General features: G+C 42.2%; 50 protein-coding genes (1 of these 50 running past the window's edge). 17 read left to right on the top strand and 33 right to left on the bottom strand.

Features of this window, described 5'->3' with window-relative positions; all coding sequences use genetic code 11:
- Window positions 1-2,038, bottom strand: part of the annotated coding region (locus ACQRCC_RS12245; protein WP_427851067.1) for a Tex family protein (this coding region is incomplete at its 3' end). Its footprint begins 112 nt before the window's first position; 2,038 of its 2,150 annotated nt are in view.
- A gap of 191 nt (window positions 2,039-2,229) precedes the next feature.
- Between ACQRCC_RS12245 and ACQRCC_RS12240 the strand changes: the two genes are divergently transcribed.
- The 7 genes from ACQRCC_RS12240 to ACQRCC_RS12210 all read left to right on the top strand — a co-directional run bounded on the left by ACQRCC_RS12240 (window position 2,230) and on the right by ACQRCC_RS12210 (window position 9,367).
- Window positions 2,230-2,832 carry a TetR/AcrR family transcriptional regulator gene (locus tag ACQRCC_RS12240; RefSeq protein ID WP_427851066.1) on the top strand — a complete coding sequence of 201 codons (603 nt, stop codon included), beginning with the start codon at window positions 2,230-2,232 and terminating at the stop codon, window positions 2,830-2,832.
- A 434-nt stretch (window positions 2,833-3,266) separates the two neighbouring features.
- Entirely contained in the window at window positions 3,267-4,325 is a 1,059-nt protein-coding gene (gene hydE, locus ACQRCC_RS12235) for a [FeFe] hydrogenase H-cluster radical SAM maturase HydE (protein WP_427851065.1), read from the top strand.
- A 48-nt stretch (window positions 4,326-4,373) separates the two neighbouring features.
- Window positions 4,374-5,795: a [FeFe] hydrogenase H-cluster radical SAM maturase HydG gene (hydG, locus tag ACQRCC_RS12230; RefSeq protein WP_427851064.1), complete on the top strand. Its 1,422-nt coding sequence runs from the start codon at window positions 4,374-4,376 to the stop codon at window positions 5,793-5,795.
- A gap of 102 nt (window positions 5,796-5,897) precedes the next feature.
- A complete protein-coding gene (gene hydF / locus ACQRCC_RS12225; RefSeq protein WP_427851063.1) occupies window positions 5,898-7,130 on the top strand; it encodes a [FeFe] hydrogenase H-cluster maturation GTPase HydF in 1,233 nt (410 codons plus the stop codon).
- Between the two features lie 190 nt (window positions 7,131-7,320).
- On the top strand, window positions 7,321-8,184 hold the full coding sequence (locus tag ACQRCC_RS12220) for a pyridoxamine kinase (RefSeq protein ID WP_427851062.1): 864 nt from the start codon (window positions 7,321-7,323) through the stop codon (window positions 8,182-8,184).
- Between the two features lie 31 nt (window positions 8,185-8,215).
- A complete protein-coding gene (locus ACQRCC_RS12215; protein ID WP_427851061.1) occupies window positions 8,216-8,740 on the top strand; it encodes a TIGR04002 family protein in 525 nt (174 codons plus the stop codon).
- A gap of 30 nt (window positions 8,741-8,770) precedes the next feature.
- Window positions 8,771-9,367: a TIGR04100 family radical SAM protein gene (locus tag ACQRCC_RS12210; RefSeq protein WP_427851060.1), complete on the top strand. Its 597-nt coding sequence runs from the start codon at window positions 8,771-8,773 to the stop codon at window positions 9,365-9,367.
- A gap of 45 nt (window positions 9,368-9,412) precedes the next feature.
- On the opposite strand, the gene ACQRCC_RS12205 is transcribed toward ACQRCC_RS12210, so the two are convergent.
- Window positions 9,413-9,697, bottom strand: a complete 285-nt coding sequence (locus ACQRCC_RS12205) for a hypothetical protein (protein ID WP_427851059.1) — start codon at window positions 9,695-9,697, stop codon at window positions 9,413-9,415.
- Between the two features lie 38 nt (window positions 9,698-9,735).
- Window positions 9,736-10,368, bottom strand: a complete 633-nt coding sequence (locus ACQRCC_RS12200) for an endonuclease III domain-containing protein (RefSeq protein WP_427851058.1) — start codon at window positions 10,366-10,368, stop codon at window positions 9,736-9,738.
- A 182-nt stretch (window positions 10,369-10,550) separates the two neighbouring features.
- Between ACQRCC_RS12200 and ACQRCC_RS12195 the strand changes: the two genes are divergently transcribed.
- A complete protein-coding gene (locus tag ACQRCC_RS12195; protein ID WP_427851057.1) occupies window positions 10,551-11,420 on the top strand; it encodes a LysR family transcriptional regulator in 870 nt (289 codons plus the stop codon).
- Between the two features lie 412 nt (window positions 11,421-11,832).
- Here the strand turns inward: ACQRCC_RS12195 and ACQRCC_RS12190 are convergent, their stop codons facing one another.
- Both ACQRCC_RS12190 and ACQRCC_RS12185 read right to left on the bottom strand, forming a co-directional pair.
- Window positions 11,833-12,300 carry an HAD family hydrolase gene (locus ACQRCC_RS12190; RefSeq protein ID WP_427851056.1) on the bottom strand — a complete coding sequence of 156 codons (468 nt, stop codon included), beginning with the start codon at window positions 12,298-12,300 and terminating at the stop codon, window positions 11,833-11,835.
- 42 nt (window positions 12,301-12,342) lie between these two features.
- Window positions 12,343-14,472, bottom strand: a complete 2,130-nt coding sequence (locus ACQRCC_RS12185) for a glycogen debranching protein (protein WP_427851055.1) — start codon at window positions 14,470-14,472, stop codon at window positions 12,343-12,345.
- A 153-nt stretch (window positions 14,473-14,625) separates the two neighbouring features.
- Between ACQRCC_RS12185 and mgrA the strand changes: the two genes are divergently transcribed.
- Window positions 14,626-15,618 carry an L-glyceraldehyde 3-phosphate reductase gene (gene mgrA, locus ACQRCC_RS12180; RefSeq protein WP_427851054.1) on the top strand — a complete coding sequence of 331 codons (993 nt, stop codon included), beginning with the start codon at window positions 14,626-14,628 and terminating at the stop codon, window positions 15,616-15,618.
- A gap of 155 nt (window positions 15,619-15,773) precedes the next feature.
- Here mgrA and ACQRCC_RS12175 read toward each other — a convergent pair whose 3' ends face one another.
- Window positions 15,774-17,549: an AAA family ATPase gene (locus ACQRCC_RS12175; RefSeq protein ID WP_427851053.1), complete on the bottom strand. Its 1,776-nt coding sequence runs from the start codon at window positions 17,547-17,549 to the stop codon at window positions 15,774-15,776.
- Window positions 17,550-17,868: 319 nt separating this feature from the next.
- Here ACQRCC_RS12175 and ACQRCC_RS12170 point away from each other — a divergent pair, with 319 nt between their 5' ends.
- Window positions 17,869-19,173 carry a glycosyltransferase gene (locus tag ACQRCC_RS12170; RefSeq protein ID WP_427851052.1) on the top strand — a complete coding sequence of 435 codons (1,305 nt, stop codon included), beginning with the start codon at window positions 17,869-17,871 and terminating at the stop codon, window positions 19,171-19,173.
- A gap of 96 nt (window positions 19,174-19,269) precedes the next feature.
- Here the strand turns inward: ACQRCC_RS12170 and ACQRCC_RS12165 are convergent, their stop codons facing one another.
- Complete coding sequence (locus ACQRCC_RS12165) at window positions 19,270-19,518, bottom strand: hypothetical protein (protein WP_427851051.1); 249 nt, start codon at window positions 19,516-19,518, stop codon at window positions 19,270-19,272.
- 133 nt (window positions 19,519-19,651) lie between these two features.
- The gene (locus ACQRCC_RS12160; RefSeq protein ID WP_427851050.1) at window positions 19,652-20,161 is read right to left on the bottom strand and encodes an Rpn family recombination-promoting nuclease/putative transposase; all 510 of its coding nucleotides are present in this window, start codon (window positions 20,159-20,161) and stop codon (window positions 19,652-19,654) included.
- 612 nt (window positions 20,162-20,773) lie between these two features.
- On the opposite strand from ACQRCC_RS12160, the gene ACQRCC_RS12155 reads away from it, so the two are divergent.
- Entirely contained in the window at window positions 20,774-22,105 is a 1,332-nt protein-coding gene (locus ACQRCC_RS12155) for an EAL domain-containing protein (RefSeq protein WP_427851049.1), read from the top strand.
- A 29-nt stretch (window positions 22,106-22,134) separates the two neighbouring features.
- Here the strand turns inward: ACQRCC_RS12155 and ACQRCC_RS12150 are convergent, their stop codons facing one another.
- Window positions 22,135-23,127 (bottom strand): helix-turn-helix transcriptional regulator, encoded by a 993-nt coding sequence (locus ACQRCC_RS12150; RefSeq protein ID WP_427851048.1) that lies wholly within the window; start codon window positions 23,125-23,127, stop codon window positions 22,135-22,137.
- Window positions 23,128-23,426: 299 nt separating this feature from the next.
- Window positions 23,427-24,326 (bottom strand): AraC family transcriptional regulator, encoded by a 900-nt coding sequence (locus ACQRCC_RS12145; RefSeq protein WP_427851047.1) that lies wholly within the window; start codon window positions 24,324-24,326, stop codon window positions 23,427-23,429.
- 134 nt (window positions 24,327-24,460) lie between these two features.
- Between ACQRCC_RS12145 and ACQRCC_RS12140 the strand changes: the two genes are divergently transcribed.
- Window positions 24,461-26,731, top strand: coding sequence for a glycogen/starch/alpha-glucan phosphorylase (locus tag ACQRCC_RS12140; RefSeq protein WP_427851046.1), 2,271 nt, complete (start codon window positions 24,461-24,463; stop codon window positions 26,729-26,731).
- A gap of 56 nt (window positions 26,732-26,787) precedes the next feature.
- Here ACQRCC_RS12140 and malQ read toward each other — a convergent pair whose 3' ends face one another.
- The 3 genes from malQ to ACQRCC_RS12125 all read right to left on the bottom strand — a co-directional run bounded on the left by malQ (window position 26,788) and on the right by ACQRCC_RS12125 (window position 31,192).
- Window positions 26,788-28,311, bottom strand: coding sequence for a 4-alpha-glucanotransferase (malQ, locus tag ACQRCC_RS12135; RefSeq protein ID WP_427851045.1), 1,524 nt, complete (start codon window positions 28,309-28,311; stop codon window positions 26,788-26,790).
- A gap of 114 nt (window positions 28,312-28,425) precedes the next feature.
- Window positions 28,426-29,784 (bottom strand): MATE family efflux transporter, encoded by a 1,359-nt coding sequence (locus ACQRCC_RS12130; RefSeq protein WP_427851044.1) that lies wholly within the window; start codon window positions 29,782-29,784, stop codon window positions 28,426-28,428.
- Between the two features lie 97 nt (window positions 29,785-29,881).
- Window positions 29,882-31,192 (bottom strand): Na+/H+ antiporter NhaC family protein, encoded by a 1,311-nt coding sequence (locus ACQRCC_RS12125; RefSeq protein WP_427851043.1) that lies wholly within the window; start codon window positions 31,190-31,192, stop codon window positions 29,882-29,884.
- Window positions 31,193-31,353: 161 nt separating this feature from the next.
- Here ACQRCC_RS12125 and ACQRCC_RS12120 point away from each other — a divergent pair, with 161 nt between their 5' ends.
- Window positions 31,354-32,178 (top strand): TrmH family RNA methyltransferase, encoded by an 825-nt coding sequence (locus ACQRCC_RS12120; RefSeq protein ID WP_427851042.1) that lies wholly within the window; start codon window positions 31,354-31,356, stop codon window positions 32,176-32,178.
- On the opposite strand, the gene ACQRCC_RS12115 is transcribed toward ACQRCC_RS12120, so the two are convergent.
- From ACQRCC_RS12115 to ACQRCC_RS12090, 6 genes are read right to left on the bottom strand one after another with little or no spacing between them, the layout of a single operon-like run.
- A complete protein-coding gene (locus ACQRCC_RS12115; RefSeq protein ID WP_427851041.1) occupies window positions 32,175-33,197 on the bottom strand; it encodes a DUF2804 domain-containing protein in 1,023 nt (340 codons plus the stop codon). The genes ACQRCC_RS12120 and ACQRCC_RS12115 overlap by 4 nt on opposite strands.
- A 1-nt stretch (window position 33,198) precedes the next feature.
- Complete coding sequence (locus ACQRCC_RS12110; protein WP_427851040.1) at window positions 33,199-33,735, bottom strand: methylated-DNA--[protein]-cysteine S-methyltransferase; 537 nt, start codon at window positions 33,733-33,735, stop codon at window positions 33,199-33,201.
- Entirely contained in the window at window positions 33,725-34,267 is a 543-nt protein-coding gene (locus ACQRCC_RS12105) for a DNA-deoxyinosine glycosylase (protein WP_427851039.1), read from the bottom strand. Before ACQRCC_RS12105 ends, ACQRCC_RS12110 begins: the two co-directional genes overlap by 11 nt.
- Window positions 34,268-34,271: 4 nt before the next feature.
- Window positions 34,272-34,721, bottom strand: coding sequence for a hypothetical protein (locus ACQRCC_RS12100; protein WP_427851038.1), 450 nt, complete (start codon window positions 34,719-34,721; stop codon window positions 34,272-34,274).
- A gap of 6 nt (window positions 34,722-34,727) precedes the next feature.
- Window positions 34,728-35,141 carry a DUF2871 domain-containing protein gene (locus ACQRCC_RS12095; RefSeq protein WP_427851037.1) on the bottom strand — a complete coding sequence of 138 codons (414 nt, stop codon included), beginning with the start codon at window positions 35,139-35,141 and terminating at the stop codon, window positions 34,728-34,730.
- Window positions 35,142-35,165: 24 nt separating this feature from the next.
- The gene (locus ACQRCC_RS12090) at window positions 35,166-35,735 is read right to left on the bottom strand and encodes a TetR/AcrR family transcriptional regulator (protein ID WP_427851036.1); all 570 of its coding nucleotides are present in this window, start codon (window positions 35,733-35,735) and stop codon (window positions 35,166-35,168) included.
- Window positions 35,736-35,969: 234 nt separating this feature from the next.
- On the opposite strand from ACQRCC_RS12090, the gene ACQRCC_RS12085 reads away from it, so the two are divergent.
- Entirely contained in the window at window positions 35,970-37,223 is a 1,254-nt protein-coding gene (locus tag ACQRCC_RS12085; protein ID WP_427851035.1) for a chloride channel protein, read from the top strand.
- Window positions 37,207-37,629: a potassium channel family protein gene (locus tag ACQRCC_RS12080; protein WP_427851034.1), complete on the top strand. Its 423-nt coding sequence runs from the start codon at window positions 37,207-37,209 to the stop codon at window positions 37,627-37,629. The genes ACQRCC_RS12085 and ACQRCC_RS12080 overlap by 17 nt, the downstream gene beginning before the upstream one ends.
- A gap of 44 nt (window positions 37,630-37,673) precedes the next feature.
- Here ACQRCC_RS12080 and ACQRCC_RS12075 read toward each other — a convergent pair whose 3' ends face one another.
- The 4 genes from ACQRCC_RS12075 to ACQRCC_RS12060 form a co-directional block, all read right to left on the bottom strand.
- Window positions 37,674-39,029 (bottom strand): MATE family efflux transporter, encoded by a 1,356-nt coding sequence (locus ACQRCC_RS12075; RefSeq protein ID WP_427851033.1) that lies wholly within the window; start codon window positions 39,027-39,029, stop codon window positions 37,674-37,676.
- A gap of 166 nt (window positions 39,030-39,195) precedes the next feature.
- A complete protein-coding gene (locus ACQRCC_RS12070) occupies window positions 39,196-39,558 on the bottom strand; it encodes a type II toxin-antitoxin system HicB family antitoxin (RefSeq protein ID WP_427851032.1) in 363 nt (120 codons plus the stop codon).
- On the bottom strand, window positions 39,542-39,799 hold the full coding sequence (locus ACQRCC_RS12065) for a type II toxin-antitoxin system HicA family toxin (protein ID WP_427851031.1): 258 nt from the start codon (window positions 39,797-39,799) through the stop codon (window positions 39,542-39,544). Before ACQRCC_RS12065 ends, ACQRCC_RS12070 begins: the two co-directional genes overlap by 17 nt.
- A gap of 123 nt (window positions 39,800-39,922) precedes the next feature.
- Entirely contained in the window at window positions 39,923-40,585 is a 663-nt protein-coding gene (locus ACQRCC_RS12060) for a PIN domain-containing protein (RefSeq protein ID WP_427851030.1), read from the bottom strand.
- Between the two features lie 136 nt (window positions 40,586-40,721).
- On the opposite strand from ACQRCC_RS12060, the gene ACQRCC_RS12055 reads away from it, so the two are divergent.
- Together ACQRCC_RS12055 and ACQRCC_RS12050 are read left to right on the top strand one after the other, a co-directional pair.
- Window positions 40,722-41,060 (top strand): helix-turn-helix domain-containing protein, encoded by a 339-nt coding sequence (locus ACQRCC_RS12055; RefSeq protein WP_427851029.1) that lies wholly within the window; start codon window positions 40,722-40,724, stop codon window positions 41,058-41,060.
- 24 nt (window positions 41,061-41,084) lie between these two features.
- Window positions 41,085-41,522, top strand: a complete 438-nt coding sequence (locus tag ACQRCC_RS12050; RefSeq protein ID WP_427851028.1) for a GNAT family N-acetyltransferase — start codon at window positions 41,085-41,087, stop codon at window positions 41,520-41,522.
- On the opposite strand, the gene ACQRCC_RS12045 is transcribed toward ACQRCC_RS12050, so the two are convergent.
- From ACQRCC_RS12045 to ACQRCC_RS12000, 10 genes are all read right to left on the bottom strand, one after another.
- On the bottom strand, window positions 41,512-43,311 hold the full coding sequence (locus tag ACQRCC_RS12045) for a bifunctional homocysteine S-methyltransferase/methylenetetrahydrofolate reductase (protein ID WP_427851027.1): 1,800 nt from the start codon (window positions 43,309-43,311) through the stop codon (window positions 41,512-41,514). The two genes, ACQRCC_RS12050 and ACQRCC_RS12045, sit on opposite strands and share 11 nt — an antisense overlap.
- Window positions 43,301-44,590, bottom strand: a complete 1,290-nt coding sequence (locus ACQRCC_RS12040) for a TIGR02679 domain-containing protein (RefSeq protein WP_427851026.1) — start codon at window positions 44,588-44,590, stop codon at window positions 43,301-43,303. The genes ACQRCC_RS12045 and ACQRCC_RS12040 overlap by 11 nt, the downstream gene beginning before the upstream one ends.
- Complete coding sequence (locus ACQRCC_RS12035; protein ID WP_427851025.1) at window positions 44,568-48,677, bottom strand: TIGR02680 family protein; 4,110 nt, start codon at window positions 48,675-48,677, stop codon at window positions 44,568-44,570. Before ACQRCC_RS12035 ends, ACQRCC_RS12040 begins: the two co-directional genes overlap by 23 nt.
- Entirely contained in the window at window positions 48,667-49,812 is a 1,146-nt protein-coding gene (locus ACQRCC_RS12030) for a TIGR02678 family protein (protein ID WP_427851024.1), read from the bottom strand. Before ACQRCC_RS12030 ends, ACQRCC_RS12035 begins: the two co-directional genes overlap by 11 nt.
- A 2-nt stretch (window positions 49,813-49,814) precedes the next feature.
- On the bottom strand, window positions 49,815-51,299 hold the full coding sequence (locus tag ACQRCC_RS12025) for a TIGR02677 family protein (protein ID WP_427851023.1): 1,485 nt from the start codon (window positions 51,297-51,299) through the stop codon (window positions 49,815-49,817).
- A 193-nt stretch (window positions 51,300-51,492) separates the two neighbouring features.
- Window positions 51,493-52,581, bottom strand: coding sequence for a dihydrodipicolinate reductase (locus ACQRCC_RS12020; RefSeq protein WP_427851022.1), 1,089 nt, complete (start codon window positions 52,579-52,581; stop codon window positions 51,493-51,495).
- 104 nt (window positions 52,582-52,685) lie between these two features.
- A complete protein-coding gene (locus tag ACQRCC_RS12015; protein WP_427851021.1) occupies window positions 52,686-53,519 on the bottom strand; it encodes a MerR family transcriptional regulator in 834 nt (277 codons plus the stop codon).
- A gap of 193 nt (window positions 53,520-53,712) precedes the next feature.
- Entirely contained in the window at window positions 53,713-54,558 is an 846-nt protein-coding gene (locus ACQRCC_RS12010; RefSeq protein ID WP_427851020.1) for a tocopherol cyclase family protein, read from the bottom strand.
- A 152-nt stretch (window positions 54,559-54,710) separates the two neighbouring features.
- On the bottom strand, window positions 54,711-56,240 hold the full coding sequence (abc-f, locus tag ACQRCC_RS12005; RefSeq protein ID WP_427851019.1) for a ribosomal protection-like ABC-F family protein: 1,530 nt from the start codon (window positions 56,238-56,240) through the stop codon (window positions 54,711-54,713).
- A 455-nt stretch (window positions 56,241-56,695) separates the two neighbouring features.
- Window positions 56,696-57,166, bottom strand: coding sequence for a hypothetical protein (locus ACQRCC_RS12000; RefSeq protein ID WP_427851018.1), 471 nt, complete (start codon window positions 57,164-57,166; stop codon window positions 56,696-56,698).
- Window positions 57,167-57,671 lie beyond the last annotated feature (505 nt).

The raw sequence follows: 57,671 nt of genomic DNA, 5'->3' as shown, positions 1-57,671 counted from the left end.
TATCCGTGATCTCGGAAATATGTACCAGTCCGTCCTGATGTACTCCTATATCCACAAATACACCAAAATCGATGACATTGCGGACCGTTCCTTTGAGGATCATTCCCTCTTTCAGGTCCTTCATCTCCAATACATCTGTCCTGAGAATCGGCTTTGGCATCTCGTCACGAGGGTCACGGGCAGGTTTTTCCAGTTCCTTTACAATATCCCGGAGCGTAATTTCACCGATTTCCAGCTCCTGCGCCAGTTTTTTGTAATCTTTAATGGTAAGGGAAAGCCCTACAAGCTTACCTCCCGCAATATCATTGACTGAAAATCCCTGCTTTTTAAGCAGCTTTTCTGCCGCTTCATAGGATTCCGGATGTACACTGGTTCCGTCTAACGGATTTTCTCCGCCCTGGATTCTCATGAATCCGGCACACTGCTCGAACGCCTTTGGTCCAAGCTTTGCCACCTTCAGAAGCTGCTTTCGATTCGTAAATCTGCCGTTTTCCTCCCGGTACTCCACGATATTCTTTGCAATCGTTCCGGAAATACCCGAAATATAGGAAAGAAGCGGAGCTGATGCAGTGTTCAGATCCACACCTACTTTATTCACGCAATCTTCTACCACACCGGAAAGCGTATCGCTTAATTTCTTCTGATTCATATCATGCTGATACTGACCGACACCGATGGATTTCGGATCGATCTTAACCAGCTCTGCCAGCGGATCCTGCAGCCTTCTTGCTATAGATGCCGCACTCCTCTGTCCCACGTCAAACTTCGGGAACTCCTCCGATGCCAGTTTACTTGCGGAATATACCGATGCTCCTGCTTCATTTACAATCACATACTGTACTTTTTCCGGAATCTCCTTCAAAAGCTCTACAATAAACTGTTCCGATTCTCTGGATGCAGTTCCATTTCCCAGGGAAATCAGTGTAATATTGTATTTTGGAATGATTTTCTTCAGCAAATCCTTCGATGCCTGAATCTTCTGAGGTGTCGTCGGGGCTGTCGGATAAATAACCGTCGTTCCGATTACCTTTCCGGTAGGATTGACCACTGCAAGCTTACATCCGGTACGGAATGCCGGGTCCCATCCAAGAACCGTCTGTCCCACAATCGGAGGCTGCATCAGAAGCTGTTCCAGATTTTTTCCGAATACGGCAATCGCTCCATCCTCCGCCTTTTCGGTAAGATCGTTACGGATTTCCCTCTCAATTGCCGGTGCAATCAAACGCTTATAGCTGTCCTCCACCGCTTCCTTAAGCGCAGGTGTCGTATAAGGATTATCCGTATGAATCGTCTTCTTCTCCAGATAACGGATAATATCCTCCTCCGGTGCCTGGATCTTGACCGTCAGGAATTTCTCCTTCTCTCCACGGTTCAGTGCCAGTGTTCTGTGCCCTGCAAGCTTTGTCACCGGCTCCTCAAAATCATAATACATCTCATAGACAGATTCTGCCTCTTCATCCTTAGCAGTAGAGATTACCTTACCCTTTTTCATCGTCGTATTTCGAATCCAGCTTCTGTAATCCGCCTCATCTGAAATGCTCTCCGCGATAATATCTCTTGCTCCTGCAATTGCCTCCTTCACATCCTTGACATCCTTCTCCGGATTTACATACTCCTGTGCCAGTTCCTCCAGAGGACGTTTCGCATTCTGAAGCGTAATCAGCGCCGCCAGCGGCTCCAGACCCTTTTCCTTTGCAATGGTCGCACGGGTTCTTCTCTTTGGACGGTAAGGGCGATACAGGTCTTCCACTACAACCAGAGTCTCCGCAGCCGTAATCTGCGCCCGCAGCTCCTCCGTCAATTTTCCCTGCTCCTCGATACTGGAAAGAACCTGCTCCTTCTTCTCCTCCAGATTCCGCAGATAAGTCAGACGTTCGAATAATTTACGAAGCTGCTCATCATCCAGTGTTCCCGTTGCCTCTTTCCGGTAACGGGCAATAAAAGGAATCGTGTTCCCCTCATCTATTAATTTGACAGCTGCATCCACCTGCCATCTCTTCACATTCAGTTCTTCTGTGATTTTCTGATTAATATCCATGCTTAAATTCCTTTCTTTTCTCTTTAGCATTCAGCATCTATTATATCGGAACCACACAGTTTTCGCAACGGTGAATGACAGACACAATATTTTCGCAGATTAATTATAGAGTCTGCTCTGTTTTCTTGAATCTCATTCCAAAATGTGTTATAGTTAAAAAACATCAATATTTAAAAAGGGAGTACAGCATAATGGGAGATATACAGGAGCTGTCCAAACAGCAGCAAAAATCAAAAGAAACAAAAGGACGCATTTTTCGTGCAGCCAAAACGATTCTGCAGGAAAAAGGCTATGAAGCCCTTTCCATAAAAAATATCTGTGAAGAAGCCGGAGTATCCAACGGCAGTTTTTATCATCATTTCAAAACCAAAGACGATCTGCTTTCCTACTATATTGAAGAGCAGCCCAGCATCAATCCGGATCTTCTGGCACTTCCGGAGGATAGTGAAGAAGCCAAAACCGCCATCATTCACGTATACCTGAATTACGTAAGCTATTGCCGGGAACTTGGCCTGACCTTCATTTCCAATTATTACACGCCAAAAAATCAGTCTCTGAATCCAAATATCCGTACCGAACGGCCTTATCCTATCGTAACGGTGCACAATTATATTCAAAAGGCTGTGGATGCAGGTGTGGTAAAATTGAAACAATCCCTGGAGGACATTACTACAGATATCCGTATGATTGTTATCGGAAATGTATTTGAATGGTGTCTGAAAGATGGAGAGGCAGATTTTGAAGGAAATATGAGACGTTCTCTCCAGGCATATCTGGATGGAGTATTTTATTAATTCTCGACAACAAAAAAACTTTCAGGCAAGCGAACCTGAAAGTTTTTTCTTAGAAGGGAATTTTGCATCTCTGCTTTCAATAATATCTTTTGACTATATTATATCCACACTTGTTCCATTTGGCAAATTGCTTATTTTAATATAAGAGTCTTATATATAGATAAAATCTATATATCGCATATTTTATGATAAAAATCACGCAATCCTGTCAAAAAATAAACTTTTATTGAGCAATATTCCTCCCTGTGCTATGATAAAGAAAACGTACTGACTACAAAGGGGTTGCCCCTGCGTAATAAGGCGCATTCGGAATACTATTATTTTGTCTGTATTATGCTGATTTGTATCACATTTACAGAATTTGTCCTGCGTCTTTTTATAAGGCGCATTTTTTTATCCCTGCGGAGAAGAGACTCATTTTACGGAGGTGATTCATGAAAAAACTGATTGATAAACTGAAAAAGGAACGGCATCTGGAACAATCAGAGTGGACCGACCTGATTGAACACCGAACACCGGAGCTTGCTGACTATCTGTTTGAACAGGCAAGGGAAATCCGCCATGCTCATTACGGACACGACATCTATATCCGTGGATTGATTGAATTCACCAATTACTGCCGGAACGACTGCTTCTACTGCGGTATTCAAAGAAGCAACACCCATATTTGCCGCTATCGATTGTCGGAAGATACCATTCTGGATTGCTGCCGAAGTGGCTATGAGCTTGGATTTCGCACCTTCGTCCTTCAGGGAGGGGAAGACGCATATTATACAGATGAACGCATGGTTCATTTGATCAGAGAGATAAAGTCTTTATTTCCTGACTGTGCACTCACTCTTTCCATTGGAGAAAAATCCGAAGATTCCTATCGTAAATTCTACGAAGCCGGGGCTGACCGCTATCTTCTGCGCCATGAAACTTTCAACCATGAGCATTACAGCAGGCTTCACCCGGCAGAATTATCTGCTGCCGAGCGCCAGAACTGCCTGTGGAATCTGAAGAAGATTGGTTATCAGGTGGGAACCGGATTCATGGTGGGCTCCCCCTGGCAGACCGCTACAAATCTGGCAGAGGATATGCTGTTTATCGAAAAACTCCAGCCTCACATGGTGGGAATCGGGCCGTTTATCCCCCATCATGACACCATTTTCGCAGGAGAAACTGCCGGAACATTAGAACTGACTCTTTTCATGCTGGGGCTTCTGAGGCTGATGCTTCCAAAGGTTCTTCTTCCTGCCACAACGGCGCTGGGAACGATTCATCCTCACGGCAGAGAGCTTGGCATTCTTGCGGGTGCTAACGTAGTCATGCCCAACCTGTCTCCCCGGGACAACCGGAAACAATACGCTCTCTACGATAACAAGATTGCCACAGGGGAAGAAGCCGCCGAGGGTAAAGAAAAACTGGTACAGCAGATGGAAGCAATCGGATATCACGTCGTTACCGCAAGGGGTGATTCTCTGATGTCAGCAGATCATTTACCAAAATAAAACAAATTTATTGAAAAGAAATATATAAATTTCAGGAGGAACAAAACAATGTATGATGTAAATTCAAAACACGCTGATGATTTTATTAATCATGAGGAAATTCTGGAGACTCTTGCGTATGCAGATGAAAACAAAAACAATCTGGAACTGATTGAGTCTCTGATCGAAAAGGCCGGAAAGAGAAAAGGACTATCTCATCGGGAGGCTTCTGTACTTCTTGCATGTGAGGACGAAGCAATGAATGAGAAGATTTTCCGCCTCGCAGAACAGATTAAGAAAGATTTCTACGGCAACCGAATCGTTATGTTCGCGCCGCTGTATCTGTCCAATTACTGTATCAACGGATGTACCTATTGTCCGTATCACATGAAGAACAAGCACATTGCCCGCAAGAAGCTGACGCAGGAAGAAATCCGCCGGGAGGTAATCGCCCTGCAGGATATGGGCCACAAGCGTCTCGCTCTGGAAGCGGGAGAAGATCCGGTACATAATACCATGGAATATTACCTGGATTCCATCAATACCATTTACAGCATCAAGCACAAGAATGGTGCAATCCGCCGTGTAAATATCAATATCGCTGCAACTACTGTCGATAACTACCGTCTGCTCAAAGAAGCCGGCATCGGCACTTACATTCTGTTCCAGGAGACCTACCACAAAGAAAGCTATCTGGAGCTCCACCCGACCGGACCAAAACACGACTATGATTATCACACAGAGGCTATGGACCGCGCGATGGAAGGTGGCATTGATGACGTAGGTATCGGCGTACTCTTCGGTCTGGACAAATACCGTTATGAATTTGCCGGTCTTCTGATGCACGCGGAACATCTGGAAGCTGCTTTCGGTGTAGGCCCTCACACCATCAGCGTTCCGAGACTCCGCAACGCGGACGACATTGATGCCTCTGCTTTCAGCAATGGTATTGACGATGACACCTTTGCAAAAATCGTTGCCTGTATCCGAATTGCAGTGCCATATACAGGAATGATCATCTCCACCCGCGAGAGCCAGAAAACCCGCGAACGCGTGCTTCACCTGGGTGTTTCTCAGATCAGCGGCGGTTCCAAGACCAGCGTAGGCGGCTACTATCAGCCGGAACCGGAGGAAGAAAAGTCCGAACAGTTCGATGTGGTAGATAACCGTACTCTGGATGAAGTGGTACGCTGGCTGATGGAAATGGATTATATCCCAAGCTTCTGTACTGCATGCTACCGTGAAGGCCGGACAGGGGACAGGTTCATGTCCTTATGTAAGAGTGGTCAGATCCAGAACTGCTGCCATCCAAATGCACTGATGACCCTGCAGGAGTACCTGATGGATTATGCTTCTCCGGAAACCAAGGCCATCGGTGATAAATTAATCGACAGAGAAATCCTGAATGTGCCAAACGAAAAGGCAAGAGCCGTTGTTACCGAAAATCTGCGGTTAATCCGTGAAAACAACCGCCGCGATTTCCGTTTCTAATTCAAGACGTACTTTGGAAACCCAGGGACGGGGAAGTTTCTCCCCGTCCCTCTTTCATTCATTCAGAAGCGCTGCCCGCGTTTCAAAAAAGGAGGACATCACATGAGCTTAAACAACACCCCTTCCGCAGACCGCACCCATATTGGAATCTTCGGCAGGCGAAATGCAGGAAAATCCAGTGTAATCAATGCTATTACCGGCCAGAATCTGGCCATTGTATCCGATGTGAAAGGCACTACTACCGACCCGGTCTTAAAGGCAATGGAACTCCTTCCCCTGGGACCTGTGGTCATGATTGATACTCCGGGGTTAGACGACGACGGAGAACTTGGAGCCCTGCGAATTCAGAAAGCCTATCAGGTTCTGAACAAAACGGATATTGCCGTTCTCGTTATCGACGGCTCCGTGGGAATGACGAAAGAAGACGAACGGATTCTGGCGAGAATCAAAGAAAAGGAAATTCCTTACGTTATTGTTATGAATAAGGCGGATATTGTCTCTGCATCCGCCCCCACCCCTGACACCGAAGCAAATGCAGCCATTGCTTCCATCCCTCAGGACCGCATCATCCGGGTGAGCACGGTTACCAATGAAAATATCTATGAATTAAAGGAACTGATCGCCAGACAGGCACCCAAAGAAGACGAAAGCAAGCGCATTGTAGGGGACCTGTTAAATCCTCTGGATCTGGCAGTCCTGGTAGTTCCTATTGACTCAGCTGCCCCAAAGGGAAGACTGATCCTTCCACAGCAGCAGACCATCCGCGATATTCTGGAAGCCGGTGCAATTCCTGTCGTTGCCCGGGAAAGTGAACTTCCCCAGGCACTTGCTTCCCTCAACAGGCAGCCAAAGCTGGTTATCACCGACAGTCAGGCATTTGAAAAGGTATCGAAAGACACTCCGGAGGAAATTCCTCTCACATCCTTTTCTATCTTATTTGCCAGATATAAAGGAAATCTGAAAACGGTAGTCCATGGTGCAAGAGCTCTCGACTCGCTGAAAGACGGAGATACGATTCTCATCTCCGAAGGCTGTACACATCATCGTCAATGTGAAGATATTGGCACAGTCAAATTACCCAACTGGGTCAGAAAACATACCGGAAAAGATCTGAATTTCGCATTCACCAGCGGCACAGAATTTCCACTGGATCTGTCACCTTATCAGCTGATCATCCACTGTGGAGGCTGTACATTAAATGAACGCGAGATGAAATACCGGTTAAAATGCGCGGAAGATGCAGGCGTTCCCATGACTAATTACGGAATCGCCATTGCACATATGCACGGTATCCTGGAAAGGAGCATCGCTCCCTTTATATCAGATGTAAGGTAACTTCCACATCTGATTTCATACACAGATGAAAGTCCAGTATCCATTTGGGGTATTGGACTTTTTTCTGTGTTGAAATACATTTTTACACAAACTGGACTGGTCAAATTTTACATATCTGGTATTTTTAAAAAGGTCACTCGGATGCTAATATAGGGAGCAAAGAAAATAAGATTAAAGTAAAGGATACATTATGAGGACGAAAAAAATAGCCGTAATTAATGATTTATCGGGATTTGGGAAGTGCTCTCTCACAGCTGCAATCTCTGCAATTGCCGCCATGGGCGTTCAGCCCTGCCCTCTTCCCACCGCCATCCTTACCGCCCAGACAGGATACCCCAGCTATTATCTGGATGATTATACAGATAAGATGGAACATTATCGTGTAGAATGGCAGAAAATGGGGCAGAAATTTGATGGCATTTATACCGGATTCGTGGCAAGTGAAGCGCAGATTCAGCAGATTTTCCGATTCATAGAGACTTTTGACACTCCGGATACCTTTTTACTGGTGGATCCGGTAATGGGAGATAACGGAAGAAAATACTCTCTGTTTACTCCGGCGCTTCTTCAGCAAATGAAAAAGCTGGCCACGCGCGCTGATATTATCACACCGAATCTTACGGAGCTGTGCCTCCTTACCGATACAGATTTTCAGGAAATAAGCAGTATAAATAATGTCAAAGAAATGATAACCCGTATACAGGAGCTGGCGGAAAGGTTTCTTGCCCGCGGACCAAAACATATTATCGTAACCGGTATTCATTTTACGGATGAAACAGGGACGAAACAGATGGGAAATCTGTATGTGACAGATTCAGGAAGTGAACTCTGTGCATTCCCATATATCGGAGGAAGCTATTCCGGAACCGGTGATCTATTTGCATCCTGTCTGGCTGCAGGAATTGCAAGGGGCGACGCCATACCGGATATCATCCGCATGACCGGAGATTTTCTGGAGCTTGCGCTGAAAGACTCCGTAGAGGAAGGCGTTCCGTCAAATGACGGAGTAAATTATGAAAAATATTTGTCACATCTGATGAATACACCAAAATAACAGAACACGACAAAAAGAAAGGATGAGACTCATGAAAAACAACAAACCAGTAACCTTATTAACAACCACCGGATTATTTGCAGCAATGATTACCCTGATGACTGCATATATCTGCCACATTCCATATGGTGCCAACGGCGGATACATTCATTTCGGAGATGCCCTGATTTACATGGCAGCCGTACTGCTTCCAAGACCATATGCTTTCGCAGCTGCGGCAATCGGCGGTGGACTGGCAGACCTGTTAACCGCACCTATGTGGGCACCGGCAACGATCATTATTAAAATGCTGATCACTCTGCCATTTACCAGCAAAGAGGGAAAAATCCTCAGGCCACGCAATGTGGCAGCACCGTTTATCGCAGCACTTATTTCCGCAACCGGCTATTATCTGGCAGAAGGAATCCTCTTCGGCTCCTTCATGTCACCAATCGCATCATTTGCAGGAAGCGCCGTACAGTCCGGAGGAAGTGCCATCATATTCCTGGCGCTTGCAACAGCATTGGATAAAGTGCACATCAAAGCAAAAACTCAGAAACTCCTGTTTCAGGAATAGTTGTCTCTGAAATAGAAAGGAACCAGAATCATGGCAGATATTTTATACACATATAAAAATCAGGTATATGCCAATATCACAAACAAATGCGACTGCAGCTGCAGATTCTGCATTCGAAGCCACGAAGACAGCGTCGGCGACGCAGAAACACTGTGGCACAAGAAAGACCCGACAGCCGAAGAAATAAAAGCCGCGATGGATGCCTTTGATTTCACCGGATATGAAGAACTGGTCTACTGCGGATACGGGGAACCGACCTGTGCACTGGATATATTGATCGAGACAGCAAAGTATGCAAAGGGAAAATATGGCGTTTCCATCCGCGTAAATACCAACGGACTTGCGAACCTCTATCATGGAGAAGATGTGATTCCGAAACTGGCAGAAGTCGTTGACTCCGTGTCCATCAGTCTGAATGCTCCTGACAGTGAAAAATATAATGAAGTCACACGACCGCAATTCGATAACGCATTTCAGGCACTTCTTGACTTTGCTGTCGAGGCAAAGGATGCTATTCCTTCCGTAAAGCTGTCCATTGTAGATGTACTTCCGGAAGAAGACATCGAAGCCTGTAAAAAACTATCCGAATCCCTGGGCGTTCCTCTTAGGATCCGAAAATACTCATAAAATCAGGCCACCGGTAAATCACAAAATACCGGTGGCCTTTATTGTCTATATCAGTCCGACGAAGAATAATTCGTAAAAGTCATCTTCTCCTTCCAGCATCGGAGAATTTTCTCCTCCGCCATTGGTACTCCGGCGCATGGAAGCGTAGAAATCTTCTCCTGCATTGATCAGATCCATTTCATAAATCTCATAACCCAGGTCTCTGCACACACGGCAGAACGCAGCCACCGGATCATCCTCATTCCTTGATGCGAGAAACTTCTTTCTCACCTCAGGATCGTGCAGTGCTTTTTTCTGTAACTCGTCCAACATTCCAACAATATCTGTCATAATCTTCCCGCTCCTTCCATGTCAACCTTTTCATCCTGCTATATCTTCTTTTTACAAATATCCGCCAGACAGCATCTGTCGCAAAATGGCTTTGTGCGCGCCGTGCATACATCTCTTCCATGATAGACCAGCCTGTGGCAGAAATCACTTCCCTCTTCCGGCGGAATCAATTTCCACAAAGCCATCTCTACCTTCTTTGGCTCTTTGATTCCATCCACGAGACCAATGCGGTTCACCAACCGGATACAGTGAGTATCCGTCACGATCGCAGGCTTTCCGAACACATCTCCCATGATCAGATTGGCACTTTTTCTTCCCACGCCCGGCAGCTTTAAAAGTGCATCAAAATCTTCCGGAACCTTTCCGCCATATTCATCCCGCAGCATCTTCATGCAGCCACTGATATCCCTGGCCTTACTCCTCCCCAGGCCACATGGGCGTACAATCGCTTCAATATCATCTACATCAGCCTCTGCCAGTGCCTCAATACTCGGATATTTTTCAAACAGGCCCTCTACTACTACGTTCACCCGGGCATCTGTACACTGGGCGGCCAGCCGAACACTGACCAAAAGCTTCCATGCCTGATCATAATCCAGCGTACAATCCGCATCCGGATATTCATCTTTTAACCGTTTGATTACTTCCAGTGCTAATTCTTTCTTTCTCATCTGTCTTCCTCTTTATAAAAATCAATTTTATCCTAATTTTATCACAAATGCTTTTTTTCATCTATGAAATTTTCACTGAATTTCTATACATTTTCAGCGAATTTCTATACATTATTCCCTTGTTTTTCCACACATCTCCGTGTAGTATAGAATCATAATCATTATCGAAAGGAAGACCCAGCGTGGATATCAAAAAACTCAGCGTACTGCTTACCGTTGCAGACCACGGTAATTTTACAAAAGCCGGAGAAGAACTTGGCTACACCCAGTCCGGCATTACTCATATGATGAAATCACTGGAAACCGAGGTTGGATTCCCCTTATTTAACAAAGGACATCACGGAGTGTCTCTCACTAAAGAATGCGAGGCGCTGTTGCCGTCTATCCGCAATCTTCTTTCCGCAAACGAAACCCTGAACCAGGAAATTTCCTTCCTAAAGGGAGCAAAACGCGGAACAATTAAGATTGGCTCTTACATCAGTTGCGCCATTCACTGGCTGCCTGAGATCATTAATAATTTTCAGAAACAATATCCGGATATTCTTTTCGAAATTGCCGAAGGCGATGAAGGAGAACTGGCAGACTGGGTAGAAAACAATAAAGTAGATATCGGATTTACAAGCTACCACAAAGGACAACCTTACCGTTTTATTCCGGTCTTCGACGATCCCATGTACGCAGTGTTTCCAAAGGGGCATCCCTTCACTGCTTATGACGAAATTCCGCTGACCTGGTACGAGGGCGTTCCTTTCGTAGTTTCAGAATACACTTATATTAACGAAGTATATAAGCTATTAAAAAACGCCGGTGTAAAACCCGACACAAAATACATACTGAGCAACGATTTTTCCATCCTGTCCATGGTGGAGCATAATCTTGGCATCAGTATTCTGCCCGGGTTAATTCTGAGAAACAGATCCGGAAACTTTGAAAAACGACCTCTGGTGCCCAGATCTTTCCGAAAACTCGGCATGGCTATCTCGTCCACCAAAGAATTATCACCCGCTGCGAAGATCTTTATTAAATACGCCCGGGAATACCTGCTAAGTTAATTGGGGACGTAGCAAAATGCATTTTGCTACGTCCCCAATTAACATTTGTGGTGTACCCATTTGTTCAAAACAAAAACCCCTCTCGCCAGATTGGTAGTGTCTGCGAAAGGGGTTTGGTAATTTCTTCACTTGTTCTATTAAAATTTTTTCTTATTTTACGTGTCCTTCACTCTGGAAAACATTTACAAATCCGTAAACTGCAACTACTGCAACTACTGCCCATCCAATCATGTCTATACCTCCCATAAATTCAAGCATTTCTCTTCTTTGTGACTTTAGTATAACTCCTTTTCAGCCACTTGTAAAATGATGATTTATTATCTTGACATGACAAATCTTCATGGTTCTAAACAGGATTTTTTCTTCTGTGTACAACCGGATTTTACTTTGTCGGCGAAGGCTTTTTTTCTTATTAGCCTCTCAGTGTTGCGATAACTCTTTTTGGGCTCACTGCGAATTCCAGTGCTTCTTCCATAGACCTTACACACACATCTGCCTCTCCTGCCAGTTTTGCATACATTCCTTCTGCATCCATTACCGCAACAGACATTCCGGCAATCCGGCACATCTCCATATCGTTGCGTCCATTTCCAATACAAATGCAATGCTGTGCTCCCAATGCCTTCACGATTTTCTCTTTTTCCTGTGCAGCGGCAGCAGAAGGGAATGTCTTGACTTCCACCGGAAGCAACCTGCATTCTCTGGCTGCGTTCCCATGAGTGTCAGCCGTCACAACATAAATTTGAAACTGTTTTGAAGCTTCTGTAATTCTTTTTCTTATACTTTCCGGAATAATTCCATCCCGCGCAATTGTTCCGTTGTAATCCAGCACCAGATATTTCAGGTCCAGCTCTTTATAACCAGGAATCTCGATCTTCATCTTTGTTTTCCATTTCTCTTAATTCTAATATTGATTAGGGTGTCAATACTCTCTCGCCGTAAATACAGCCACCGAACGCGGTCTCAGCACAAAGTTTCCGTCGATGCGCCTCTGTTCATGCTCCGGATAGCAATACCTTCCATTGCCATCGCCATAAGTATTCACATTCAGATACCATCTGCCCTTTATCTGAGGCAATGTGATCTCTACATCCTCCCAGTAGGTATTGACAGATACATATACCATATCGTCTCTGCCTTTTTCTCTGTCATATCCCGCAAAGCTGATAGAAAATGTTCTGGCATCTCTCGGAATATTCACATCTTCTGCATATACACCATGGGCCAGTAATGGTTCCATACCTAACACTGCATCAGGCAGTTTTTCTCTGATAATCCTGTGACGGTGACGAAAACCAATCATGAATTTACAAAATTCAAACAGGTCTCTGTTCTTATTCAAATAATTCCAGTCCAGCCAGGAATATTCATTATCCTGACAATAGCAGTTATTATTTCCATACTGAGTATTGCCAAATTCATCTCCGGCAAGAAACATTGGAGTTCCTCTGCTGCACATCAGCACAGCGAAAGCATTTCTTATCATCCGGTAACGTAGATTCAATACATCCTGATTATCCGTCTCTCCCTCAATACCACAGTTCCAGCTCCGGTTATCATTGGAACCGTCCGTATTATTCCAGCCATTCATCTCGTTATGCTTTTCATTATAAGCATACAAATCATAAAGAGTAAATCCATCATGGCAGGTAAGGAAATTCACACAGGAATTATATCCTGCATACTCGCCTTTATATTCCGAAGGATATCCGCCATACAGATCTCCGGAACCGGCAATACTCCATGCCGCATCCCATGCATTCCAGCAATCTCCCTTCAGAAATCCTCTGAGAGAATCCCGATATCTTCCATTCCACTCTGCCCATCGTCTGCTTGCCGGAAAGCTTCCCACCTGATACATACCGCCTGCATCCCATGCCTCCGCGATCAGTTTCACATTGCTGAGAACCGGATCGTTGGCCAGAGCTTCCAGAAGAGGCGGATTATTCAGTGGAGACCCATCTGCGTTACGTCCCAGAATACTGGCAAGATCAAATCGGAATCCATCCACGCGATAGCTTACCGTCCAATATCTCAGGCACTCCAGAATCATCTGACGAACCACCGGATGATTGCAGTTCAGCGTATTTCCACATCCGCTGAAATTGTAATAATTTCCATCCGGAGTCAGCATATAATATACATTATTGTCCAGACCTTTGAAACTGAACAGTGGTCCCTTTTCATTTCCCTCCGCAGTATGATTGAACACTACGTCCAGAATTACCTCGATTCCATTTTCATGAAGTGCCTTTATCAGCTCCTTTAATTCCTGCCCTTCTTTGTTATATTCAACAGCTGCTGTATAGCTGGTATTGGGTGCGAAGAAACTGACCGTATTATATCCCCAGTACTCCAAAAGCTTCTTTCCGTCCACCTCCCGTAAATTAAGGGTCTCATCGAATTCAAATATAGGCATCAGTTCAACTGCATTGATTCCCAGCTCCTTCAGATACGGAATCTTCTCTTTCAGACCTGCAAATGTTCCCTTATGCTGCACCCCGGAGGATTCATGGCGGGTAAATCCCCGCACATGCAATTCGTAGATAATCAAATCGCTCATACTGCGCTTCGACTGCGGCATCTCGCCCCAGTCAAATACATCTGCCACAACCCGGGCATGATAACTGTTCTTCTGTCTTTGCCCCCAGACACTCTGTCCAACAACCGCCTTGGCATAGGGATCGAGAAGCACTGCATTTTTATCGAATGTAAGTCCCTTCTCCGGACAGTTTGGCCCATCCACTCGGTAAGCGTATTCAAATTCTTCAATATCCAGACCGAATACGATCATGGAATAGACATCTCCGATTTTATACTCTTCAGGAAACGGTAGCACCGCATAAGGCTCCTGCTCCTCCCGATGAAAAATCAGAAGCTCGCAGGAAGTCCCTCCATGTGTATGAATTGTAAAATTCACTCCCAGCGGCAGTGCCGTTGCTCCATTGATATCAAACATCCCCGGCCGCACCGGAAAACCTGCAAGCTCTCCCATGGGTCTCGCAGAAACCGGATGCTTCGGTGTGTAGTATTTATGATGATAAGATTTCATTTTCAAGATCTCCTTTACATTATCCTCAGGTGCATTTTAACACATTCTCCGACAAAATAACAGATGGCAGACTTTTTGAAATTCCTGCTGTCAACCTTTACTTTTTCTCTATCTCTCCCTATACTGAAGGTAATACAAAGGAGGTATGTTCTTATGTACAAAGCAAACAACAACCGTTATCAAACAATGCAGTATAACCGCTGTGGAATCAGCGGATTAAAACTTCCCACCGTATCATTGGGCTTATGGCACAATTTTGGCGACAATGCCAGTTATGAAAACATGAAAGCTCTCTGTTTCACTGCCTTCGACCATGGTATTACACATTTTGATCTTGCGAATAATTACGGTCCCTCTCCCGGCAGTGCCGAGAAAAATTTTGGCATCCTGTTAAAAGAAAATTTTGCTTCTTACCGTGACGAACTGATCATCAGCACCAAAGCCGGTTATGACATGTGGGATGGTCCTTACGGCAACTGGGGAAGCCGCAAATATCTGATAGCCAGTCTGGATCAGAGCTTATCCCGTATGGGATTGGACTACGTTGATATATTCTATCATCATAGAATGGACCCTGACACTCCTCTTGAGGAAACCATGGGTGCACTGGATCAGATTGTTCGCAGCGGAAAGGCTCTCTATGTAGGTCTGTCCAATTATGATGGTCCTACTATGGAAAAGGCCTGTAAAATCCTTACAGATTTAAAATGTCCCTTCATCATCAATCAAAATTCCTACAATATTTTTAATCGTACCATTGAGCAAAACGGTTTAAAAGAAATGGCACGTAAGGAAGGAAAAGGCATTATTTCATTCAGTCCTCTGGCGCAGGGACTTCTCACCAATCGTTATCTCCATGGAATACCGGAAGACAGCCGTATTATGACAGACGGAAGATTTCTGAAGGAAGAAAAAGTGCATCAAAAAATGAAATCAATAGAAAACCTGAACCAACTTGCTCAGGAACGTGGGGAAACACTTGCTCAGATGGCTCTGAAATGGGTATTAAAAGATCACGATATCACCAGTGTCTTAATTGGGGCTTCCCGCCCGGAACAGATATTGGATAACCTGGAAGTTATGAACAGCGCAGATTTTACAGAAGAGGAATTGCGGTTGATTGACTCCTACTCTGTTGATCAGTAGCGTATGGATTTCTGTGACTAAAACGCTTAGTGAAGAAACTCTGAAAGCGAAACAGCTTAGGTTGATTGAACCTGACCATGTCAATCTGATACCTAAGCTGATCCGCTTTAATAACTAATTAAATATTTCAAAATCTGTTGTCGAACTGGAGTCATCTATCCAATCAATACTTCCTTCCCCTGGAACGCAAATCCATAACTTCGGATATGTTCCCTCGGAATTCCCCTTGCAACCAACTGCACTGCATACTTCTTTTCCTCAATCTGTTGTAATGCAGCCCGTACTGTATCCTCCAAAGTTGCCTCATCTTCCGGATCATGCACCTTAAATTCCAGGATAATCGCATCATCCTCCTTCGGATTTTTCGGCTCTATTACCACATCATATCTTCCAAACCCACTTTCCCGATTCGAGGTAATCACATATCTGCTCTGCAGATCCACAATCAACCCAAGTACAAAACCATGATAGAATCGCTCCGGTTCTTCCCCGGACGGTCGGTTACCCGTATCAAAGTAACTAAATATATTCAGTGCTACACGATTCATGTATGCATTCATAGCCTTCTTATCATCAACCAACATCGCCTTAATAAAATCATTGTAATCTGCTTTAGCAGGTTGAAACCATCCGCGCACCATATTACTGAACATTCGTTCTGCTTCATAATTGGTAAGAGTCAGTTCATACCTCGGTTCTTCTCCATTTTCAAACTGCTCCTCTCTCTCATAACTCAAAACCTTCAGATATCCACTTGCCAGCAACAAACTCCAGATTGCGGAATCATTATTATCCAACTGATTATACACAATCTGTTCATCAATCGGTGTCCACACCGCCTCTCCACGAAGCAGAATCTCAAAGCCTTCCTTAATACTCCTGTCGCCTTCTCTGATAAGTTTACCCACAAGACTATTAGAACTAGTATTTTCGCGAAAGCAACGAGCCAAGTGGCTGCTTGCAGACATTTGGCGACTGCCCGCGACCTGAAGATGATAATCTTCAGGCGCCCAGTACGCAGCAATTTTGCCCGTATTTAGAAAATTCAGGATTGACCATGGATTATAAATATCCCTATGTTCTCCAAAAATAAATCCGTCATACCATCGTTTCACCTGCTCTTGTTCTCCAGAAAGACCACATTCCTCCAACGCTTCAAATACTTCTCTCTCCGTAAACCCAAAAGATGTTGCATATTTATCAGAAGTTGTAGTCACAACTTCTAAATTATTTAAATCCAAAAAAATAGATTCTTTACTGACACTGGTAATTCCTGTCATAATTGCTCTCTCTAACCACGGATTGGTCTTAAAAGCAGAATTGAACAGGCTTCTGGTAAAAGCTGCCAACTCCTTCCAATATCCGTCTACATATGATTCCTGCATAGGAGTATCATACTCATCCAGAAGAATAATCACCTTTTTGCCATAGTAACGGTATAAATAATTAGAAAGCAGGTAAAGCGAAGATGTTGCATCCGAGTTACTTATATTCTCTGCTAATATCCGGTCAAAATAGATTCTGTCCGCATCCGTAAGCACTTCACTATCTCTTAAAAACGAATACTTTATAAAGAGATTTCTTATAATTTCGCAAATTTTTGCTCTGGCATCTGTATAATTTACTTCTTTTACTCTGGCAAAAGACAGACTAATTACCGGATAGGTTCCCTGTAACTCCCGGTATTTTTTCTCCTCCCAGACAGAAAGTCCTTCAAACAGATATCCTCTGTTCGCATAATCCAATGAAAAGAATTGTTCCACCATACTCATATTCAAAGTCTTTCCAAAACGGCGCGGACGGGTTATTAATGTAACACTGTCTCCATTCTCCCACCATTCTTTAATAAAAGACGTCTTATCAACATAGAAATACTTCTTCTCGATTAAATCAGCAAAATCCTGAATTCCAATTGCTACAGTTCTTGCCATACTAGCCTCCCAATATAAATCTACTACACCTTTCAACTGTTCTTAGTGTATCAGTTAGCCTGTTATTTTACAATATTTCAAGAAGTTTACGCTATTTTTCAGAAGCTTCCTATGTTAGAATATATCAGATGAGGGATGACTCCCGCCTCTGTAGGCGGTGAGCAGCAATTATGTATCAGTGGCGGGTTTCAATCCCCATCTGATATACGCTCCGCGAGGATGCGCAGGAATTCGGATTGGAAATATGTCTGCTATGCAGACCCGAATTCCGCGCCAAGACTCGCGAGCGAGTCTTGAACGAAAAGGAGGTTGATAAAATATGAATCCGACCGTCAGCATTATTGTACCTGTTTATAACGCGGAAGCAACGATTTCCCGCTGTATCGAAAGCATTATTACACAGGAATATACCGATTTTGAGCTTCTGTTAGTAGACGACGGCAGCCGAGATGCTTCCGGCTCCGTCTGTGACCAGTACGCCGATAAGGATTCCCGTATCCGCGTAATACATAAAGAAAATACCGGTGTGTCCGATTCCCGGAATCAGGCGCTCGATCAGGCACGCGGTACCTTCATCCAGTTTCTGGACAGCGATGACTGGATCACCCCAAATGCCACCCGTCTGTTTGTAGACACTGCCACCCATTACCACTGTGATCTTGTAATTGCAGACTTTTACCGGGTCGTAGGAGAAAGAGTATCTGTGAAAGGCGATATTGAAGACGATTGTGTGATGACACAGGAAGAATTCGCCTCACATATGGTGGAAAATCCCGCAGACTTTTATTACGGCGTTCTATGGAACAAATTATTCCGCCGGGATATTATTGAAAAATACCATCTGCGCATGGATACAAACATCAGCTGGTGTGAAGATTTCATGTTTAACCTGGAATATATCCGCCATGCAGAGATTTTCTATGCACTGCAGATACCAATATATTACTACGTTAAAACAAAAGGCTCCCTTGCAAGCCAGGGAATGAATATTTCCAAAACCATCCGCATGAAGCTGATGGTCTTTGAGTACTACAATAATTTTTATAAACATGTACTGGATGAAGAGGACTATGAGAAAAACCGGCTACAGATCTACCGTTTCCTGATTGACGCCGCCGGAGACGGAACAGTTCCGCCTTCCATTCTCCCCGGCTCCAAGAAACTGGGAGAAGAACGCAGCCAGATTTCTGAAGCGGCACTGACAGCCGAAGGTATCCTCATGGATGAATACCGAAACCGAAAGCTTCTGGACTATTATCTGGAATCGGTTGCCCTGAAAAACAACCTGTCCCTTGCAGAAATACGACTCCTGCTCTGCCTGAACCAGCCGCACCAGAGCCATACCCGGAAAGAACTGGCCGACTTTGCCGGTCTGACACTTCGGAATCTGTCCGCTCTTCTTCAGAAGCTGTCTTCCAGGGGACTTATAAAAATGGACGTCCGACGCGGAAAGAAACCACTTTCCATCACTTTCCTTCCCGCTGCAGGTCCTGTCCTGAAGGAACTGGCAATTGCCCAGAACAACTACGATCAGGCAAGGTTTTCAGGATTTACAGATGAAGAGCTGATACAATACTCTGCTCTGTCCGAGAAAATAAAGCGGAATATGCAAAAAATCTTATAGCGAAATGTACGTCCAATAAAATGATGCGAGAGAACTCAAAAGCCCCGCTGACCAAGCCAGATGCTCAAAAGTTCTCCCGCATCTTTCTTTCGTTTTTCAATAACTTCTCTGAAGCTTCTCCATAATCTTATCAACGTCAAAATCCGGAGCAAACTCCTCTGCCGCGTCACTAATCCTCTGAATCGTATCTTCATCCTCTTCCAGCACATCTGCAATCTCCGACACGCTAAGCCCCTTCACAATTTTCTTACATACTAATTCGACTAATTGATACATTTTTCCTTCTTCTCTGCTAATCCGTCTTGTTTCCTGTACATCATATGCCTCAAAACTGTCAAATAACATTTCGAATTCCCTCCGCGTAATCTGATCGGTAAATTCTTCCACCTCCTTACGTGGAACATTCATCCGATATAGAAGGACGGCAATAATTTTACCGATTAATTTTAATAAATATTCTGGGGTGGCTTCTCCCAGATTATAAATCTGGAATATACTTTCCCAATGCATCACTTAAATACACGCGCTCTTTGAAGTTGCGCACCGCCGTCCATGTATCCGTCCCTTCATAATATACAATTGGCAAAATAGGCGGATACTTAAAATCCTTTGTTTTTGTAATACCGGGATACAGCTTTTCCTGTTCACTCTCATAGTCAGTCAATATCATTACTATATATCGCAACAACTTAAATGCCATATCATAATGAACCTTCGACTGATGTTCTATTACTGTGATAAGATATAACGCCTGCCCTTTTAAGTGAATTTTCTTAACAGAATCGGAGTCTCTTCCCTCTTGCCACATAGGAAGAAAACGTTCGGAAATATCCTCAATGTCCTCCGGATTAACATCTTTCAAAAGATCAATGTCCACGTATCCCCGTAAAAACTGGGCACATAAAATCGGATCATCAAAAATCAGTTTTGCCCCATTATCTCTCACTTCATGATTTTTTACGATCTGCTTTGTCTGAATAGTTGTCATGTGTTCTCCTTTCTACAGAATATATGATAGAAAACACAAACTAAACACTCCGGGCAAACATCATATCCAAATGCTTCAAATGTTTCTACTTAACATTATAGCATTCCGGCCGGAAATATCAACGTGACACCTATACATACATCCTGTCTTTCTTTTCAGATTTCATATACTTCATCAAAATTGAAATTCCCGCCGACTGGCAATGAAAATCAGAGCATGGAGTCTTCGAATACCTTGAGTAGAAACGACTCCGATTTGATGCATGGATAGTATAACATATGAAACATTAATTTTCAATACAAAAGCAGAAAACATACTTTTTACAGAATATTTCCTGCCCATATTTATCCACCCTCGGCGAAACTTTGATTTGATAATACATAAAGGATACTGTATAATTATTATATATGTCGCAGCTAAACCATCACATTGAGGAAACGTTATGAACATACAATTTCAGCTATGCGGTTTATGCATATTATTCTTATTAATTCTCTTTTATAAAAGTCATATGACACTTCAATTATACAAAGAAAAAGTGTTTTATGCAGTTTTATGCATTATAACAATCAGTCTGATCGGGGATGTTTTATTCTCTGGATGCTGATCTGGATGTCAAGTGCAATTCTCCAGTTTCTTAACAGTGCACTTCTGATTGTTGGATTTGCCAGTGCATTAGGTGTTCTGATCCTGTTTGTACTTATGGAAAATCCCGAGGCGAATCTGGAACGCCAGCTGGGATGTTTCAATTCCTACGCTTTGACTGAATATCTAAAACAGCTGTATGAACGTAAAATAGATTTTGCCGTTTTGGAAATTTCATTTGACAATACATTTCTTCTGGAAGAACAAAGGATTGATTCCAATGATATGCTGCGAAAAATCCTCCATCTTCTTGAGCGGGACATATTCGTATTCAAAAATGTCAATCTCAGCCTTGTGCTGATCAGTGAAACGGCAGACAAACTGGAAACTGCAGCAAAAGCACTTTTAGACAGTTATTTAAATACGGACTTATTTCAGAAAACAGCAACACTCGTATTAACTTCACAGACAGCGTCTTTTTCGGACATGGATGATCTGTTCCATTTTCTGTCCTTTGTCCGGACGCTAAATAAAGATAAACATGAAAAACTGATTTATGCTAACGAAGTAATGATTTCAAAGTATCAGGAACAATCCCTGATTGAGCAGGAAATTACAAATGCACTTCTGGAAGATCGTGTAGATGTTTATCTGCAGCCGATTTATTCCAATTTAAAGAAAAGTTTCAGTTCTGCTGAAGCTTTGGTTAGGATTTGCAGAAAAGATGGAAAACTTCTGTCCCCGGGACAGTTTATTCCAATAGCAGAAGAGAACGGACAGATAGTAGACCTGGGAGAAAGAGTCTTCGAAAAAGTATGTTATTATCTGAAAAACACTAACATTATTGCTCTTGGCATCCATTATATCGAAGTAAATCTTTCCGTTGTTCAATGTGAAGATCCAAATCTCTCAAAAAAGCTGATCTCCATTGTCCAAAAATATAAAGTCGATCCCGGACTGATAAATCTGGAAATTACTGAGACCGCATCCATCAACGCCCACAAAACACTCTTAGAGAATATGAATAATTTAATAGATTTCGGCTTCACATTCTCCCTGGATGACTTCGGGAAAGGAGAATCAAATCTAATGTATATCGTCGATATGCCCGTCTCAATTGTAAAGCTGGATTATGATATGTCAAAAGCTTTCTTCGCCTCTTTAAAAGCAAAGCAGGTCGTCAGAGCAGTCATCAGCATGGTTCATGGAATGGGACTAAAATTAGTAGCTGAAGGAATTGAAACGACGAACGAGGCTGAATTAATAGCAAGGGAAGGAATTGACTATATACAGGGATTTTACTATTCCAGACCTCTTCCCATACAGGATTTTTTGAATTTTTTACAAGCTCATCGTTAGAAAAGATAAAGGCTGTCAGGCCAATACCCTTAAATCTGGTACTGGTCTGATAGCCTTCTGATTTCCTTCTTCATCTGCTCCACGATCTTCTCCGGACCCACGACTTTCGCCCCCTCCCCAAGCGCCATCACCCAGGTCAGGAACTGCCCGCTGACAGCCACACGCACATTTGCCACAAAATGCCCTTCATCTTTGGGATACATCATAACATCCGTTCCGAACCGGTCAATAATAACACCTGCCAGCTTATTCTCACACTCCAGCTTTACCAGTTCTTCCTCACCGCCGAACATGCCGAACATCTTTCTGGCATATGCCCCCATATCAAACTGCCGGAAACGATCAATGCCCTCCCGGCTTTCTTTCGCAAGCGTAATATGAAGCATCTTATCGACACGGAAATGCTTGATCTTATCCTCTGCGCCATCAAAGGCAACCAGATAATAATTTTCATCGTTCCACGAAAGAGCCCACGGGCTCACCTGATATATTGCTCCGTTTCTTCGAAGCACCTGTTCCTTTTTCACATTCCAGTTAAAATATTGGAACTGTATCTGAACATTTTCCGCAATTGCCTGATGAATCTGATCCACATTGTAATAGATTCCCTCATTGAAGGTTTTAACTCGCTCCGTCACATAAACCTGACGATGAAGCTGAGATGCCTCATACTGGCTTGCCAGCCCTTCAATCTTTCGAATCAGTTCATTGGATTTCTTCGCTGTAATAAACTTGGCAGATTGCACAGAATCTACCAATAGCTTTAGTTCTGCAAGTTCAAACTGTCTGTTTCCAATGTAATAATAATATGTTTTATTCTCTTTTTCTCCGATAACATCTATCCCGTAAAGTCTTAAATTCTCAATGTCACTATAAATACTCTTCCGTTCTGCTTTGATATTATAGGCTTTCAGTGCCTCAATAATCTCCGGCATGGTAATCCGATGTGTTTCATCTGTCTTTTCCATCAGAATCTTCAACAGGTATAAAATCTTTAACTTCTGGTTATTGCCTTCAGCCATTATCCATTTTCCTCCGATACGGGCAGTATCTCCGGTCCGTTCCTGCCATATTTTAATCTTCCATAAACTCCCTATATTCTTCTTCACTTGCAAATAACATATATCTCCCGTCTACGTATCCCATGTACCCTGCCTGTGTAGAATAGCCTTTCATACTCTCTCCTCCATTTCAACTGACTATGTGTGTTTTTCTTTACTATAATCAGTGTACCAAAACAGGAGTACCAAAATACGGACTTACAATGTTATTCTATTATTTTTCTGCTCCTCAAACATTATATTTCCCTAATGCCTGTCAGCTACCTTTTCCGAAACATTCCCGGCGTCATTTTATACTTTTTCTTAAATAACCGGTTAAAATTCGACAGATTTCCAAATCCGCTCTGTTCCGCAATTTCCAGCACTGTAGCCTCCGTTGTACGAAGGGCATGAGCCGCCTTGCCCAGACGAAACTCAATCAGATAATTCCCGAAGCCCGTTCCTGTCATCTCCTTAAACCATCTCATAAAATGGCTTGTACTATACCCACACTCTGCAGCCACATCCTCTACAGTTATCTTTCCATCATAATTTTCTTCCATATAAGAAATGACGGACTTCATTTTTTCCATACTTTTATTTTCCAGACCATGATGTTTCTTTTCCCGGGACATTGCAAAAAGCTGCGAGAAAAACAGCTGGATATATCCTTTCACCCCCAGTTCGTATCCCCACGGTTTTTGATCAGAAAGAACATCTGCACTGTCTAAAAATCCACTGAGTTTTTCATACATCTTTTGCCCCCTCCTGATTCTAACAGGAAAGTACAACTTTTCCTCCAGAAGAGGCTGAAGGTATTTCTGACTACAGGCATCTACCACATCATTTCCCAGAAAACTTTTGTCAAAAATAATATTTTCATATTCCATCCGACTGTCTTCAAATTTTCTGAGTCCGTGAAGATGTCCCGGCAGCACGACAAAGATATCTCCGCTTTCTGCCTGAAAAGTGGAAAGATCAATCTGAATATACCCTGTTCCCTTTTTTACATAGATAATCTCAAAACTGTCCTGCCAGTGAAGAGGTACAAAAGAGAAATCCTGTGGAATGGTACACGGATAAACGGTATATGCGTACATAATATCAGAATGTTTCTTGGTTTCATAATAGGAGTCATATCTTGTTTTATCCATATTTCCCAATTTTTCAACATTTTTCATCTCCATATTCCTCCTTTCTATCTTCCTGCATGATAGGATTGTACAATAATTCAGTCGTATTATACAAGCTTATTCCGGATAAATATGATAAAAATAATGTAACAGCAATATTACCTGGAAAGGAGATTTTAATCATGACAAAGAAATCACTTGAAATAAAACTTACAGAACTTTGTAAAAAGGAAATTGCAGCCTGTTCTTATGAGGATATTTACACAGCACTTCTTCAGATTGTAGATGAGGAAAGTGCACTCCACGTAAAACCGGTAACCGGACGCAAATTATATTATATTTCTGCCGAATTTTTGATTGGAAAACTTTTGAGCAACAACCTGATCAACCTTGGTCTTTATGATGATGTAAAAGAAATACTGGAAGAAAACGGAAAGACTATTGGTGAACTGGAAGAGACCGAACCAGAACCGAGCCTTGGAAACGGAGGTCTGGGACGTCTGGCTGCCTGCTTCCTGGATTCTCTCGCCACATTAAATCTTCCAGGCGACGGAATTGGTCTCCGTTACCACTGTGGCCTCTTTCACCAGAATCTGACGGATGGACTTCAGAGTGAAGCCCCTGATTTCTGGATGGGCGGACATGACTGGGCTAAAAAAACAGACAAAACTTATCATGTATCCCTGGCTGATAAGGACTATGAAGCCCGCTTATATCAGATTGCCGTTACCGGTTATGATGGACGCACTAATCAACTGAATCTTTTCGACCTGGATACTATTGATGAATCTATCATTACCGATGGAATCGCATTTGACAAAACAGATATTGACAAGAATCTGACCTTATTCCTCTATCCGGATGACAGTGATGATGCCGGACGCAAGCTTCGTATTTACCAGCAGTACCTGATGGTAAGTGCCGGAGCTCAGATGATTCTTGAAGAATGTGTGGAGCGCGGAAGTGATCTCCACGATCTGGCTGACTATGCTGCAATTCAGATAAATGATACCCATCCGTCCATGGTCATCCCTGAACTGATTCGTCTTCTCTGTCAGAAGGGAATCGAATTTGATGAAGCCGTCACCATTGTTACTAATGTCTGCGCTTACACAAACCACACCATTCTCGCAGAAGCTCTGGAAAAATGGCCGAAATCTTATCTGGAGACCGTAGTTCCACAGTTAATGCCGATTATTAAAAAGCTCGATGCAATCGTAAGTGAAAGAACAGAAGATAAATCTGTAGCCATCATTGATGAATACAATCAGGTTCATATGGCAAATATGGATATCCATTTTTCACACAGTACCAATGGTGTTGCAGCCCTGCATACAGAAATCCTGAAAAACAGCGAACTGAATCATTTTTATAAATTATATCCGGAAAAATTCAACAACAAGACCAACGGAATCACCTTCCGCCGCTGGCTTCTGAAATGTAATCCGGAGCTGACAGATTTCATTGAGAATCTGATTGGACCGGGATTTAAAAAGGATTCTTCCGAATTGGAAAAACTGGCTGCTTTTGCGGATGATGAGAAGGTTCTGAAGGAACTGATGCAGATTAAAAAAGATAATAAAACTGCTTTTGCAAGCTGGCTTCTGAAAAAACAAAATATCCAGGTAGATACAGACAGTTTATTTACCATTCAGTCCAAGAGACTTCATGAATACAAACGTCAGCAGCTGAACCTGCTGTACCTGATTCACCAATATTTTGAGATTAAGTCCGGTCATCTTCCGTCAGCACCTATCACTGCAATATTTGGTGCAAAGGCAGCTCCTGCATACACCCTTGCCAAGGACATCATCCACGCGCTGATCACTTTATCCAAAGTATTTGAAAATGACCCTGAGGTCTCTCCATGGATTCACATTGTCTTTATTGAAAACTACAATGTAACTGCAGCAGAGATGATGATTCCGGCATGTGACCTGTCCGAACAGATCAGTCTTGCTTCCAAGGAAGCTTCCGGTACCGGAAACATGAAATTCATGCTAAACGGTGCCCTAACACTTGGAACCATGGACGGAGCGAATGTGGAAATCGCACAGGCTGTCGGAAATGACAATATTTACATCTTCGGTCAGAGCAGTGAACAGGTCATCCGTAGATACGCCAAGGGTGATTATTCCGCTCACGAATGGTACGAAGCAGACCCTAATATCCGCAGAGCTATTGATTTCCTTACTTCCGAAGAAATGCTTCACAATGGACATGAGGAAAATCTGACACGGCTTCAGAGCGAACTGAAGGGTAAAGACTGGTTCCAGACACTTCCGGATTTCAATGCTTACGTTGTTCGTAAAAACCAGGCTATTGCCGATTATGCAGAGAACCCGCTTGACTGGGCACGCCGCACACTGATCAACATCAGTAAGGCTGGATTCTTCTCATCCGACAGAACGATTGAAGAATATAACCAAGATATCTGGCATTTAAACAAATAATCCATAAAAAATGGGATGTACACTCTCTGGTGCACATCCCATTTTTATGAATTATTTTACTGATCCTTTTCTGCATCCCACTGCCAGCAAAGGCGTCCATAACGTCTTGTAAGAGTACGGATGTCTTTCTTTATTTTCTCGGACAGATCCTTTTTTGTAGCTCTCCATTTCCAGTTCTTACCGACTGTAGATGGCTGGTTGGTACGGCTTTCATTGCCAAGTCCCAGATAATCCTGCATTGGAATTACACAGAGATTTGCACAGGAACGCATTGCCATTGCTACCAGATTCCAGTACAGTTTCTCATCCGGTGTATATTCATCACACAGATAATCTCTAACCATTCTGCGTTCTTCTTCCGTAATACATTCATACCATCCTGCCAGCGTCTCATTATCATGTGTTCCGGTGTAAGCAACACAATTGCGCTCATAATTATGTGGAAGATAATCTCCCGCACTTCCCGTATCTCTGGAATCAAATGCAAATTCCAACACCTTCATGCCCGGAAATCCGGTATTACGAACAAGCTGACGCACAGAATCTGTTACATAGCCCAAATCTTCTGCAATCACTTGGCGGTCTCCCAACGATTCTCTCATCTTGTAGAAGAGGTCAATTCCCGGTCCCTTCTCCCAATGTCCATTCTTAGCATCCTTATCACCATAAGGAATTACATAGTACTCATCAAATCCTCTGAAGTGATCGATTCGAAGAACATCATAAAGCTGGAAGCAGTACCAGAGTCTTCCCATCCACCACTGATAACCGGTCTGTCTGTGATAGTCCCAGCGATACAGCGGATTACCCCAGAGCTGTCCTGTCGCGGAAAATCCATCCGGCGGACATCCTGCTACCGCCGTCGGAATATTATTCTCATCCAGTCGGAATAATTCCGGATGTGCCCAGGCATCCGCACTGTCCATCGCAACATAAATCGGAATATCTCCAATAATCAGAACTCCCTTTTCATTTGCATAACGCTTAAGAGCCATCCACTGTTCATGGAATTTGAACTGAAGATACTGATGGAATTCAATTTCAAAATACTGTTCTCTTCGATAATAATCCAGCGCATAGCCATAACGGAGACGGATATCCTCTGCCCACTCAGTCCACGGTGCTCCGCCAAATACATCCTTCACAGCCATGAAAAGCGCGTAATCCTTAAGCCACCACTCATTTTCCCGGACAAACCGGTTATAAGCATCATTTTTACTAATATCACTTCTCTCATAAGCCTTTCTCAAAAGCTTATAACGGCCCTTATACATTTTCTCATAGTCAATAGATGACGGATCATCTCCAAAATCCACCGCATCACATTCTTCTTTCGTGAGCACGCCTTCCTCAATCAATGCTTCCAGACTGATAAAATACGGGTTGCCCGCATAAGTTGAAAATGACTGATACGGAGAATCCCCATAGCTTGTTGGGACAAGCGGCAGAATCTGCCAGTAGCACTGTCCTGCCTCTTTCAACCAATCCACAAAATCATATGCACTCTTTGAAAAACAGCCAATTCCATACTTAGAAGGCAGACTGCTGATTGGTAATAATATTCCTGCAGTTCTATTCATCGATTTGTACTTCCTTTCATTCCTTTTAGACAAAGTTCTATTTTAATACTAACATATTTACCACAGATTTTATTATCAAAAAAACAACTTTCCATCAAAAATATTTCACCATATCTACCACTCTCTGGTCAGATCCCTGACCCATATGTATTTGCGATAGTGATACATCACCCATGGAATCTTACCAACCTCATCCAGGCAGGTGCAGGCATAGACCACCAATACCGGCCAATGCAGAAAGAATGTTCCCGCAACCGCCAGTGGAATGGCGATTCCCCACATACAGATTGCCAGACTGTACATATCAAAAATCGTATCTCCTCCGGCAGCAAATATTCCGTTGATAACAATGGTATTTACCGTACGGCCAATCATATAGAATGCCATGATAATCATCATCCCAATCAGATACCAGCTTGCCTGATCCGTCATTTTCACAAATTTCGTAACAAAAGGTGTCACAGCCAACATAATTGCCGTAGATAAAAATCCAGTCAGGAATGCAATCTTGACAAGTCGGTCTCCGTACTGTTTTCCCCGCTCCAGATGTCCTGCGCCCAACTCATTTCCAACCAGGATTCCCCCTCCATTGGCAAGACCATTACACAGGCAGCACACCAGATCTCTTACCACAGCCGCAATGGAATTGGCAGCGGTCGCATCGGTTCCCAAATGGCCCATAAATGCAGAATAGGATGTGAATCCGACTCCCCAGAACAGGCTTGCCCCCAGAAGCGGGAGTGCACATTTTGTAAAGTCCCGGGAGAGGAGCTTATTCCTTTTAAATATCCTGCTCAAATCCGGATGAATGTATCCTTCTTTATAAGAAAGTACCAGCACCCATCCAAGCTCTATGACTCTTGAAATCAAAGTGGCAACTGCCGCTCCCTGTACTTCCATCGCCGGGAGACCAAACAATCCGAAAATAAACACCGCATTCAATATAATATTAATTATTACTGCACCGGAACTGACGATTGCCGTCTGCGATGCATGCTCGCTGACCTTCATAGTTGCCAGATAACACTGGGATATACCTGTCAGCAGATACGACCATCCCGCAATCTTGAGATACCTCACTCCAATCACAATCAGTGCTTCTTCATTCGTGAAAATCATCATTAGATACTGCGGAAAAAATACACATCCGATAAAAAAAACGAACGATGCCGCAATACTCAACCGAAGCCCGATACAGAAGATGTCATTGACCGTACCAATGTCCTGTTTCCCCCAGTACTGCGCCCCCAAAATCATAATAGTAGAGACAATTGCAGCCAGAATCATGTTTTGAACAAACTGAATCTGGGTTGCAAGCGATACCGCTGCCATGGAATTCTGGGTCACGCGCCCCAGCATAAGCGCATCTGCCGCCGCCACCGATGCCAGCATCAGACTCTGCAGGGCAATGGGTGCCGCCAGATGCAGGAGTTTATTCCAAAACATTCTATCCGAAAATAATTTATCTTTCATTTAACACACCTCAGCGTTACTGGTCTGAACCACCAGTTTTTCTTTCTCATTCACTCTAATAAAACAGGCGCCGGTAATTATCCCGCCGCCCGTTTAATTATTTATTTTTCCCCGGTATTACGAAGATAAATATCAATGAACTTATCAGCAAAAGTCCCGGATAGAAAAGCTTCGGAATAATATCAAATGCTGAAAGTTCGAATCCCATCTCATGCACTGCAGACAGCGCAACCAGCATCTGTGCACCATATGGAATCACGCCCTGGAAAATACAGGAAAATGTATCCAGAATAGACGCAGTTTTTCTTGATGTAACCCCATATTCCTTTGCCATCTCAGCAGCAATCGGATTAGCCATAACAATAGCAACCGTATTATTTGCGGTAGCAATATCCATAGCACCAACCAGAAGTCCCATGCCGAGCTGTCCGCCTTTTTTCCCTTTAAATACTTTTCTGATTCCGGAAAGCAGTGCTTCAAAACCACCGTACTCTCTGATCAGCGCACACATTGCAGATACCAGAATTGCAACCATACTTGTTTCGAACATTCCGGCTGCTCCGGAACCCATACTTCCTATCAGATCTATCGCTGCAATCTGCCCCGTCGCAAGCATGATTATCGAACCGGATACAATACCTACCAGAAGAACTACAAACACATTAATACCGATAATTCCTCCAATCAGAACCAGAACATACGGAATAATCTGAATCAGGTTATAGTCCTGTGTAACTGCTCCTTCCAGATCTGTATTCAGGGACAGCACCAGAATTAACACCAGTGTTACAAGCGCTGCCGGAAGGGCAATCCCGAAGTTCTCACGGAATTTATCCTTCATTGCGCAGCCCTGTCCATTACATGCGGCAATCGTAGTATCTGAAATAAACGACAGGTTATCTCCAAACATGGCACCGCCCATAACGGATGCAACACACAGCGGCAGGCTAAATCCGGATGCAGTGGACACAGCAACTGCAATTGGGGTAATCAGTGTAATCGTTCCCACGGAAGTTCCCATTGCTGTAGACACAAAGCACGCCACTACGAATAATACCGCAACTGCGAATTTCGCAGGAATCAGCGACAGCATAAAATACGCAACACTCTCAGCACTGCTTCTTCCTACCACTCCGACAAAAGCTCCTGCAGTCATAAAAATCAGAAGCATGGTAATAATGTTCTTATCCGCCATTCCCTGAGCCATAATCCCCAACTTATCATCAAACTTTACTTCCCGGTTCTGAAGACATGCCACAAGAATTGCAACAAGAAATGCGATAACGATAGGGATATTGTAAAATCCCATCGGAATCTTCATAACATATTCAAACACAATTCCCAGGCCCAGATATAGCACTAGGAAAACGCCAATCGGCAATAACGCCTTTGGATTACTTTTTTTCATAGTTGTACCTCTCATTCCTTTATCTTTTTTACATACAGTATTACTTTACCATTCTAACAAATTGTAGGTCAAGTATTATCAATTTATTATAGCGCATATCTTACAAAACCACTATAATATCTTTATATTAAATTCCCTATTAAATTTCAAAGGAGTCTCTTATGCCAAATATTATAGAAATCACAGATTTTCATGCACCGGAACTGGATCCCTATGCCCGCCTTACAGAACGGCAGCTTTTAAACAGGGACGAACCAGAAAAAGGACTCTTCATTGCTGAGAGTCCCAAAGTAATTGAGCGCGCTCTTGACGGTGGGTGTGTTCCTGTTTCCCTTTTACTGGAGCGCAAGCACATCGCCGGCGAGGCAAAAAATATTATTGAACGCTGCGGTGCCATTCCTGTATACACTGCTGATTTTGAAATTCTGACGCAGCTTACCGGATTTAAGCTGACCCGGGGTGCATTGTGCCTGATGCATCGCCCACATCTTCCTTCCATAGAGGCTGTCTGCGCCGGAGCCCGCCGCATTGCAATTCTGGAAAATGTAATGAACCCCACCAACATCGGTGCAATCTTCCGCTCTGCTGCTGCACTGAATATGGATGCTGTCCTCCTCACGCCGGGATGCTCCGATCCCCTTTACCGCCGCGCCATACGCGTCAGCATGGGATGTGTATTCCAGATTCCATGGACATTTCTTGGGCAGGAAGAATCCTGCTGGCCCGAACCGGCAATTCGCTCTCTTCAAAACGCAGGATTTAAGACTGCTGCCCTTGCCTTAAGTGATAATTCCGTCAGTATCCGGCATCCGGCACTTCTGGCAGAAGAAAAGCTTGCCATTGTTCTTGGAACTGAGGGTGATGGTCTCGCCGCCAGTACAATCGCCAACTGCGACTATACTGTAAAAATACCCATGACTCACGGCGTAGATTCCTTAAATGTCGCAGCCGCCAGTGCAGTAGCTTTCTGGCAGCTGGCAAATTAATATCTGTTATGTACATCTTCTGCAAAACACATGACATCCTTAATTTCCAGAACCGTTCCGTCATCCAGTACTGCCTTTCCGCTCATTCTGCCGAACACCTGATGCTGATCCGTCTCAATGATCAGCGCGGCAGTCCTTGCCGCCCGGTCCATAACCGGCACGAACTCCATCTCGAACCGGCCGTCACTGGATGAGAACGTCCATGGTTTCACATAACTGTCTTCCGGTATATGAAACGTAATATCGTCAAGCTTATGTGCCACTCCATCGTAGAACAGTATATTTTCCGATGCTGCGGATGTATCTCCAAATCCATATCCAATATTGAAGCCAAACGGTTTTCCATTTACACGTGTATTTCCGGATCCCCAGTACCAGCGGTTATCATATGTCCAGACTCCCCTTCCCCAGTCAAGCGTGCCAAAATCCTTTTCTTTTGAAAAAGTATATGTCTTTCCATCAAAGGTCATAGTACCACTTGCCGGCATGCAGTTAATCTTCTGGTTATAATAAAAAGCTGTCTTTTTCTCCTTCCATGGTGTCGCAATGACCATAGTATCCATCCTGGGCTGGTCCAAAACAATGCTGCAGGAAAATGTTTTTCCCTGATAAAAATTTTTAAATTGACAGCCAATCCGGCGTTTCCCGTTTCTCACCTGAAATTCCATATGCAGGCGTTTATCCCGATAAATGGTATCACCCTTTTCCGATGATGACGGCAACTGGAATTTCCCCATGGGAAATGGATTCAGAATCGTTTCCGTGTGCTCCCAGCCTTCCTTGAAATTCAACAGAGAAACCGACTGAAGACCAATATATCCATCATCAGAAATCGTAAACGCTCCCGCAAAGTCTTCATTTAACACCAGATAATAATCCCACTCCTTGATTCGAAACCGCGGCGCCTTTATCTTTGTCCGGTCATATTGCCATAACTGCTGTTTCGCCCACCCGGGTTCCGAAAGGCTCCCGTCTGACTTTAAAAGTGGCTGCACCCTCGTTACTTCATGATTACGCATTCTAATACCTCCCTTTTTTAGGAATAAAATATTGATCCATATCATGTCCTTCCAAGGACAGTAATTCGACTTTATTTTGGATTCCTCCTCCATATCCCGTTAGATTCCCGCTCGCACCCACGACCCTGTGACAGGGAATAATAATCGAGATAGGATTCCACCCTACCGCTCCGCCAACGGCCTGCGCAGACATCGTCTGCAAACCTCTGTTTCCCGCAATTTTTTTAGCAATATCATTATATGTCAAAGTCGAGCCATAGGGGATATCCTTCATAATATCTATGACTTCCTGTCGAAATGAAGTTAAGCCATTGATTCGATATTCAGGAATAAAATCCGGATCTTTACCGGAAAAATAGATATCCAGCCATCTGCAGGTTTCCTGAAAGACCGGCAAATTCTTTTCTTCACAATCCGGCACATCTCCCGGTACCCGCCTTGAGCCTTCAAACCATAATCCGGTCAGATATTCTCCGTCACTGTGCATTACCATATCCGCAAAGTTATCCGGTGTCTGATACGTCCATTTAAAAATCATAGCGTCCCTCTCCACAAACTATATCCAAACTAATATCCTTCAAAATCACTTTCCATTCTTCCAGCAGCCTTTCCAGCCGAAATGCTGCGTTCGCCGGACTTGTTGAGGGAAGTTTCACAGCTTCTCTCCCCGTTGCTTCATAACTGTATTTCCTATACAACTCCCAGGCTTTTCCGCCATTGGCATAAATCGTCTGAATTGGCGCCTCACTCAAAATTTTCGTAAGATCTGCCGGCACGACATTTTTTATGGAACTGTCACTGGAACCGATAATATCACACTCCGCAATCACATCCCACACAGCAATATGATAGCGCAACAAAAAAGCTTTCTTCTCTGAAATAGTCTCCGGTATTTTATCCAGGTTACAAAGATTTCCCAGCACTTTCCAGAAACGATTCTGCGGATGTCCATAATAAAACTGCTGCTCTCTGGATTTGACCGAAGGAAGCGTCCCCAGAATCAAAATCCGTGAATTGCTGTCATAGACCGGTTCAAATTCATGTCTGATATGCTGATATTCTCCAGCCATCTTTTTACTCCCTTTCGCCACCATTTTCATTCTTGTATGTAAAGAAGATCACTCCAAAAAACGCACCTGCAAGTGCCAGCGCTAATCCAAGTCCCGTATAAAATACAGCAATAAATACATCCGGCACAATTCCGGATGAACGGAGCCAGATGCCACCACCCATCATAAACGCCATAATAAGGTATGATTTTACGTCAAAGAAATGCCACACCGGACGAAATTCTTCCTTATATCCTTTGATACGTTTCGTATGCTTCATACTCATCTTAAAGAACATCACACCAAAGGCAGCAAATACAAGCATTGATAAAAAAATATGCATCACACTAATCTTAATATTATGATAGGATAGAATGCCAAGTCTTGCAACATTAAATCCCGCTATAAGCCACACACAGCTGGCAACTGCCAGTAGTGTCCTCTTTTTTACATGAAAAATATTCCGCTTATCCATAATACTCTAAACCTCTTCTGCCTTTTTAAGAGACATAATCAGTAAAACAATGCCTGTCCCCACCAGAATATGCCCGATTCCTGCAATGCCGGAAATCGCTGCTGATCCTCCTGCTGATAATGGCAGATTCAGCACCTGAATCACACCCCGCACAAGCATCATCACGGACATCAACGAAACTCCAATGTTATAAACCACCATAAAAACACGGAAAATCTTCTGTTTTTCAAAATCCAGCTTTCCGGCAAACAGAGCCACCATTAAAAATACCATCATTCCCAACAAAAACAGGTGTGTATGTACCTTACCTAACGCAGTTACTCCTGTAAAATGATTCATCTTCGTAAATTCCCGGTAAAACACACCACAAATCATAGCTGCAACAGCATAAATTAAAGAAATGTTTAAATACTTTTTCATGTCCTTTACTCCTCCTTCATTAAACTATTCCTTCTTCCGATAAATAACTCTTCGCACCAATTCTACAAGGGTTGTACAATTCTCTTTTTTATCCATGAGAAGCAGCAATATATTATTCATCACAAAATCAATAAAATCTGATTCTGTAAACGTTTCAGAAAACACTGAAAAATCAACTTCCAAATCAGAATGCAAAACCACGATTAGTTTTTCCCTTATATGCTCAAAATACTTCTCCATCATATCTTTCGCTTTTTCCTGTTTTGATTTTGCGATACTAACAGAATGAGCATTGAAGAAATCCGGATACTGGGCAGCTCCATTTTGAACACAACTAAAAATATGTTGAAGATAATCCGGAAAAGAAAAAAACTGTTTGTATTCATTTCCCATATGGAAAATATCTTTCCATACACTTTCAACCGTTGCAATTAACAACTCATTCTTATCTGAATAGTAATTATACAAGGTTCCCAGAGCAATGTCACATTCCTTTGCTACCATTCTCATGTTTACAGCCATAAGACCTTTTTCTGCAACAAGTTGCCTGCAGACCGCCATGATTGCTTCCTTTGACGTTACGACAGTATTCATATGCCACCTCCCAACATGAACAATGTTCATTATAAAGAACTTTAATGGAACAGTCAATAATTCTCTCGAAATAAGACTCTTCTTTGCCTTTGCAAAATATATTTATGTCATACAGCTATTAGTGACAAATCACTCAATTTAGTGTACAATATAATCGGAATATTGAATTAAATAATACTTGTAGCAGATTGTCTTTATACGACAGTATAATAATGAGATAAGGATTATAATCATATGGAAAAAACAAAAACCTCAAACACGTTAAAACTAATACTTTTCTGCGCTCTCCTTGGCGCCGTTTCCGGTGCCGTTCTATGGATATTTCTAAGGATTATTCACTTCGGGACGGAACTTTTATGGGACAGACTGCCGGGAATGATTGATGCCCCTGTCTGGTATCCTGTCGCAGTATGTACACTGGGTGGTGCTATCATCGGTGTGTTCAGAAAGCACTTTGGGGATTATCCTCAACCAATGAATGTGGTAATCGGAACAGTAAAGAAAACCGGAACCTATCCGTACCGTAAAATTGTTGTTTTACTCATTGCAGCTGCACTTCCACTGATTTTCGGCAGCAGCGTGGGACCGGAAGCCGGAATGATAGGAGTAATAGTTGCTCTTGGATGCTGGGTAAATGAAAATCTTAAGTTTGCAAAAGAAAATGCCAACCTATATTCCAAAGTCGGCATGGCAGTTTCATTGTCAGTTCTCTTTTACTCTCCTCTGTTCGGATTCTTTTCTGCCGTTGAAAACGAGGATGAACCTACGACAAATGAGAATGAAAAACCTGACCGAAATTCAAAGCTTCTTGTATACGGAATTGCAATTGTATCTTCGCTTGGAAGCATGACTTTATGCAACCATTATTTTGGAAAAGTCTCAGAAGGATTTCCAAGCTTCGAAGGCGTACAGCCGAACAGATGGGATCTGGCTATGATGATCGTCTACCTCATCAGCGGCGTCCTCCTTGGCCTTTTCTTTGAAAAGTCAGAAATATGGATGGAAAAACTCTCCAAAATCATACCGCCTGTTTTAAGTGAGATTCTGGCCGGATTAATTCTCGGATGTGTTGTTACATATCTTCCGGTTGTTCAATTTTCCGGTGAAAGTCAGATGGCTATCCTTATGACTGACTATGCGGAGTACGCTCCGCTCGCCATGATAGGAATCGCTTTTCTGAAGATTTTAATAACAAATATGTGTATTCACATGGGTCTCAAAGGCGGACATTTTTTCCCGGTTATCTTTTCAGCCGTCTGCCTGGGATATGGCATCTCACTACTGACATTTCCACTGGATGCTGCCCATGCAACATTTGCAGCTGCAATAACCACAGCCGCCACCTTAAGTGTGTCCCTCAGGAAACCACTGGCAGTTACCTGTCTTCTGTTCCTGTGTTTTCCTGTTCAGATGGGCGTGTGGATTTTTCTAGCGGCAATACTTTCCAATCAGGTAACAAGGAGTAAAAAGCATGAAAAAAAAGCCTAACAACGCACTAAGCATCGTATTAAAACGAACTCACTTTTTTGAAACTCTTACCTTGTATTTTCTGGTATTCTTTGCATTCGCCTTTGTTATATACAGGCACGAAACAGTATTTGAAACCTATGGGCAAGCTCTGTGGTACTGCTTTGAACTTGTGACAACGATCGGTTTCGGAGAACTTGTTGCAGTCACCAAAATCGGGAAGTTTCTCAGCATACTGCTTTCCATCTATTCTATCGGCATGATAGCAATCATTACGAGTACAGTAGTCACCTATCATCAGGTAAAAATAAAAAGCCAGGAAAACGACGCACTTACCCTGTTTATGGATAAGCTGGAAAGACTTCCGGAACTTGACAAAGAAGAGTTGCGTGAAATATCTGAAAAAATAAAACATCTAAGATCGTAAATCATATGATTTCAATTGAAGAGGACAGCGCATTGATTTATTCATCAATGTCTGTCCTCTTTTCTGCGACTATATCGAAGCCATACAAAACAAATCAGGAAAAAGAAAATTCCATAAACTGTTGTTATTGGTGCCGCGAGTCCCACCATCATCAAAGATGTATCCGGTAATCCGGCAAAAAAAATAGATGCAGGAATGCGAATCAAAAACGCAGAAGAAATTCCCTGAATCATGACTGGAATACTTTTTCCGCATCCATTGAAGTACCCGATACTGCTAAACAGGATACATGTCAGAATACAGTCACTGGAGAACCCTTTTAGATAAAGAGCACTCTGCTCGATAACCTGAGCATTGTCTGTAAACAAAGAAGACAACAATCCTCCTTCAAAAAAACCAATTAAAAAAATAAATATTCCAAGCGTACAGCCTGTAACAATGGCAGTAAAAAAACCTCTACTGGCTCTTTCATACTTCCTGGCCCCTATATTTTGTGCAACAAATGCCGAAACTGTCTGCATTACAGAGGACGGAATTAGCATAATAAAAGATATTATTTTCTGAGCAACACCGTAACCGGCAGACTGCATAAGTCCCATGTGATTAATCGTAGTATTTATCACAAGAAATGAAATCTGTACCATAGTTTCCTGAATCGCAATAGGAATACCTATATTTAATATCTTCTTTAGTTCCACTTTATATATCCGACATTGCTGCAGTGAAAAAGAAACCGGGAGCTTTTGCCTTCGGAGCACAAAAAGCGACGCTATTACAGACACAAGCTGTGCCAGAACTGTCGCAAGCGCAGCACCAGCCGCATCCATATGGAAGCCACCCACAAATAACAAATCTCCCAGAATATTCACAACACATGCAATACCCACAAAAAGAAACGGAAGGTTGGCATTACCTACTCCACGGAGAATGCCACTGATAACATTATATGCAATAATAACCAAAATTCCTCCGGAACATATACGGACATAGATTATGGCTTTCTCATAGGATGCCTCCGGCACTTGAAGAATTGTCATAAGATTTCCTGCAAAATTCTCCAGAATAATGGTCAACACAATCCCTATCGCTACAAACAGTACAATTGTAGTCCCGATGGCATTACCGCTCTCTTTCGGCTTCTTTTCACCAATGTGCTGTCCAATTATGACAGTCGATCCCATCGCCAGACTCGTAACTATAAATGTAATCATCTGCATAAAAGCACTTCCAGTTCCTACTGCAGATATACTGGCCGGATCTCCAAATTGTCCAACAACCAGCAGATCAACCGCACCATAAGCCGCCTGCAAAATCAGAGCCCCCAGTACAGGTAGAGCAAATTTGACTAAACTTGTAAAAACAGAACCTTCTATAAAAGAATTCTCTTTATTCTTTTGCACATTTATTCTTCCTTTCGTTTATAGGAATTGTTTTCTCAATGATCAAGCATATATAAAGAGCTCGAAACCCAGCATATCAAAATACCAGATTTCCAAGCCCCATTTGTGCTGAAAGCAAACTCTTCCACATACAATTTAAACAATATTTTCTCTTATCACAAAATCCTTATTTGGAATATACAGCATCATTTTTAGATAAAAGATATACACAATACTGATTCATGCTTATGCCTTCCCTTCTGGAATGCTCTGCCAACGATCTATGCAAACTACGTGGTATTCGTAGCTTAAATTGTCCCGAATAACCTTCCAAATTGTCAGGCTCATAAATCTCTATTCCTTCTTTCAACGCAGTTTTGAGCCATGTTATTTTTGCATCTAATGCATTCTCCACAGCACTTTCCACTGTTTCACCACAAGTAATGCAACCTGGAAGATCTGGATATGAAACAATAAAACCTCCTTCCTCTTTATCCTCTATAATCTCCATGCGATATGACATTTTCATGTAATCATTCAGCGTTTTCATTGTTCTTTGCCTCACTCTCTACGATCTCTTTTACCATTTCTACATACACTTTCTTAATTGGTTCATGCTTCGGTATTGTAATAGGGTGACATCCATGTTTTCTAAATGTGCAATGACTACTTCCGCCCCTTGGAGAATCTATCTCGTACCCATAGCTTTCCAATACCTTTCTCAGTTCATCAAACCGGAGATCTTTTGATAATGTACATATACGTCTTATTAGTTTATCCCATTTTGACATTCTTTACTCCTTTTCATTATATGTGGTGTCGTATTCGGTGTCAATATTTTATCTGTTTTTTGCTGTTTGTTTTCTTGCATTTTCGTTTCATTCTTTACACTGTATGGGAACCGCACAGTATAGCTACATAATCTGTTTCACAATCCGATAAATATCCGTACCTGCGCATCTGCCAAATGAATGCAACGAACCGGTATAAAGACTTTTTCTCCCATCCGCCCTCTTATTTTCTATAAAATCAATAATTTCTGAAGCCCTGTTTTCATATTCTGTTCCTTCTAATGCTTCCTTCAATCGGTTCTTCATAACATTGCGTTCTTCTGTCCTTGCATGCTCTGCTTCCAAATCCAACATGGTGGATCTTCTCTTTAGTTCCGTTCTCCGCTCTGCATTTTCCGGCGCATTCAACATGATAAAAGCACTCTCAATATTTCGCGCCTTCACAAACTGTACATCTGATCTTGAATCATTTACATCAAAATAATCCAAAACAGCCTGAAATCCCTTATCATTGCTAATGATAGCAAGCTGTTTTTCTCCCCGCTCCTTCAACATTCCACATTCTGCAGCAATATAAAAATCTAAAGCATTCTTACCGGGATTTTTCAACTTTACGATACGAAACTCACACCCCGAATCATTTATAGATTGCATATAATCATATCTGATTTTTCTACATGAATCACTATAGAAAATAATTAATACGTCATCCACACTAAGTGCATCCACACCCTTAAGACCATTGGAAGCACATACATTTTCATAATCCACAAGTATTGTAGCCATAACATTTTCTCCAGAATAATTAATCTTATACTTTTCTTTCTCTTGCATATTTTACATCTGTATTATAAAATATAACCAACGGTTAATTACATATTATATTAACCAATGGTTATTGTCAACAAGGAGACTCATTATTATGAATTTTATTCCCGAAAGATTAATTTCGTTACGCCAATCACTTGGAATCAGCAAAGCTGCCGCTGCCCGCATGCTAAACATGTCTGCAATGGGCTACGGAAGATATGAAAGTGGTGAGCGCGAACCTTCCTATCAAACAGTTGCTTTCATCGCACAGGCCTTCAACAGCTCAATCGAGTATTTATATGGTAATACTGATGACAAAAATGCCACTACCATAACCATTTCTTCTAAAGATGAACCGGATTTATTTTTATTAGTTCAATCTATCAGAAATGATAAAAATTTGCTGGAACGATTATTAACATATACTGAAAATATAAAAAATGTACAATAACTTATACTTATGGAGATTATCGCTATGAATCTTGTTTCAAAATATTTTAATGAATTATCTACTACGGAGTTATACGAAATTCTAAGGGCCAGAGCTGAAATCTTTGTCGTCGCACAGAAATGCGCTTTTCAGGATCTGGACAACAAAGATTACTCCAGTCTACACATTTTTTATGAATCTGATGGTAAAGTATTGGCTTATACCAGAGCATTTCCAAAGTCCGTCAATCCTACAGTTGTTCATATGGGCAGAGTCCTGTCAATTCAACACGGGATTGGACTTGGAGGAAAAATTCTAAAAGACAGTATTCGTATTATCCGAGAACAAATGCATGCAAAAAAGATCTATATCGAAGCACAGTGCCATGCCATCGGATTTTATGAACGCGAAGGTTTTGTTATTTGTTCAGATGAATTTCTGGATGAAGGGATTCCTCATGTAAAAATGGAACTTACACTTTAGTAATTGTCCGTATCATATCCATTATTTTTACAACCAGTTCTACTCTGTGAAATGGTGTCATAATATAGTATCCGTCTGCAATATCTGCTAATTTCTCAGCAATCCCTGCTGAAATCTCAATCGCAACCTTTTCCGCGTCTTCTCTGCTCATATCCGGCTTATATTTAGCCACGACTGCATCATCGATATGTATTCCCGGCATCTCATTTTGCATGAACAGCGCATTCCGATAACTCACGATCGGCATGATTCCACAGATAATCTTTGCTCCCGTCTTTTCCTTTAGTTCACAGATTCTCTCAATGTCTCCTGCTGAAAAAATCGGCTGTGTGAGGAAATAAGAGCATCCTGCTTCCATTTTTTTCAACATTCTCGAAATAATTGCATCGATATTCGGACCATCATAGTTCAGCGCGCCGCCATAATACATCGGATAATTACCAAACACTTCCTCATTCATATGTTTCAGATAATCCATAAAACGAATGGAATTCATATCGAATACACCTGTAATCTTCCCTCTGTCATCTCTTCCTACCGGATCTCCGGTAATTACAAGCAGATCTCTGATCCCATTCACATGTGCACCGAGTACCTCAGCGCGAAGTCCGATCAGGTTGCGGTCACGCATTGCCACATGCGGCATGATCTGTACATCGGCAATATTTTTACCATAAACCGCCAGCAGAGACGCGTCTGCTCTCGCTCTGGCAAGCGGAGATTCTGACACAGTAATGATATCTACTCCACTATCTTTTAATGCATAAACACCTTTTTGGAACTTTTCTGTCTTTGCATCAAATGGTGCATCCAGTTCAACGACAAAAACTTTCTCTCCGGCATTTAATTTCTCCATGAATGGCGTCAAATATGTAATCTCTGATGTCTGCTCCGGATCATTTTTTTCAGAGAAAACCTTTTTCTCACAGACTGATTTTCCCTTGAGCATCTCATTCAGAACCCGAATATGATCCGGAGTTGTCCCACAACATCCCCCAATAATATTCGCCCCAAGAGATACCAGTTCTTCCATATGCTTTGCATAATAGTCCGGCTTATCTTTGTAGCGCATCCGTCCTCTTAATTCATGCTGATAACCGGCATTTGGCAGAACACTCAACATTGTATTTCGGCCGAAAGATTCCTTTTGCAGCAATTTCTTTAAATGGGCGCCGCCGACACCACAGTTGAATCCATATGCATCCAATGCGGAAATTTTCTCCATACAGCGAATCAGCTCATGGACACTGTACCCATCTCCGGTATACCCCATCGGATTCACTGAGAACTGTGCGATAACAAAAGCATGGGCACATTTTTCCTTACAATATTCGGACAATCTTCCAATCCATTTCGGATCAGAAAATGTCTCAAATACAAAATTATGGATCCCCTGCTTCAGACACAGATTGATGATTGAACAGTATTCCTCCCAAATGGCTTCACCCTCATCTTCTCTGTTTTCATGAATCGGACCGATCGATGCAGCAATCGCAACATCTTTGCCACTTTCCGAAACAGCCTGCTTCGCTATGTTCAGTGCTGCACAGATTACTTTTTCACAAATATTCCTGTCCGGGAATAATGTATGATTGACTGCAAATGTATTTGTACGGATCAACTTTGCTCCCGCTTCGATATACTCCTTGTGAATAGAAGCAATCCGCTCCGGATATTTTAGATTGGCCTCTTCTGCTTCCATGTCTCCCGGGTATTTCTGATTATAATAAGTTCCCATTGCTCCGTCAGTCAGCAATATATTTTGTTCTAAAAATTCTTCAAGTCTCATCTATTATCATCTCCTGATATCCTGCTGTTCCATATTTCTCAATTTCTTTTGCAACTGGTTTTAATCTTTCATCCGATATCCGCTCCAGTATTTTCATCCTCTTCGGTGATATCTCTTCTCCGGATCTGCATTTTTCATAATCGGATACTTCCATATGCCAGTAGTGGAACTCTCCTCTATAATAATGTGATAGTTTCTGTGCGATCAGTAGTCCTTCCGGGTCCAGATCTCCCGCATAATATATTCTGGTATCTGCTTTTGCAAGTAAATCCAATACCATTAATCCCGCAAGCCTTGGCTGCCCATTCATGCACATGTAAGATTTTCCGATTCCATCTTCCTCTTTTGCACATAACATCGCAAAGACAGACGGATTTTCCACAATGTAAATTTCTTTCTGCGGGCAACGAATTTCTTTCCACCCGGTAATAACTGCAAGCGGAACCTGTACAATATGATCTTCCGCTGCAAATCCTTCCATTCCTTTATGAAGGCTTCCATCACTTTTTACCGCCTGTACCCGAAATAACATGGCATAATTGGAGATATCGTCCAGCATAATGCCTGCCATCAGGTAACTTTTCTGCCGTTTATAAGCCGGGAATATGTCGGATGACTCTACCGTAATCCCCCGCACCTCCATATCCATCTGTATCACCTGATAAAGCAATGTTCCTTCCGTTGTTCCCTGGTCAAACGCATGTGGATTTCCCGTCAGTATTGCTGCGAACACTGCCAGGTACATGTTCCTGTTCTGGCGATATGGCAGATGATTATAAATTTCTGCTCCAAGCCGCAGCATCCGGTTCCAATCCGCCAGCTTCTGATTTTCACTGTCTTTGATAATCTCCTGTAAATTCTTTACCTGTGCTTTTGCAGGAGTCCCTTCAAAGTCTTCGAGGAATTTCTGTAAGATTTCCTGTTTTTTCAGTTCCCGCAAAACTTTTTGCTCCTGCTTCCCGATCAGTGGTTCTCCAAAAAACATTTCCAGCAGATACTCCGGCGTTACGTCTCTATATCTGCTGTTTTCCAGTGCCTGTCTAAATTTTTCAGCAGAGACTGTAACACTTTTTTGACCATGAAAATTTTGTCCAAAGAATCCTTCCAGTTCATCGATATCCTGCATTTTCAGATTTTTCAGAACCACTTTCCCTCCAAATCTACCGTAAGAGCTATACTTTTCACGAAACCCGGTGAGTACCTTTTTCCAGACCGGGCTCTGGCGAAAATATGCCAGACAATCTTTTCTGATTTTTTCACATTCCTTCTGACTGCTCAATCTCTGCCCCTCTCTGTTCTACTTCATCTTCATGTTCTAACAATTCTTTCTTATGCCCGTTCCACAGATACGGCATTACAGTTACGAATTTCGCATTTTCCGGACGAATCAGCTGATAGATTGCCAGTGCATCCAGCGTATCGCAGTCGCCCCACAACACCTGTGAATTGATAATAAAATCAAACTGGAACTCTGTCATCAGACGGAACATATCACGGATATTCCGATTATCAACTCCTGCAAATGCTTCATCCAATGAGATCAATCTTGGTGCATCTTCTCTTCCGCCCTGATATTTCGCCACAACTGCCGAGAACAGCGGCACATACATGGACATGGCTTTTTCGCCTCCACTAAATGTTCCAAACACGCTGTTTGTCAACTCCTTCTGCCGCTCTCCACTCTTCTGTGAAAACAACTGGAATTCAAACCATTTACGGTAATCCAGTGTATCCTTCATAATTTGATAGAAAGATACCATGCCCGCACTGTCTCTTGCATTTCTTCTGGCTTCTGCCACCTTCGAACGAAAATGTGCAGATAGTCTGGAGGCCTCGTCTTCGCTCATCAGACGATAATCTTTCTTCAGTAATTCTACCAGTTCTTTCGTATCCAACTGGTCTTCCCGTTCCGCTGTTTTACTTCTCCATCTGAGGCTGAGTTTCAATCCGCTGGAAGTGTTCATGCCATTCATTAAGGAATTCATCTTCTGCACCCACATATTGGAAGCATTGATCTTTCCACGAATTTTTCTGCTCACAGTATTGGCCAGGATATCTTCAAAGAGTTCCCGGTCACCGTCTTTGATTAAATTTTCCAGTTCCTGAATGTCTTCCTCCAGATGAGTTAAAAGACTTGCAAATGATATCTTTACTCCCTGGTATCTTGCGGATATATCCAGTCGTTTTGCCGAAAATCCATCCGGACCTTCTAACTGATTCTCCTCTGCAAACAGCTCATTTTGCATCAGTTGATAGTCAGTCAGGAATCCCCTGTTTTCAAAATACACCTTGTTCAGATCACGTATCACACTGTCCTTATCTACCGTTTTTACATCGGACTCCAGGTATGCATGAATATGACCGGCATCATCCGGAATCGTCTCTGGAAGTTCTACATAATGAAGATTCTTCTCCATCTCGAAACAGTCTGCAAAGTATTCTGTTTTCTTATTATACTCTTCTATCTTTTTCCGGCTTTCTTCCAGTTTAGTGGTAAGCTGTCCAGCCTCATCTTCTTCGTGCGTCTGTCTGGCCGCACATGCATGAAGGCGATTCGGATATGCCTGCAGCCAGGTAATACAGTAATCCAGTCTGTCTTTAATTTCTTCGTAATCGGTCAGCCGTAACTGTTCCTGAATAGAAGAAAGTTCTTCTCTCTTTCTTCGGATCTCCTTTTGAATTTCGATCAGATCATACCGAATCTGTTCCATATCCACATCAAGGTCTTCCAGTCTCAGATTACGCTCCCGCAAATATTCCAGGCTTCTCAGAAACAGCTCATGAGATGCCACCAAACCAACCAGATGCTTTCCATATTCTTCTGCTGCCACTTTTGCTTTTTTGAACACTTCATAAGAACAGGTCAAATACAGTGCTTCCGCGATTTCCAGTGCCTTCTTTTTCTTTTCCTTCAGGATTTCCAAAAGCGCCTTAATCTGTTCCTCTATTTTTTCACCTTCCCGTTTCAACCGCTCGCATTCTCTTTCTTCTGCCATCAACATCTGAAGTGCTTCCCTCATATCGGAGTCTTTTGGAAGATTTTCGTATTCTTGTCTGAGAGTATCCTTTCTCACTTTTAATCTTTCCTTCACTTCCTCTAGCCGACTAAGTTTCTCTTCCAGATCAGCAATTCTCTGTCTGCACTCTTCCATCTTCGCAAGTCTCTGTTTTTCACGCGCCTTCGTTCCAAGGAAACCTGCTTCGTATTCTCCTGTAACTGTTCCGGTAAGCACTCCCATATGATAGGTTCCATCTTCCGCAACTGAGAGAACACTTTCATTATCATAAGCAATACTTCCGAGAATTCCGGTCAGCCTCTGATTTGAGAAAATGTCATTAACTTCTTCATTCAGTTCTAATATATCCAGAAGACTTCTTCCAGGTGCAGCCTGTCCGACGAAGAGATAATGATCTTCGCACCCTTTTGCCTGTTTCAATACCTGTTCTTTATACTGTTCATCGATTACAAGTGCATCCAGAATTCCCATCTTCAATAATGCTTCTTCCAGATGATTGCAGGCTTCTTCCTTCAGATTTTCTCCAAATTCAATAACTTTATAAAATTCCTGATACGGAATCTTCAGTTCATCCAGTCTCCGTCTGTTGCGGATGACTGCTTCTGAACGTTCCGGCTGCGGCTCCCTTTGATTCTCCCATTCAATTAATTCTGCTTTTACTTCTGCAAGTTCGTTTTCCGCATATTCTGTCTCTGTCTTGTTTGCTGAAAGTTCTGATTCTATCGCAGCATTTCCTTTGATCCAGACATCTGCAACTTTCTGACGTACTTCTGCAAAATCTGATCTTACTTCATAAGAATCAGCAAAGGTGCTCAATTCTCTTAAAAGTTCTTTTTCCAATACCAGCTCCCGGTTCACGCCATTCCACCGGTACAATGCTTCCTTCCACTCATTCTGTGTCTGCACAAATACCGCTTCCAGCTCGGATACTTTTCTCTGCAATGTATCCAGTTCCTGGACTCGCTTTTCCCGTTCTTTTAACAAGTCTTCTTTCTGGCGTTCCAGACGATCTGTTTCTGCAAGGATCTCCGTTCCTTCATTAATTTTCTCTTTTGTATGGTCAAACTGCTGCTGATGCAGTTCAAATTTATATGGTTCTTCCAGATGTTTTGCCAGTTCTTCCTTCATAAAAGCATGCTCTTCAAAGGACATGGTATCTGCCTCATCCTGCATGATATCTAAGAGTTCTTTCAGTTCCTTTTCTTTCTCATACTTTCGGTCTTCTTCGGCTCTGATCTGGTTTTGGGCATCCTGATACTGTTCTTGCTTAGAATCCAGATACCTTTGTTTTTCTTCCAAATTTTTCTCCTGTGTTTTCAGCTCTGCAGTCAGTTCTACCTCTCTGTGTTTTAATGCAACAGCATCGCTTTTATTCAGGGATTCACGTTCTTTTTCCAGTGCTTCGCGCTTTGTATCCAGTTCCTGATGTTCGTTTTTCAGCTCTTCGATCTTCTTTCTACACTCTTCCAGTTTTCTTTCCTGTTCCCTTTTGTCTGCCCTGGCACTTTCCAATCTGGACTTAGCCTGTTCATATCGGTCTGCTTTTTCATATAATAATTTCTGATTATATTTCACAAATACTGCCTGAATCTTTTCTGCCGCCTGTTTTGCTTCCTTGCGGCTTTTCAGATTCATGTTCATCGCATCCATATTTTCAATTGCTTCTGACATCGGACGCAGGTCATCATCGGATAACGGCTGCAGGGAATCACTTAAGATGTCATTGATCACCGATGGTTTAAAATCCTTGGAAAGTTTCGGTGTTCTAAGCTGTATCAGAAGATCTACCATCTCTTTATACTCTTCTGCAGTCTCGAATCCAAAAATCTGGCGGTTCACATATTCCATATAATCTGCCTGTCTGTCAATCACACGTCCGCCGTCCCCAATTCGGTTCTCCAGTTCTTTTTTCGACAATGTTACTTTTTCTCCGGTTTCTCTGTATAAGAAGAAATCTTTGCCGACCCTTCTTCCATCGGTCAGGCTGAAATACCATTTATCTAGGTTCTTTCCCCTTCTTGCACGGATTCCCATTCCGATTGTCAGATAAGTCTCACTGTTCTGTCTTTTAAATTCCAAATAGAGATAACCAGTCCGCTCTTCGCGCCCGTCATCCTCTTCCAGAAGATAACTGCTCATCTTACGGTCTCTGGAACCGAAGGGATCCAGTCGCTCGGGACTCATATTTCCATCCAGAAGAAGCGGAACCACACTTTGCATAGTAACTGATTTTCCTGATCCATTTGATCCGCGCAGCAGCATTCTTCCTTTTACAAAAGGGAATTCCTGCTCGTCATAATACCAGAAATTAATCAGCCCGATTTTATTTGCCTGCCATCTACTGTTCATCTTTTCTTCCTCCTGCATAATCTTCCGGATAACTTCCCTGTATTTTTCCGGTAAGCGGACAGATTCTGACCTGATGGGATGCATCTTCACATCTTATAAACATCCACAATTCCATCTCTTCCATCACACTTCTGACAAATTCACCCTCCGGCATCTCACGGTAATTCTTTGAAAATCCACTTCCATATTCCTGCTTTACTTCTTTTATCATATTTTCAAATTCAATCCGGTCAATCAGGCACATTTCATCCTGGGCTGCCTTCCATTCAGCGGATTCGATCTTCTTTCGTATTTCTCCAAAGCATAACAGTAAAATATCGGATATAGAATTATTTCCCGGAAAAACCGTTCCCATTCTACAATCTTCTCCTGACAGTAAAAATGCGCTTCCTCTGTGAATATGCACGTGGCAATCGAATAGCTGTTCCAGTTCTTCACTTAGTCTGCGTCCGTAATATTTTAAATACTCAAAATCCTCCTGAGAACCGTCCATTTTGTACATGCCCGGTGCAAAGATCAATCTTTTATAGACTCTGTGTCTTCTCGCAAATCCACGGTCCTCATCCACCTCGAACCAGTCGCTTTCCCGGAAATCTTCCGGTTTCGTGTACTCCATGATATCTTTCGAAAAACTTTTCATAAAATATCTGGATGCGCCTGTATTTTCATAAAGCACTTCACCCGCTTCATCGTCCATGAATGCCTCATCTTTTCCATCTGTAATCCCTACAATTCCCTGGTCTACTGCATACCTCAGCACCCGGATCAGTTTTCTCCGGTTTGTGTACAGCGTCCAGTCAGATATATCTCCCGGCAGGTTCGCTGTGATATATTCGGTCAGCTGTGATAATATGAATTGCTCCTGCGCATCCCGGTCTTCCAGAAACATAAGCAGGATGCAAAGATAAGCATATTCCTCTTTTGATGAGAACTTCTGAATTCCCATGAATGTTTCCGGTATCACAGGAATCTTTTCCATCTTAATCAGGAGCGAATTATCGATGATCTGGCATCCCATCTTCTCTGTAGAAAATTTTCTCAGTTCGCCCAGAGCATCTCTTAATTTATAATACATTTCTTTGTCTTTGGATTTTAAAATCCATCTTTTATTTAAAAGGACTTCCATCTCCTTCATGATCATTCTTCCTCCTGAAATACGATTGACATCTTCGGCATCGTGAAATTTCCGTCCTCACAGTATACAACACATTTTTCCTCTGCACAGCTTCTATCTAAAAAGTATCTTCTCCCGTCATCTGTTCTTGCAGAAAAATCCGCCGATTCCATCGCATCTGAAATCCATTTTAAAAGAATCTCTCTGATTCTGGGTTCCAACACCGGCAGGTCTGCAAAGTCAATCTTTCCATCTTTTTCAAGCTTGCGGAGCTTTTCCATCTCTTCTCTTTGCTTCTCAAGCATTTTCCGTCTTGTTTCCTGCTTTTGTTCTGCAGATTCACGGATTGCACTTCTCATGGATTTTTCTCTGTATGTACGCACACGCGGTTTTAATCCTATTTCTAACGGCTGTTCTTCATATACTCCGATATTCATACTGTCTGTCTCACGTACCAGTTCTCCAGCCAAATGCTGCGGGCATTCCATCCCGAATACCATGGCCGACATCTTATGTGCCTCTTCTACGTCCTGACATCGAAGAAACAGTTCCGCTACCTTTCGGTATTCTTCTTTCCGATTCGCACCGAGTGCATTTTTTTCACTTAACTGTGCAGCGTATCTCGTGATCCTGCGAATGATATCATTGGTCGCATCAAATAGTTTGCCAGCTTCATTCTCCTTACCTTCGCTTCCCACGAACCAGTCATAGATACTCTGAAAACGCCCCTGTATTTTCTGCTCAATCATTTCTTTCGAAACTTCTACGTCCATTCTCGGAATGGAAAGCTCGTAATCAACTACTTTTTCGAATACGTGATTTTTTATCTCTTCATCCAGCAACCGTAAGCTTTCCTCGATCACACCTACATTTCTCTGCAGACCTTTAATAAAACTGCGCAGATATTCAATCAATCGGTCCTTGAAGACCAGGAATTCCTTTGTATGCATCATCTCTTCTGCCCGGACACTGTTCAGATCCCTGATATAATCCTGATAATTTTGATTCAAACGCACAAAATCATTATTCAGGTCTGTCCACCATGTATATACCTCGTTCTTATCTTTTCCTTCCATCTCCGGAAAGCGCCCGATATTTCTTCGGATCCGTTCCAGCAAAGTCGGCTCCAGAGATGCACCTTCGACAAACAGATTTTCCAGCCGGATAACCAGTCGCTCTATCTCCACACTGTACTCTGACATCTGATACCGGTATTTCTTATTCTTGAATTCCTCTATCGAAGCAACTTTCTTCGTGTCTTGAATCGTATTCAGGTTCTTCCATTCGGTCAGCATTGACAGATCCTGCTGACATTGTTCCGGTCTGTAGTCTGCAAAGAACGGATTCCGAATCATTTCTTCATATACTTCTTCCTGATACAGCCAGTATTTTAATTTCTCATAATGCTCGAAAAAAATACGCATAATACAACGGTATCTGCTGACATTATCTGCATTTAGATATTTTGTTTCTGTTAAAGGCTTGATAATTTTGTCTGAAACCTGCATGAACGTTCTCCTTTATCATACCTGATATATTGAAAAATCTCTTTTATTTTTATAGAATATCACAAACAGACCTTTTTTACCATGCTCCATATGCCATCTACCACCTTATCTAAACTTGTCATAAAATAAAGGCCATTGCCCCATGAATGAATAAAACATCCATGGGGCAACGACCTTCATTTCGTTCAATACTTTATTTTGTCTTTACATACTCATTGATTGGTCTCAACATGTATTCATTATATGGAAACTGATCTGTTGTAACATAACCTGCCGGTGCATCGATCAGCTGCGCAATACGGTTAACCAGTGTTGCACAGGTAAGTTCAACGGTCGCCGGGCGATTGACAATACTTGTTGTATCTGGTTCTCCGTACAATGTCCACTCATTCTTATCATATTCTTCCGGTGCATATACCTTGCCGACACATTCCGTTTCCAGAGTAATTCCTTCTGCCGTCTCTGTCGTTACGATTGCACGCATTCCTGTGGCATCACCGGCTTTGATTGTAGTGCCCAGTGTTTTGGATTCCAGGTCTGTCGGCCATGTACAAGGAACACATTTCTGAGTCTGAGAAGTAATGGTAAGTCCAAGCTTGCTTGCAAGCCATCCATTCTGGTTCCACATATAAGATGGAACGTATTCTCCACTTTCTACCTTTTCCTTAATCTCCTCAGATGACCATTTGTTACAGGTCGCAATCTTCTCTTCAAATTCATCCAGAGAAAGACCTGCTCCATGGCCTTCTGCCAATGCAATTCCATAATCTTCTACATCATACCAGCTACTGCCTACGATCTTCTTTACCTGGAAGGAAGAACCCATCAGATTTGTTACCATGGTTCCCCAGAAGAGATCGCAGTAGCCAACACCGGTAAGTGTACATCCACCTTCTTTTGCAAGAGCATCCAGCTTCTTCGTCAATGCCGGTGAAGAATTCCACGGATACAGCGCTTCTTCACAGGTTGTAATTGCATTTACCCCGTGCTTTGCACAGATAGTAAAGATATCTTCCAACTCCGCCACTGTGCTCCGGGTAGCAATGATACATACATCCGGCTTTAACTCTCCGATGATCCGCTCAGCATCTGCTGCCGGAGAGACGCTTACTCCAACAGTCGGATATCCATTTCCAATAATCTCACTGACATCCTTGCCGAACACTGCCGGATTCATATCGAATGCTGCCAGCAGTTCACATCCTTTTTCCATCGCATAGCGCATAAGCCAGCGACTCATTCTTCCACATCCATACTGTACATACTTAACTTTACGATCCATACTGATACCTCCTATGATAATCCCGTTTTTCGTTTCTTTGTTATATTATTATCATAGTGGTTATTGTTAGTATAAAGTCAATACTATTTTTGTCAAAAGTTCAGTTATAAAATAACCGGAATCTGAATCTTACTGAATATATGCCGCTTTTTTTCTTCCAGAACCGGAAAATCTATAATCGCCTCGCAGAGATAATCTCCGACAATCTGATATCCCATGTCGTCGATATATGTAAGTAATGTTCTTACATTTTCCGCTTCCCGGGAAAAATCGCCGGAACACATACAAACATAGGTCGCAGACGGAACCTTTTCGCAATCTTTTATATCCATGCGCTCATCTACAAACAGAAACACTTCTTTAGAAGTAAGCCGTCCAAGCTTCAGATTCTCCTTACGGATAATCGTTCCGATATTGCAGAATAATGACAGTGGAATGTCATGACTTACAAGATGCTGTTTTAACTGGCGCAACATATACTCATATCCTGCCTCATCCTGTTCAAAAAAGTCCTGTTCACATTCACAGCTGTAGATCTGCCGTTCTGACTGATACTCCAGGAATATCTGTTCGTTCTTCGGCAGTGCTTCGTATCTCTTATAATTATCCAGCACCCGGTTCAGGGAGCTTTTTACTCTGGTCAGCTGCTGAAGACGATCTTCAATATCCTTCGACTGCTTCTCCAGTTTCTGTCGGATCACATCCGCATCATCATTTTCCAGCATATCCTTAATCTGCTTTAATGTCAGTCCGTATCGTTTCATATTCTGAATCAAGTCAATTCTTGCTGACTGCAGGATATGATAATAGCGATAGCCGCTTTCAGGATCCACCTCCTGTGCTTTGAGTAGTCCCTCTCTGTCATACAAGCGTAGAGTCTGCTCAGATATATGATTCAATTGTGCCATCTGTCCGATCGTTAATCTCTGTAAATCCATTGTAAAACCTTATCCTTACTATAATGTTTTCTGCCTGTTTCTTGAACTACATGCTCACCAATTTAGTAGAAATCGTCTCCTCAAACTGAACATCATCAATAGAAGCATTCCCCATACATATAGTATACCACTATATTTCCCCTTATGCATCATAATTGTTATAACGCGGAGCAGTTACATTTCGATTTACAATTCAGGATGGATATTCATATTCAAAAGATGCTTTGTCTGTTTCAAAAGCAAAAACAGGGCTTCCGTTTTTGTAAAAACGGTACAAGGCTCTGCAGGCTGCTCCTTCCCGAATCGTTCTTTCCATATTACCGGCCACCGGGGCTTTCAGGGAACATTTTATTCTTTCCAGCAGACGGACTTCTAATTCCATGTTGCCCTGTACAATTCGAATCTTCCCATTTTGAATCTGTACCACTTTTGCTCCCAGATAAGTAGCCAGTCTATATTCCTTCCCGTAGAACAGAATAGCACCAATAACACCGGTAAAGCAAATTCCCGCCATAGGAATATCCGCCACGGACAGCATCAGCGAACCACCTGGAAAAAAGCATTGCGTCCATGCATATTTCTTTGGAAATGAGCGTCCTTTATCCCCCTCCCAGTAACCTCTTGCATTTTGAAAATGAAAAATCTGATCTTGGATGCACAGTGTTCCATTTACCATATGTCTCATACTCCACACATTGTGGCGACATTCCATAAAGGGAATCATAGCAAACGGTCCCATAACATCATATCGTAACGGAGAAAGCGAACCAAAATCCAGTTTTCCATTTACTGTCAATCCGGGTATTTGTATCTTCAACTGCAAACCATTCTGACCAAATTGGTTTTCCCCAATCCAAAGATTCCTCCCCCGTTTTCGAAACATTTCTATCGGAAATACAGCATTCCAGGCATCATGATCCGTAATCATCTGAATCGAACAGGTGCTTTCCTCTCCACTTTGGTGTACTGCCGGAATCACTGCCAGAGTTTGTGAAGCGGACTGACATTTCATATACCAGCCATAAAACGTACCTTTCATATCTTCTGCCTCCATTGATAAATACTCTTAAGTATTCCCCATGAAAGCTGGATTGATTCATGTTGTCGTTGGACAGATAGTCCAGTAGCGCTATGACACATTATCCAAACTCACGAATAAAATCTTGAAATATCATTTTTATTGAGTATTAACTACATTTTCACCAATTTAGTAGAAAGCGTTTCCTTAAACTTAACATCATGCTCTACAAGCAACATCGTCGGGGCATAGTGCATTAATAATTTTTCAATCTGCATTCTGGAAAAAACATCAATATAATTCAGCGGCTCATCCCATATGTAGATATGTGCCGGTGTGAGCAGACTGGACGCCATCAGAACCTTCTTTTTCTGTCCCTCTGAAAATTCTATCATATCCTTACCAAACTGTACTCTTGAAAAATCAAGTTGTCTTAAAAGTGATAGTAAAAGTGTATAATCAATATCATTTTTTTCTGCATAAGCTTTCAAAGTTCCTCTCAGATGAGAAGTATCCTGACTGATATACGAAATCTTAAGTCCGCTTACTACCAATAGAGTTCCTGTTGTTTCATAGTTCAACTCTCTTTCAGTTTTTCCGTTTACCTGTGCCAAAATTGATTTTATAAGGCTTGACTTTCCACACCCATTATTTCCATCTAAAAACACCCTTTCCCCCTGCACTATTTCAAACGATATATTTTTCACAGAAGGCTCTTTGGCATCCTTGTAACAAAGTGAAAAATCCTTACATTCTATCAGTCTTTCTTTATGATGTGTAAGTGGTTGGAGCTTTAAATCTGTAATTTCTTCAATCTCATTCAAAAGTCCTTCCTTTTCTTCAATCTCATTCAGAATTCTTTTTTCAAAAGATTTTACTCTGCTTTGCATCTTTTTTGTTTTCGCACCAATATATGACCTTGTTCCAAGAAATCTATCGTGTTCTTTAACCGGATCAAAACCTATCTTCGTTCCTTCGTTTTTTTCAGCCCAACGCTTTGACCTGTCTGCCGATTCCCTAAGCTTATGTATTTCTTTTAGATGTTTTTCATTTTCGGCTTTTGCATTCATATCAGCACGTTCTTTATTTTCCCACCAACTGGAAAAATTCCCGGTCTGGACTTCTATGCCAACACGCTTGAGTACCAGAACATGATCAATGCTTGCATCTAAAAAATCTCTATCATGTGAAACCAAAATAAATCCCTTCTTACTGGAGAGATACTTTTTAATAATCTCTCTGGCATCCTTATCCAGATGATTAGTAGGCTCGTCGATCAATAAAAAATCATTCTCTCCAGAAAATAACACAGCTAACATCACCTTTGTTCTTTCTCCCAAACTAAGTGTCGAAAAAGGACGATACAAAATTTCGTTATCGATTCCCAAATTTGACAATTCACACATTACACGCCAATTCTCCACACCTGGTTTCCATTTTTCCATCAAATCGTCTGCATTTTTTGACATATCTTCAACTGAAATCTTGTATGGGAAATAATCACACACGATTCCTTTGCTGATACTTCCACTATATTCATATTTCCCAAGTAAGAGATTTAAAAAAGTAGTTTTTCCCTTTCCATTTCTTCCTATAAAACCAAGTTTCCAATTTGTATCTATGGAAAAAGAAACGTTATCAAATACCTTATCAAAACTGCCTTCATATGCGAAGGTCAAATTACATACGTTAATTTGAGCCATATAATCTCCCTTCGCCTGTAAATAACAAACGGTCCTATAATGCATACGCAAAATAGAACCGCAAAATAAGCCTATATTATTATCATAAGATAAAAATAAGGAAAAATGCGATAATTCAATCTGAGCATACACAAATAATAGTCCCGTTTCACAGGTCTTATTCTATACTATGTGTTTTGCCTAAATCAAATTATCTATTAAACATTTCCTCACCTTACACGACATGTGCTCTTTCTTTTATATTTGCCTTAAAGACTTCTCGATTATATCATTGTTTTTGAGGTTATGCAATCTCTTTCTCCTCTTCCAGCAGATCTCTTTTGTATACTTCCTGATAATTATCACTGTCAAATATAGCATGATGTTGCTCTTGATATATCAAGTTCTGTCATTACCTGTTCAACCGATAAGTGCAGGTTATCACAGATCATATTATAAATTTTTTGTTCTCACTCTTAAAACCCACCATTCTGATACGCTCTGGCAATTACATAGGATGGTTCATAATAAGCGCTGCAATTATAATTATCAATCACATCACAGATTTCATCATTATAAACCCGAATAATTCCTTCCACTTCGGATTCTTCCAGCTGCATCGTATCGTAAACCAACCTCTGATAGACCTTCCCCATCTGAGTTGCACTGGGAATTATTGTTACCAATTCAGGATTTACTGCAGTAACATCAACATTTCCCTCCGCAAGATCATATTCTTTAATCCAGTCATCTTCCACTGCCAAAGGATTTTCCGCATGAAGAACATCTGCTACACTAATCAAATGTTCCAGTTTCTCCTTGCCAATCTTATTGACCACATACTTGTTACGCTGATGGAGTTTTCTTGCGACCCGTTCAATCATATAACAAATAAAATACACATCGTTCTTCTTGATTTCTTCATCCGGGAAATATATGTTTGTCATAGCTTTTCGCTCCCTTCAAAACGTAATGTTTTCAGTGCTTCTTCCGTGCAGAAAACGATCTGATGTGTCGGGTATTTGAATTTAACCAATTCCCAGAAAGCCTCTTTAGAAATATATGTTCCTTACCTCTTCGGCAATTTACCACAAACTCCAGCCATTCCTCTGTCATTTCTTCGAAAGAGCATATTTTAAATGACCGTTGATCAGAATCTTAGGTTTTTGCACAATGGCATTACTTCCATGATAAATAATTATAGTTTCATCCATGTGCCTGCCTCCTTGTCATAATTATACTGCATTATTCTTCATTTTCGATAGGCTCTCTCATATGATAACCTAGTTATTATCTCAAAATCATTTATTCCTGCAACATTTTATCAAGTTGTTCCTGAACTTCTTCCATCGTATAAAATCTACCTTTTACAATATCCTCCCTATTTAGTCAAGTCTTTTTCCCTTGAAAATCAAGGATTTTTTCAATATATCATCAATAAATATCTCAGAA

The organism is Sporofaciens sp. SGI.106, assembly GCF_050314255.1.
In the GTDB taxonomy this organism is placed as follows: domain Bacteria; phylum Bacillota; class Clostridia; order Lachnospirales; family Lachnospiraceae; genus Claveliimonas.
Note: the sequence above shows the minus strand (reverse complement) of the source record. Positions and strands in the feature narration are given on the sequence as shown.

What these genes read in the sequence shown, in the direction of transcription:
- ACQRCC_RS12220 (WP_427851062.1), top strand. Translation starts at nt 7,321, where the DNA reads ATGAGGACGAAAAAAATAGCCGTAATTAATGATTTATCGGGATTTGGG.
- ACQRCC_RS12155 (WP_427851049.1), top strand. Translation starts at nt 20,774, where the DNA reads ATGTCAAGTGCAATTCTCCAGTTTCTTAACAGTGCACTTCTGATTGTT.
- ACQRCC_RS12185 (WP_427851055.1), bottom strand. Translation starts at nt 14,472, where the DNA reads ATGAAATCTTATCATCATAAATACTACACACCGAAGCATCCGGTTTCT.
- ACQRCC_RS12175 (WP_427851053.1), bottom strand. Translation starts at nt 17,549, where the DNA reads ATGGCAAGAACTGTAGCAATTGGAATTCAGGATTTTGCTGATTTAATC.
- ACQRCC_RS12100 (WP_427851038.1), bottom strand. Translation starts at nt 34,721, where the DNA reads ATGGATAAGCGGAATATTTTTCATGTAAAAAAGAGGACACTACTGGCA.
- ACQRCC_RS12060 (WP_427851030.1), bottom strand. Translation starts at nt 40,585, where the DNA reads ATGGCTACAATACTTGTGGATTATGAAAATGTATGTGCTTCCAATGGT.
- ACQRCC_RS12240 (WP_427851066.1), top strand. Translation starts at nt 2,230, where the DNA reads ATGGGAGATATACAGGAGCTGTCCAAACAGCAGCAAAAATCAAAAGAA.
- ACQRCC_RS12055 (WP_427851029.1), top strand. Translation starts at nt 40,722, where the DNA reads ATGAATTTTATTCCCGAAAGATTAATTTCGTTACGCCAATCACTTGGA.
- ACQRCC_RS12065 (WP_427851031.1), bottom strand. Translation starts at nt 39,799, where the DNA reads ATGTCAAAATGGGATAAACTAATAAGACGTATATGTACATTATCAAAA.
- ACQRCC_RS12020 (WP_427851022.1), bottom strand. Translation starts at nt 52,581, where the DNA reads ATGGATCGTAAAGTTAAGTATGTACAGTATGGATGTGGAAGAATGAGT.
- ACQRCC_RS12095 (WP_427851037.1), bottom strand. Translation starts at nt 35,141, where the DNA reads ATGAAAAAGTATTTAAACATTTCTTTAATTTATGCTGTTGCAGCTATG.
- hydE (WP_427851065.1), top strand. Translation starts at nt 3,267, where the DNA reads ATGAAAAAACTGATTGATAAACTGAAAAAGGAACGGCATCTGGAACAA.
- ACQRCC_RS12210 (WP_427851060.1), top strand. Translation starts at nt 8,771, where the DNA reads ATGGCAGATATTTTATACACATATAAAAATCAGGTATATGCCAATATC.
- ACQRCC_RS12085 (WP_427851035.1), top strand. Translation starts at nt 35,970, where the DNA reads ATGGAAAAAACAAAAACCTCAAACACGTTAAAACTAATACTTTTCTGC.
- ACQRCC_RS12110 (WP_427851040.1), bottom strand. Translation starts at nt 33,735, where the DNA reads ATGATTTTTAAATGGACGTATCAGACACCGGATAACTTTGCGGATATG.
- ACQRCC_RS12045 (WP_427851027.1), bottom strand. Translation starts at nt 43,311, where the DNA reads ATGAGACTTGAAGAATTTTTAGAACAAAATATATTGCTGACTGACGGA.
- ACQRCC_RS12215 (WP_427851061.1), top strand. Translation starts at nt 8,216, where the DNA reads ATGAAAAACAACAAACCAGTAACCTTATTAACAACCACCGGATTATTT.
- ACQRCC_RS12015 (WP_427851021.1), bottom strand. Translation starts at nt 53,519, where the DNA reads ATGGATTTACAGAGATTAACGATCGGACAGATGGCACAATTGAATCAT.
- ACQRCC_RS12035 (WP_427851025.1), bottom strand. Translation starts at nt 48,677, where the DNA reads ATGAACAGTAGATGGCAGGCAAATAAAATCGGGCTGATTAATTTCTGG.
- ACQRCC_RS12190 (WP_427851056.1), bottom strand. Translation starts at nt 12,300, where the DNA reads ATGAAGATCGAGATTCCTGGTTATAAAGAGCTGGACCTGAAATATCTG.
- ACQRCC_RS12030 (WP_427851024.1), bottom strand. Translation starts at nt 49,812, where the DNA reads ATGAAGGAGATGGAAGTCCTTTTAAATAAAAGATGGATTTTAAAATCC.
- ACQRCC_RS12145 (WP_427851047.1), bottom strand. Translation starts at nt 24,326, where the DNA reads ATGAAAAATGTTGAAAAATTGGGAAATATGGATAAAACAAGATATGAC.
- hydG (WP_427851064.1), top strand. Translation starts at nt 4,374, where the DNA reads ATGTATGATGTAAATTCAAAACACGCTGATGATTTTATTAATCATGAG.
- ACQRCC_RS12070 (WP_427851032.1), bottom strand. Translation starts at nt 39,558, where the DNA reads ATGAAAACGCTGAATGATTACATGAAAATGTCATATCGCATGGAGATT.
- malQ (WP_427851045.1), bottom strand. Translation starts at nt 28,311, where the DNA reads ATGAATAGAACTGCAGGAATATTATTACCAATCAGCAGTCTGCCTTCT.
- ACQRCC_RS12130 (WP_427851044.1), bottom strand. Translation starts at nt 29,784, where the DNA reads ATGAAAGATAAATTATTTTCGGATAGAATGTTTTGGAATAAACTCCTG.
- mgrA (WP_427851054.1), top strand. Translation starts at nt 14,626, where the DNA reads ATGTACAAAGCAAACAACAACCGTTATCAAACAATGCAGTATAACCGC.
- ACQRCC_RS12140 (WP_427851046.1), top strand. Translation starts at nt 24,461, where the DNA reads ATGACAAAGAAATCACTTGAAATAAAACTTACAGAACTTTGTAAAAAG.
- ACQRCC_RS12105 (WP_427851039.1), bottom strand. Translation starts at nt 34,267, where the DNA reads ATGGCTGGAGAATATCAGCATATCAGACATGAATTTGAACCGGTCTAT.
- ACQRCC_RS12050 (WP_427851028.1), top strand. Translation starts at nt 41,085, where the DNA reads ATGAATCTTGTTTCAAAATATTTTAATGAATTATCTACTACGGAGTTA.
- ACQRCC_RS12000 (WP_427851018.1), bottom strand. Translation starts at nt 57,166, where the DNA reads ATGACAAACATATATTTCCCGGATGAAGAAATCAAGAAGAACGATGTG.
- ACQRCC_RS12115 (WP_427851041.1), bottom strand. Translation starts at nt 33,197, where the DNA reads ATGCGTAATCATGAAGTAACGAGGGTGCAGCCACTTTTAAAGTCAGAC.
- ACQRCC_RS12120 (WP_427851042.1), top strand. Translation starts at nt 31,354, where the DNA reads ATGCCAAATATTATAGAAATCACAGATTTTCATGCACCGGAACTGGAT.
- ACQRCC_RS12080 (WP_427851034.1), top strand. Translation starts at nt 37,207, where the DNA reads ATGAAAAAAAAGCCTAACAACGCACTAAGCATCGTATTAAAACGAACT.
- ACQRCC_RS12170 (WP_427851052.1), top strand. Translation starts at nt 17,869, where the DNA reads ATGAATCCGACCGTCAGCATTATTGTACCTGTTTATAACGCGGAAGCA.
- ACQRCC_RS12125 (WP_427851043.1), bottom strand. Translation starts at nt 31,192, where the DNA reads ATGAAAAAAAGTAATCCAAAGGCGTTATTGCCGATTGGCGTTTTCCTA.
- ACQRCC_RS12200 (WP_427851058.1), bottom strand. Translation starts at nt 10,368, where the DNA reads ATGAGAAAGAAAGAATTAGCACTGGAAGTAATCAAACGGTTAAAAGAT.
- ACQRCC_RS12165 (WP_427851051.1), bottom strand. Translation starts at nt 19,518, where the DNA reads ATGTTATTTGACAGTTTTGAGGCATATGATGTACAGGAAACAAGACGG.
- hydF (WP_427851063.1), top strand. Translation starts at nt 5,898, where the DNA reads ATGAGCTTAAACAACACCCCTTCCGCAGACCGCACCCATATTGGAATC.
- ACQRCC_RS12090 (WP_427851036.1), bottom strand. Translation starts at nt 35,735, where the DNA reads ATGAATACTGTCGTAACGTCAAAGGAAGCAATCATGGCGGTCTGCAGG.
- ACQRCC_RS12150 (WP_427851048.1), bottom strand. Translation starts at nt 23,127, where the DNA reads ATGGCTGAAGGCAATAACCAGAAGTTAAAGATTTTATACCTGTTGAAG.
- abc-f (WP_427851019.1), bottom strand. Translation starts at nt 56,240, where the DNA reads ATGGCTCAAATTAACGTATGTAATTTGACCTTCGCATATGAAGGCAGT.
- ACQRCC_RS12205 (WP_427851059.1), bottom strand. Translation starts at nt 9,697, where the DNA reads ATGACAGATATTGTTGGAATGTTGGACGAGTTACAGAAAAAAGCACTG.
- ACQRCC_RS12025 (WP_427851023.1), bottom strand. Translation starts at nt 51,299, where the DNA reads ATGCAGGTTTCAGACAAAATTATCAAGCCTTTAACAGAAACAAAATAT.
- ACQRCC_RS12160 (WP_427851050.1), bottom strand. Translation starts at nt 20,161, where the DNA reads ATGACAACTATTCAGACAAAGCAGATCGTAAAAAATCATGAAGTGAGA.
- ACQRCC_RS12010 (WP_427851020.1), bottom strand. Translation starts at nt 54,558, where the DNA reads ATGAAAGGTACGTTTTATGGCTGGTATATGAAATGTCAGTCCGCTTCA.